Source organism: Streptomyces katrae (genome assembly GCF_000717655.1).
In the GTDB taxonomy this organism is placed as follows: Bacteria; Actinomycetota; Actinomycetes; order Streptomycetales; family Streptomycetaceae; genus Streptomyces; species Streptomyces katrae_B.
Map to the genome: position 1 here is coordinate 227,384 of NZ_JNZY01000010.1, position 57,671 is coordinate 285,054.

At 72.2% G+C, this 57,671-nt stretch carries 44 protein-coding genes and 3 pseudogenes (2 of these 47 running past the window's edge); 28 read left to right on the forward strand and 19 right to left on the reverse strand.

Features of this window, described 5'->3' with window-relative positions; genetic code table 11:
- The 5 genes and pseudogenes from IF09_RS48210 to IF09_RS0114760 all read left to right on the forward strand — a co-directional run.
- Positions 1 to 402: pseudogene (locus tag IF09_RS48210) on the forward strand (trypsin-like peptidase domain-containing protein); its annotated part reaches 465 nt to the left of the window's first position; the annotation flags it as partial.
- Positions 403 to 562: 160 nt separating this feature from the next.
- Positions 563 to 712 (forward strand): annotated as a pseudogene (locus IF09_RS46975) (WD40 repeat domain-containing protein); the annotation flags it as partial.
- Between the two features lie 102 nt (positions 713 to 814).
- A complete protein-coding gene (locus IF09_RS0114750; RefSeq protein ID WP_158709971.1) occupies positions 815 to 1,684 on the forward strand; it encodes a WD40 repeat domain-containing protein in 870 nt (289 codons plus the stop codon).
- 551 nt (positions 1,685 to 2,235) lie between these two features.
- Positions 2,236 to 4,023: a S8 family peptidase gene (locus tag IF09_RS0114755; RefSeq protein WP_030295737.1), complete on the forward strand. Its 1,788-nt coding sequence runs from the start codon at positions 2,236 to 2,238 to the stop codon at positions 4,021 to 4,023.
- A gap of 189 nt (positions 4,024 to 4,212) precedes the next feature.
- The gene (locus IF09_RS0114760; RefSeq protein WP_037634855.1) at positions 4,213 to 6,984 is read left to right on the forward strand and encodes a helix-turn-helix transcriptional regulator; all 2,772 of its coding nucleotides are present in this window, start codon (positions 4,213 to 4,215) and stop codon (positions 6,982 to 6,984) included.
- 28 nt (positions 6,985 to 7,012) lie between these two features.
- On the opposite strand, the gene IF09_RS0114765 is transcribed toward IF09_RS0114760, so the two are convergent.
- Positions 7,013 to 7,924 carry a glycoside hydrolase family 19 protein gene (locus IF09_RS0114765; RefSeq protein WP_030295741.1) on the reverse strand — a complete coding sequence of 304 codons (912 nt, stop codon included), beginning with the start codon at positions 7,922 to 7,924 and terminating at the stop codon, positions 7,013 to 7,015.
- Positions 7,925 to 8,150: 226 nt separating this feature from the next.
- Positions 8,151 to 8,342, reverse strand: coding sequence for a DUF5302 domain-containing protein (locus IF09_RS0114770; RefSeq protein WP_030295743.1), 192 nt, complete (start codon positions 8,340 to 8,342; stop codon positions 8,151 to 8,153).
- Positions 8,343 to 8,519: 177 nt separating this feature from the next.
- On the opposite strand from IF09_RS0114770, the gene IF09_RS0114775 reads away from it, so the two are divergent.
- Positions 8,520 to 9,446 carry a MerR family transcriptional regulator gene (locus IF09_RS0114775; RefSeq protein ID WP_030295744.1) on the forward strand — a complete coding sequence of 309 codons (927 nt, stop codon included), beginning with the start codon at positions 8,520 to 8,522 and terminating at the stop codon, positions 9,444 to 9,446.
- Between the two features lie 144 nt (positions 9,447 to 9,590).
- Here IF09_RS0114775 and IF09_RS0114780 read toward each other — a convergent pair whose 3' ends face one another.
- Genes IF09_RS0114780 through IF09_RS0114790 form a run of 3 tightly spaced genes read right to left on the reverse strand, consistent with a single transcriptional unit; the run spans position 9,591 to position 11,907 of the window.
- A complete protein-coding gene (locus IF09_RS0114780) occupies positions 9,591 to 10,526 on the reverse strand; it encodes a 2-dehydropantoate 2-reductase (RefSeq protein WP_030295747.1) in 936 nt (311 codons plus the stop codon).
- Positions 10,523 to 11,065 (reverse strand): winged helix-turn-helix transcriptional regulator, encoded by a 543-nt coding sequence (locus tag IF09_RS0114785; protein ID WP_030295748.1) that lies wholly within the window; start codon positions 11,063 to 11,065, stop codon positions 10,523 to 10,525. Before IF09_RS0114785 ends, IF09_RS0114780 begins: the two co-directional genes overlap by 4 nt.
- Before the next feature lie 41 nt (positions 11,066 to 11,106).
- On the reverse strand, positions 11,107 to 11,907 hold the full coding sequence (locus IF09_RS0114790; protein WP_030295750.1) for a caspase family protein: 801 nt from the start codon (positions 11,905 to 11,907) through the stop codon (positions 11,107 to 11,109).
- 267 nt (positions 11,908 to 12,174) lie between these two features.
- On the opposite strand from IF09_RS0114790, the gene IF09_RS0114795 reads away from it, so the two are divergent.
- Genes IF09_RS0114795 through IF09_RS0114805 form a run of 3 tightly spaced genes read left to right on the forward strand, consistent with a single transcriptional unit; the run spans position 12,175 to position 18,451 of the window.
- On the forward strand, positions 12,175 to 16,218 hold the full coding sequence (locus IF09_RS0114795) for an AAA family ATPase (protein ID WP_030295751.1): 4,044 nt from the start codon (positions 12,175 to 12,177) through the stop codon (positions 16,216 to 16,218).
- 6 nt (positions 16,219 to 16,224) lie between these two features.
- Complete coding sequence (locus tag IF09_RS0114800) at positions 16,225 to 17,379, forward strand: trypsin-like peptidase domain-containing protein (RefSeq protein WP_051832458.1); 1,155 nt, start codon at positions 16,225 to 16,227, stop codon at positions 17,377 to 17,379.
- Between the two features lies 1 nt (position 17,380).
- On the forward strand, positions 17,381 to 18,451 hold the full coding sequence (locus IF09_RS0114805; protein ID WP_030295753.1) for a trypsin-like serine peptidase: 1,071 nt from the start codon (positions 17,381 to 17,383) through the stop codon (positions 18,449 to 18,451).
- Positions 18,452 to 18,468: 17 nt separating this feature from the next.
- On the opposite strand, the gene IF09_RS0114810 is transcribed toward IF09_RS0114805, so the two are convergent.
- Positions 18,469 to 18,840 (reverse strand): hypothetical protein, encoded by a 372-nt coding sequence (locus IF09_RS0114810; RefSeq protein WP_030295755.1) that lies wholly within the window; start codon positions 18,838 to 18,840, stop codon positions 18,469 to 18,471.
- 314 nt (positions 18,841 to 19,154) lie between these two features.
- Positions 19,155 to 20,075 (reverse strand): MurR/RpiR family transcriptional regulator, encoded by a 921-nt coding sequence (locus IF09_RS0114815; RefSeq protein WP_030295756.1) that lies wholly within the window; start codon positions 20,073 to 20,075, stop codon positions 19,155 to 19,157.
- A gap of 231 nt (positions 20,076 to 20,306) precedes the next feature.
- On the opposite strand from IF09_RS0114815, the gene IF09_RS0114820 reads away from it, so the two are divergent.
- Positions 20,307 to 21,140 (forward strand): PP2C family protein-serine/threonine phosphatase, encoded by an 834-nt coding sequence (locus IF09_RS0114820; RefSeq protein ID WP_030295757.1) that lies wholly within the window; start codon positions 20,307 to 20,309, stop codon positions 21,138 to 21,140.
- Positions 21,141 to 21,185: 45 nt separating this feature from the next.
- Positions 21,186 to 22,139 (forward strand): MASE1 domain-containing protein, encoded by a 954-nt coding sequence (locus IF09_RS0114825; protein ID WP_030295758.1) that lies wholly within the window; start codon positions 21,186 to 21,188, stop codon positions 22,137 to 22,139.
- A 252-nt stretch (positions 22,140 to 22,391) separates the two neighbouring features.
- On the opposite strand, the pseudogene IF09_RS48485 reads toward IF09_RS0114825, so the two are convergent.
- Positions 22,392 to 22,985: pseudogene (locus IF09_RS48485) on the reverse strand (alpha-N-acetylglucosaminidase TIM-barrel domain-containing protein); the annotation flags it as partial.
- A gap of 495 nt (positions 22,986 to 23,480) precedes the next feature.
- Here IF09_RS48485 and IF09_RS0114835 point away from each other — a divergent pair.
- Positions 23,481 to 26,147, forward strand: coding sequence for a DUF6493 family protein (locus tag IF09_RS0114835; protein WP_030295760.1), 2,667 nt, complete (start codon positions 23,481 to 23,483; stop codon positions 26,145 to 26,147).
- Between the two features lie 115 nt (positions 26,148 to 26,262).
- On the opposite strand, the gene IF09_RS0114840 is transcribed toward IF09_RS0114835, so the two are convergent.
- On the reverse strand, positions 26,263 to 26,895 hold the full coding sequence (locus tag IF09_RS0114840) for an RDD family protein (protein WP_030295761.1): 633 nt from the start codon (positions 26,893 to 26,895) through the stop codon (positions 26,263 to 26,265).
- A gap of 329 nt (positions 26,896 to 27,224) precedes the next feature.
- On the opposite strand from IF09_RS0114840, the gene IF09_RS0114845 reads away from it, so the two are divergent.
- The gene (locus IF09_RS0114845; RefSeq protein WP_234320995.1) at positions 27,225 to 28,895 is read left to right on the forward strand and encodes a phospholipase D-like domain-containing protein; all 1,671 of its coding nucleotides are present in this window, start codon (positions 27,225 to 27,227) and stop codon (positions 28,893 to 28,895) included.
- Between the two features lie 196 nt (positions 28,896 to 29,091).
- Here IF09_RS0114845 and IF09_RS0114855 read toward each other — a convergent pair whose 3' ends face one another.
- From IF09_RS0114855 to IF09_RS45615, 3 genes are all read right to left on the reverse strand, one after another.
- Positions 29,092 to 29,877, reverse strand: a complete 786-nt coding sequence (locus IF09_RS0114855; protein ID WP_030295763.1) for an FG-GAP repeat domain-containing protein — start codon at positions 29,875 to 29,877, stop codon at positions 29,092 to 29,094.
- A 162-nt stretch (positions 29,878 to 30,039) separates the two neighbouring features.
- The gene (locus tag IF09_RS0114860) at positions 30,040 to 30,948 is read right to left on the reverse strand and encodes a hypothetical protein (RefSeq protein ID WP_030295764.1); all 909 of its coding nucleotides are present in this window, start codon (positions 30,946 to 30,948) and stop codon (positions 30,040 to 30,042) included.
- Between the two features lie 66 nt (positions 30,949 to 31,014).
- Entirely contained in the window at positions 31,015 to 31,155 is a 141-nt protein-coding gene (locus IF09_RS45615) for a hypothetical protein (protein ID WP_158709972.1), read from the reverse strand.
- 431 nt (positions 31,156 to 31,586) lie between these two features.
- Between IF09_RS45615 and IF09_RS0114870 the strand changes: the two genes are divergently transcribed.
- From IF09_RS0114870 to ddaH, 3 genes are all read left to right on the forward strand, one after another.
- Entirely contained in the window at positions 31,587 to 38,417 is a 6,831-nt protein-coding gene (locus tag IF09_RS0114870; protein WP_234320997.1) for a polymorphic toxin-type HINT domain-containing protein, read from the forward strand.
- The gene (locus tag IF09_RS0114875) at positions 38,417 to 38,965 is read left to right on the forward strand and encodes a hypothetical protein (protein ID WP_030295767.1); all 549 of its coding nucleotides are present in this window, start codon (positions 38,417 to 38,419) and stop codon (positions 38,963 to 38,965) included. The genes IF09_RS0114870 and IF09_RS0114875 overlap by 1 nt, the downstream gene beginning before the upstream one ends.
- Before the next feature lie 208 nt (positions 38,966 to 39,173).
- Entirely contained in the window at positions 39,174 to 40,013 is an 840-nt protein-coding gene (gene ddaH / locus IF09_RS0114880; RefSeq protein ID WP_051832460.1) for a dimethylargininase, read from the forward strand.
- Positions 40,014 to 40,068: 55 nt separating this feature from the next.
- Here the strand turns inward: ddaH and IF09_RS0114885 are convergent, their stop codons facing one another.
- A complete protein-coding gene (locus IF09_RS0114885; protein WP_030295769.1) occupies positions 40,069 to 40,569 on the reverse strand; it encodes a hypothetical protein in 501 nt (166 codons plus the stop codon).
- Positions 40,570 to 40,883: 314 nt separating this feature from the next.
- On the opposite strand from IF09_RS0114885, the gene IF09_RS0114890 reads away from it, so the two are divergent.
- The 4 genes from IF09_RS0114890 to IF09_RS0114910 all read left to right on the forward strand — a co-directional run bounded on the left by IF09_RS0114890 (position 40,884) and on the right by IF09_RS0114910 (position 44,463).
- Positions 40,884 to 41,993: an alpha/beta hydrolase gene (locus IF09_RS0114890; RefSeq protein WP_030295773.1), complete on the forward strand. Its 1,110-nt coding sequence runs from the start codon at positions 40,884 to 40,886 to the stop codon at positions 41,991 to 41,993.
- A gap of 109 nt (positions 41,994 to 42,102) precedes the next feature.
- A complete protein-coding gene (locus IF09_RS0114900) occupies positions 42,103 to 43,338 on the forward strand; it encodes a cytochrome P450 family protein (protein ID WP_030295774.1) in 1,236 nt (411 codons plus the stop codon).
- Positions 43,339 to 43,406: 68 nt separating this feature from the next.
- A complete protein-coding gene (locus tag IF09_RS0114905) occupies positions 43,407 to 43,655 on the forward strand; it encodes a hypothetical protein (protein ID WP_030295775.1) in 249 nt (82 codons plus the stop codon).
- Positions 43,656 to 43,770: 115 nt separating this feature from the next.
- Positions 43,771 to 44,463, forward strand: coding sequence for an RraA family protein (locus IF09_RS0114910; RefSeq protein ID WP_030295776.1), 693 nt, complete (start codon positions 43,771 to 43,773; stop codon positions 44,461 to 44,463).
- A 28-nt stretch (positions 44,464 to 44,491) separates the two neighbouring features.
- Here the strand turns inward: IF09_RS0114910 and IF09_RS0114915 are convergent, their stop codons facing one another.
- The gene (locus IF09_RS0114915; protein ID WP_051832461.1) at positions 44,492 to 46,042 is read right to left on the reverse strand and encodes an alpha/beta hydrolase; all 1,551 of its coding nucleotides are present in this window, start codon (positions 46,040 to 46,042) and stop codon (positions 44,492 to 44,494) included.
- Here IF09_RS0114915 and IF09_RS41730 point away from each other — a divergent pair.
- Together IF09_RS41730 and IF09_RS0114925 are read left to right on the forward strand one after the other, a co-directional pair.
- A complete protein-coding gene (locus IF09_RS41730) occupies positions 46,041 to 47,024 on the forward strand; it encodes a hypothetical protein (RefSeq protein ID WP_158709974.1) in 984 nt (327 codons plus the stop codon). The two genes, IF09_RS0114915 and IF09_RS41730, sit on opposite strands and share 2 nt — an antisense overlap.
- 75 nt (positions 47,025 to 47,099) lie before the next feature.
- Entirely contained in the window at positions 47,100 to 48,743 is a 1,644-nt protein-coding gene (locus tag IF09_RS0114925) for an AMP-binding protein (protein WP_030295781.1), read from the forward strand.
- 22 nt (positions 48,744 to 48,765) lie between these two features.
- On the opposite strand, the gene IF09_RS0114930 is transcribed toward IF09_RS0114925, so the two are convergent.
- Entirely contained in the window at positions 48,766 to 49,092 is a 327-nt protein-coding gene (locus IF09_RS0114930) for a putative quinol monooxygenase (protein WP_030295782.1), read from the reverse strand.
- A 248-nt stretch (positions 49,093 to 49,340) separates the two neighbouring features.
- Entirely contained in the window at positions 49,341 to 50,084 is a 744-nt protein-coding gene (locus IF09_RS0114935; RefSeq protein WP_030295783.1) for an IclR family transcriptional regulator, read from the reverse strand.
- A 115-nt stretch (positions 50,085 to 50,199) separates the two neighbouring features.
- Between IF09_RS0114935 and IF09_RS0114940 the strand changes: the two genes are divergently transcribed.
- Positions 50,200 to 50,898, forward strand: a complete 699-nt coding sequence (locus IF09_RS0114940) for a hemerythrin domain-containing protein (RefSeq protein ID WP_030295784.1) — start codon at positions 50,200 to 50,202, stop codon at positions 50,896 to 50,898.
- A 9-nt stretch (positions 50,899 to 50,907) separates the two neighbouring features.
- On the opposite strand, the gene cynR is transcribed toward IF09_RS0114940, so the two are convergent.
- Positions 50,908 to 51,795, reverse strand: coding sequence for a transcriptional regulator CynR (cynR, locus tag IF09_RS0114945; protein ID WP_030295786.1), 888 nt, complete (start codon positions 51,793 to 51,795; stop codon positions 50,908 to 50,910).
- Between the two features lie 124 nt (positions 51,796 to 51,919).
- On the opposite strand from cynR, the gene IF09_RS0114950 reads away from it, so the two are divergent.
- On the forward strand, positions 51,920 to 52,522 hold the full coding sequence (locus IF09_RS0114950; RefSeq protein WP_030295787.1) for a carbonic anhydrase: 603 nt from the start codon (positions 51,920 to 51,922) through the stop codon (positions 52,520 to 52,522).
- A gap of 43 nt (positions 52,523 to 52,565) precedes the next feature.
- A complete protein-coding gene (cynS, locus tag IF09_RS0114955; protein ID WP_030295789.1) occupies positions 52,566 to 53,036 on the forward strand; it encodes a cyanase in 471 nt (156 codons plus the stop codon).
- Here the strand turns inward: cynS and IF09_RS0114960 are convergent.
- Positions 53,033 to 53,983, reverse strand: a complete 951-nt coding sequence (locus tag IF09_RS0114960) for an ArsR/SmtB family transcription factor (RefSeq protein ID WP_199920445.1) — start codon at positions 53,981 to 53,983, stop codon at positions 53,033 to 53,035. The two genes, cynS and IF09_RS0114960, sit on opposite strands and share 4 nt — an antisense overlap.
- A 111-nt stretch (positions 53,984 to 54,094) precedes the next feature.
- Here IF09_RS0114960 and IF09_RS0114965 point away from each other — a divergent pair, with 111 nt between their 5' ends.
- The gene (locus tag IF09_RS0114965; RefSeq protein ID WP_030295792.1) at positions 54,095 to 55,000 is read left to right on the forward strand and encodes an aldo/keto reductase; all 906 of its coding nucleotides are present in this window, start codon (positions 54,095 to 54,097) and stop codon (positions 54,998 to 55,000) included.
- Between the two features lie 58 nt (positions 55,001 to 55,058).
- On the opposite strand, the gene IF09_RS41735 is transcribed toward IF09_RS0114965, so the two are convergent.
- Positions 55,059 to 55,706 (reverse strand): hypothetical protein, encoded by a 648-nt coding sequence (locus IF09_RS41735; RefSeq protein WP_030295793.1) that lies wholly within the window; start codon positions 55,704 to 55,706, stop codon positions 55,059 to 55,061.
- A gap of 133 nt (positions 55,707 to 55,839) precedes the next feature.
- Between IF09_RS41735 and IF09_RS0114975 the strand changes: the two genes are divergently transcribed.
- Together IF09_RS0114975 and IF09_RS0114980 are read left to right on the forward strand one after the other, a co-directional pair.
- Positions 55,840 to 56,517 (forward strand): response regulator transcription factor, encoded by a 678-nt coding sequence (locus IF09_RS0114975; RefSeq protein WP_030295795.1) that lies wholly within the window; start codon positions 55,840 to 55,842, stop codon positions 56,515 to 56,517.
- Positions 56,510 to 57,671 carry the 5' portion of a HAMP domain-containing sensor histidine kinase gene (locus IF09_RS0114980; RefSeq protein WP_324606847.1) on the forward strand. The gene runs 281 nt beyond the window's last position, so the window shows 1,162 of its 1,443 coding nt (coding positions 1–1,162); its start codon is at positions 56,510 to 56,512; its stop codon lies off the right edge, out of view. The genes IF09_RS0114975 and IF09_RS0114980 overlap by 8 nt, the downstream gene beginning before the upstream one ends.

A 57,671-nucleotide genomic window follows, 5' to 3' on the forward strand; every position in this document is an offset into this window, starting at 1 on the left:
GGCCTGGTCATCGGCATGCTCACCGAGATCACCGCCCCGGACGCGTACGGGAAGGGGCAGGGCATCGCCTACGTCACCCCCGTCCGGGTCCTGCGCGAGGTCTGGCCCGGTCTGGTGGAGCAGGACGTCTGCCCCTACCAGGGGCTGGAGCCGTTCACCGCAGAGCAGGCCCACTGGTTCGAGGGCCGCAAGGACGCCGTACGGCAGGTCATTGCGAGCCTCGCCCGGCAGCGGCGGGTGACCCTCCTGCTCGGTCCCACCGGTTCGGGCAAGTCCTCCTTGGTCGAAGCCGGCGTCCTGCCCGCGCTGGCGCAGGGTGGACTGCCCGGCAGCGACCGGTGGCTGCAAGTCATCGCCCGGCCGCGGCAGAACCTGCTGCTCGAGATCGAGCGCGCCGGGCTTCCGGGGGCCGCGACCGACGGGATCGCCGCAGCCGTCACCCGCAGGCTCGAGGCCGAACGCGGCCTGGCGGTGTGCGTGCCCCGACAGGACGGTGCGGTTGTGGAATGTGGACGCCGGCACGGCGCGGACGCTGTCCGACCGCCCCGCAGCGGTGGGGTCGGTGGCGTTCAGTCCGGATGGGCGCACTCTCGCCACGGGCAGCCTCGACGGCACGGTGCAGTTGTGGGATGTGGACACGGGCACGAGTCGCCCCCCGCTGTCCGGCCCCGGCGACGCGGTGTGGTCGGTGGCGTTCAGTCCGGACGGGCGCACTCTCGCCACGGGCAACTCCGACCGGACGGTGCGGTTGTGGGATGTGCACTCGGGCAGGAGCCGCCCCGCGCTGCTCGGCCACGGCGACGGGGTGTGGTCGGTGGCGTTCGGCCGGGACGGCACGCTCGCCCGCGGCGGTGACGACAAGACGGTGCGTTTGTGGGACACGGACACGGACATGGACCGTCCCCCGCTGTCCGGCCATACCGGAGCGATGCGGTCGGTCGCGTTCAGTCAGGACGGGAGCAGACTCGCCAGCGGCAGTGACGACAAGACGGTGCGGTTGTCGGACGGGAGGACCGGCAAGCTCCTCAGAACGGTGTCCGGCCCCGGCGGCAAGCCGGTGAGTGCGGTGGCGTTCCACCCCGGCGGGCGCACCCTGGTCACCGGCAGCACCGGCAGCACCGACGGCCAGCTGAGGCTGTGGGACGCGAAGACCGGCAAGCTCGTCAGAACGCTGTCCGGCGGCCACACCAAGGCGGTGGGCTCGGTGGCGTTCAGCCCCGATGGGCGCAACCTGGCCACGGGCAGCCTCGACGGCACCGTGAAGTTGTGGGACGGGGACACCGGCGGGTATCGCAGCACCCTGCCGCGCTCTACGTACCCGGTGCATGCGGTGGCGTTCAGCAGGGACGGGGAGACCCTCGCGACCGGCAGCGACGACCTGGACGTGTGGTTGTGGCACGTGGCCGCCCGCAAGGTCCGCAGCAAGCTGCCCGGCCACACCGACGTGGTGGGCTCGGCGGTGTTCGGTCCCGGTGTTCTCGCCAGTGGCAGCAAGGACGGAACGGTGCGGCTGTGGGTCGTCCGCGATCCTGATGCATCGGTCAAGGAGATCTGCCGGTCCGTCAACCGGGACCTCACCGAGGACGAACTCAAGTCGGTCGGCCGCGTGTGTCCGACCTGCTGGTGCCGCACTGCGGCGCGCAGGACCTCGAGCGAACTCAGCCCTGCACGGCCTGACCCGTAACCCCGGACAGGCCGTGCTGTGCTGCGTGGAGGGGGCTTGCCCGGGTTCGGGGCACACATCCCGCTTTGTCCGCGGCCCGCTCCGCAGTCGTTGCCGGAGGCTGCTTCGACGTGCGGTCGGCCCGCGCTGTACGGGCCACCCCTGCGGGAGGGCCGGTAGGGCCGGGAGGTAGGGTCCCGGGGAGGTGTAGGGGGGCGTCAGGGGGGTGGACAAGGGTTTTCCCGGTATCGGGTTCATCCTCGCGTTGCCTACTGTCTGCCCACCGGCGATCTTTCCCACCCCGAACGGACCCCGCGCCAACCCCACATGGTGTGAAGCCGTGCGGCCGGGAAGATCGCCCGCACCGCCGTTGCCCCTGCCCCGCCGAAGCGGCCGGGGCAACGCGGCGAGCAGCGGTGGCCGGGACGGGCGTGACCAACCCGTCCCCGGCCCCGTAGCCGCCGGTTCACCTCCCACACAGCTCCAACCGCCCGCTCCGGCTTGCCCGGAAACGGCCCGCGAAAGGGAACACCGTGCACGCAACGAGACGCAGGCTCATATCCGTGGTGGCGATGTCCGTCACCCTGCTCGCCGGCTCCGCCACCGCTTCCGTGGCTCTGACCGGCGCGGAGCCCGCGCCGGCCCCGGCCGCCGCCTCCACCCTCCCGGCCGCGGGTGCGCCCGCTTCCCCCGCCGCCGCGCCGGTGCAGAACCTGATCGTCGGCTACAAGTCCTCGGCCACCGAGGCCAGTTCCAACAAGGCCGCGGCCGACGACGCCACCGCCAAGGGCAAGAAGGCCGGCAACAAGAAGGCGAAGTTCGACCGCCGCCTCGGCACCGGTGCCGCCCTCGTCAACCTCGGCGGCGCCGTCGCCCCCGCCGAGGCGGCCGACGTGATGGCCCAGTTCCGTGCCGACCCGGACGTCGCGTACGTCGAGGCGGACTCCCGCGCCTACGCGATGGCCACCCCGAACGACACCGAGTACGCCAAGCAGTGGGACCTCTTCGAGCCCACCGCCGGCATGAACGTTCCGGCAGCCTGGGACAAGTCCACCGGCTCCGGCGTCACCGTCGCCGTGATCGACACCGGCTACGTGGCCCACTCCGACGTGGCCCCGAACATCGTCGCCGGCTACGACTTCATCAGCGACTCCACCGGCGCCCGCGACGGCAACGGCCGCGACAACAACCCGGCCGACCAGGGCGACTGGAGCGCGGCCAACGAGTGCGGCACCGGCTCCCCGGCCAGCGGCTCCTCCTGGCACGGCACCCACGTCGCGGGCACCATCGCCGCCGCCACCAACAACGCCAAGGGCGTCGCGGGCATCGCGTACAACGCGAAGATCCAGCCCGTCCGCGTGCTCGGCAAGTGCGGCGGCACCACCTCCGACATCGTCGACGCCATCACCTGGGCCTCCGGCGGCTCCGTCGCGGGCATCCCGGCGAACGCCACCCCCGCCAAGGTCATCAACATGAGCCTCGGCGGCTCCGGCGCCTGCACCGCCACCTACCAGAACGCGATCAACGCGGCCGTCGCCCGCGGCACCACCGTCGTGGTCGCCGCCGGCAACAGCAACGCGGACGTGTCCGGCTTCTCGCCCGCCAGCTGCAACAACGTGGTCTCCGTGGCCGCCACCAACCGCACCGGCGACCGCTCGTTCTACTCGAACTACGGCAGCAAGGTCGACGTCTCCGCGCCGGGCGGTGAGACCCGCCGCGCCACCGACACGCCCGGCACCGTCACCACCCCCGAGAACGGCATCCTCTCCACCCTGAACAACGGCGCCACCACCCCGGGCTCGGAGATCTACAAGCCCTACCAGGGCACCAGCATGGCCGCCCCGCACATCGCGGGCCTCGCCGCGCTCGTCGTCGCCGCCAAGCCCTCGCTGACCCCGGCGCAGGTCGAGTCGGCCATCAAGGCCAGCGCCCGCCCGCTCGCCGGCACCTGCACCGGCGGCTGCGGCGCCGGTCTCGCCGACGCCGCCGCCACCGTCAACGCCGTGACTTCGCCGACCACCCCGGCCTTCGAAAACGGCACGAACGTGAACATCCTTGACAACACGACCGTGGAGAGCCCGATCACCGTCAGCGGTGTCGCGGGCAACGCCCCGGCCACCCTCAAGGTCAACGTGAACATCGTGCACACCTACATCGGTGACCTGAAGGTCGACCTGGTGGCCCCGGACGGCAGCGTCTACACGCTGCACAACCGGACCGGCGCCGGCACCGACAACATCAACCAGCAGTACACCGTGAACGCCTCCTCGGAGGTCGCGAACGGCACCTGGAAGCTCCGCGTCAACGACAACGCGGGCGGCGACACCGGGTACATCGACACCTGGAGCCTCGGCTTCTGAGGGCCCGATAGTACGGACCATTGAGCCCCGCGGACCTGCTGATACATCTCGTATCGGCAGGTCCGCAGCCGTTTCCCGACAGCTGACTGAATTCTGCGTCACAATCCGTGTCCACCCGGCATCCGACCTCGTATTGTCGCGTCTCACAGGAGAGGCACAGAGTGGGGACCGAGAGGCTGGTGGCTGTGCGTGGTGGCGGCGACGGGGAACGCTGACACGACCGTCGGGCACGGTGAACTGATCAAGGCGGTCGAACGCGCGCTGAACGCGCACGGGCGGGCGCTGCTCACCGGACCCGCCGGCGCGGGCAAGACCGAGGTGGTCGGCGCGGTCGCGGCCGCGGCCGCGACCCGCCACGAGACCGTGCTCCGCCTCGCCCCCGAGGCCGCGGACCAGTGGATACCCGAGGCCTCCGCCGCCGCACTCCTCGCCTCCGTGCCCTGCGCCGCACTGGAACGCCTCTCCGGACCCCAGCGCACCGCCATCGCCCTCCTGCGCCGCGAGGCCGACGCGCCCCGGGCCGGCCGCGACCACGTCGCGCTGCGGCTCGCCGTGGTCGAGGTGCTCCGTACCCTCGCCGCCCGCACCCCCGTCCTGCTCGTCCTCGACAACGCCCAGTGGCTGGATGCGGAAAGCACCGATCTGCTCCGTTTCGCGCTGCGCCTGACCCCGCCCCGCGTACGGGTCCTCGTGGCCGAGTGCGTCCAGGGCGGCGCCCCCGTCGGCGGCCCCCTGTGCGGCCCCGGCACCCCAGGGATACGGGTCCCCCCGCTCGGCGCCGACGAGGTGGCCGAACTCCTCGCCCGCCACGGCCTCCCCGCCCGCCTCGCCGGCCGCATCCACCAGGCCAGCGGCGGAAACCCCCGCCTCGCCCTCGCCCTGGGCCACTCCCTCGCCGAAGCCGCCGAGGCCCGCGACGTCAGCGCCCACCACGCCGACCCCCTGCCCCTGTCCGGCCAGGCCCGCGAGGTCGCCCGCCGGCTCCTCGCCGAAGCCCCGGCCCGGGCCCGCCGCACCCTGCTGCTCGCCGCCCTCGCGGCCCGCCCGACGACCGCCCTGCTGCGCCGGGCCGGCCGCCCGGACGCCGAGGCCGAACTCGCCGAGGCGGAGCGGGCCGCACTGGTCACCGTCGGGGAGGACGGGGCCGTCGCGTTCACCGCCGGCGCCCTGCCCATGGCCCTGGCCGCCGACGCCGGCTGGCCGGAACGCGCCGCCGGACACGCCGCGCTCGCCGCCGCCGTCGACGACCCCGTCCAGGCCGTACGCCACCGCGCGCTGGCCGTGGACACCCCCGACGAGTGGCTCGCCGCCGAGATCACCGAGGCCGCCGCGGCCTGCAGAAGGCGCGGTCAGCGCGCCCTGGCCGCCGAGCTCGGCCTGCTCGCGGCCGAACGTACCCCGACCAACCGGCCCGGGGACGAACTGGCCCGCCTCGTCGCCGCCGCCGAGGACGCCGGCTGGGCCGGCCGTGCCGATCTCGCACGCCGCGCCACCCGCGCCGTACTGGCCCGCGACGCCTCGCCCGCCGACCGGGTACGGGCCCGGCTCGCCGTGATCGACGCCGCGGGACAGGCCCTCGCCGCCCTCGACGAGACGTTCGCGTACGCCATGGACGACGCCGCCGGAGACCCCGCCCTCCAGGCGGCCGTGCAGCTGCGGTTCGCCACGAAGTACAACCTCAGCGACGGCGACCCCGTCCGCTCCCGCGACGCCGCGGCCGAGGCCGGCCGGCTCGCCGCCCGGGGCGGCGACCAGGTCGCCGAGGCCATGGCGCTGACCGTACGGGCCCGGATGGGCCGCATCCTCGGGGACCTCGACGCCGAGGACATCCTGGCCGAGGCCCTGGCCCTGCCCGCCCCCGAGGTGCCGCTCGGCATGCGCAACGCGCCGCAGTACCTCGCCGTACGGCACGCCCTCTTCGACGACCGCCTCGACGACGCCCGGCGCCAGCTGCTCGTCCTGCTGCCCGCCGTCCGGCGCACCGGATCCGCGGAGGACGTCTTCGAGGTGCTGCGCAGTCTCACCGAGGTCGAACTGCGTCGCGGCCGGTGCGCGGTCGCCTCCGCGCACGCCCGCCGCGCCCTGGAACTGACCATCGAGGCGGGCCTCTCCCCGGGCCCCGCCTGGTACGCCTCCGCGATGGCCGAAGCCATGGGCGGCAGCTTCGCGCGCGCCGCCGGGTACGCCCGGCGCGGCATCCAGGCCTCCGAGGAAGAGCACGACCAGGTGTTCCTCTCGCGCAGCCTGTACGCACTCGGCCTGACCGAGCTGGCGACGGGGGAGGCCGCGAAAGCCGTGGCCACGCTGCGCCGGGTGGCCGAACTCGAGGAGGCCCAGCAGGTCGTCGACCCCTCGATCCTGCGCTGGCACGGAGAGCTGGCCGAGGCCCTGGTGGCCGCGGACGCGCCCGACGAGGCCGCGGAACTGCTCGGCGCCGTCCGTCCGGTCGCCCTCGGCCTGGGGCGCACCGCGGTGGTGGCCGCACTCGACCGGGCCCGCGGGCTGTGCCTGTCCGCGCACGGAGACGCCGAGGCCGCCGTACACCTGCTGCAGGCCACGGCGGACCGGTTCGTCGCGCTCCAGCTCCCGGTGGAGCGCGGCCGTACGCTGCTCGCCCTGGCCCGGGTGGAGCGGCGCCGCCGCCGGCGCGCACCGGCCCGTGCCGCGCTGCGTGCGGCGGCCGAGGTGTTCGCCGCGGCCGGCGCGAACCCCTGGGTGGAACTCGCCGCCGAGCACCGGGAAGCGGCGCCGGCCGAGGGGGGCACGGCAGTGGCCCTGGCCGCCCTGACGGAGGCGGAGGCCCGACTCGCCCTGCTCGTCGCCGAGGGCGCCAGCAACCAGGAGGCCGCCGCGAAGCTCTTCGTCAGCGTCAAGACGGTCGAGGCCCGGCTGACCCGGATCTACCAGAAGCTCGACGTGCGCTCCCGGGCCCAGCTGGCCACCACCCTGCGCACCCGCTGAGGGAGCGCGGAGCGGTGGCCGGACCGGGTCAGCATCCGAGGTTGTTGCCCGGTGTCACGCCCAGGATCTGCGTGAAGCTCTGGTACGCGTTGATCCGGCTCTGGACCTGAGCAGGGTTGCCGCCGTTGCATTCCAGGGAGCCGTTGATGGAACGGATCGTCTCGCCGAAGCCGGCTCCGTTGACCATGGCGGCGTGGGCGGTCATCGTGCCCGGGCCGTTCTGGGTGTTCCAGTACCACAGGGCCGTCTTCATGGCGATGGCCGGATCCTGCTCCACGAGGTACGGGTTGGCGAGCAGGTTGATGCCGAGCGCGTCGCCGGCCGCCTTGTAGTTGAAGTTCCAGCTGAGCTGGATCGGGCCGCGGCCGTAGTAGGCGGCCTGCCCGGCGGGACAGCCGTACGGCTGGCTCCGGTCGCAGTAGTGGGGGTAGTTGGCGGTGTTCTGCTCGACGATGTACACGAGCCCGCCCGTCTCGTGCGAGACGTTCGCCAGGAAGGCGGCCGCCTCGCGCCGCTTGACGGTGTCGTCACCGGTGTTGGCGAAGCCGGGGTACGCAGACAGGGCCGAGACCAGGCCGTTGTACGTGTAGAAGGAATTCCGGTTCGGGAACATCTGGTTGAACTGGGCCTCGGAGACGACGAATCCGGACGGGTTGCCGGGGTCCTGGCCCCCGCCCCCGCCGCAGGTGCCGAGGTCGGACCAGACGCCCCACTGCCCGGTGCTGCCGGGCGTCTCGCCCTGGGTCCACCACTTGGCCTGCCAGTTGTGCCCGCTGTACGAGGCACTCATGCCGTTGGTGTACACGGCGGACGAGGCCCACGGGGTGGCGCAGGCCGCGGCCGCGGAGGCGGGGGAGGCGGGGAGGGCGACCGCGAGGCCGAAGGTGGCGGCCGCGGCGGCGGCCAGCGCCAGGGCGCGGCGGCGAAGCGCACGTATCACGTAACTGCTCCTTCAGTGGGGGGAGTTGCCGTGGGGGCAAGTACCGCCACTGAAGCGAAGCTGGTCTGGACCTGTCAAGGTCTAGACCAGCTTTTGTCGCTTTCGGGCAAACGGGCAGAGCCGGTCGTGGCTCGGTGCGCAAAAGGGGGCCGCCTCCGGCTCCGTGAGCTGGAGGCGGCCCCCTTGTCCGGCATCTTCAGGGCATCGCCGTGGAGACCGAGGCCGGTCAGCCGGTCTTGCGGCGGGTCTTCTTGTTCTTGCCGCCCGCGCCACCGCTGGCGCCCTGGATCTTCGCCCGGCTCTGGTGGGCCTGCTGTGCATGGGCACTGCGGGCGTTGCGCTCGAGGGCCTCCCGGAACTTGCGCTTGGCCTCTTCGGCCGCCGATTCGCCCTGCGGGGTGTTCGACTCTTCTGCCATGTTGTCCTCCTGGGTTGACCTGAAGCCGTTTCAGTCTGTCACCCTCCGTCCCCCCTGACCAGCAGGTTCCGTCCGGCGGGCGCCACGCCCGCCGCCGTCCGGGAGACTGCCCCGAGGACCGGCCGGCTCCCGGGCGGGCTTGAGACTCCCGTAGGGGGAGACGTCAGGGTGAGGGACATGAACGGCGACACGCTCTTTTCGATCGGGGAAATCGCCCGGCGTACCGGGCTGACGGTGAAGACCGTCCGCTTCTACTCCGACTCGGGGATCGTGCCGCCCACGGACCGCAGCCCCGCCGGCTACCGGCTCTACGACACCGACGCAGTCGCCCGCCTCGACCTCGCCCGCACCCTGCGCGACCTCGGCCTCGACCTGGCCACGATCCGCAGGGTGCTGGACAGGGAGGCCTCCGTACCGGAGGTCGCGGCGGCCCACGCCGACGCCCTGGACGTGCAGATACGCACGCTGCGGCTGCGGCGGGCGGTACTGCGCGCGGTGGCCCGGCGCGGCGCCTCATCCCAGGAGACACGCCTCATGCACCGACTCGCCCAGCTCTCCGAAGCCGAACGGCACCGGCTGGTCCATGCCTTCATCGACGACACCTTCGGGGGCTTCGACGCCAATCCGGAGTTCGTGGCCATGATGCGCTCGGCCATGCCCGAGTTCCCCGACGACCCCACCACCGAGCAGCTCGAGGCCTGGGTGGAGCTCGCCGAACTCTGCCAGGACGCCGGCTTCCGCGCGTCCGTACGCCGAATGGCCGAGCACCAAGCGGCCGACCGGGCCGACGGCGACACCACCGGCCTCCACCACGAACTCACCGAGGCGGTCCGCGAACGCGTCGGCGAGGCCCTCGAAGCGGGCATCCTCCCGAGGTCCGTCGAAGCGCTGCCCGTCACGAACGCCCTGACCGCCCTCTACGGGCACGCCTTCGGGCGCGCGGACGACGGTGATCTGCGCCGTTGGCTGCTGGCCCGGCTGGAGGCGGCCGCCGATCCGCGTGCCGAGCGCTACTGGCAGCTCCTGGCCGTGATCAACGGGTGGCCGCCCTCGCCGAGCCTGGCGCCCGTGTTCACCTGGTTCACGGCCGCGCTGCGCGGCTGACAGCGGCGTACGGCCGGGCGGCGGGACGGGCCCGGGGGCCGGCAGGCCGGCGGCACACGAAGTCCCGGGCCTCGCGGGGAGACCCGGGACTTCGCTGGTGCACTTCGCTTGACCGACGTGTTCAACGACGGACCGCGCCGGAGGTCACCCGCCGATTCGGGCCTGCACCGCGCGCCGCTGGTGCACCCGTAGTTGCAGGGTGGCGAGGTCCAGCAGCGGGGTGGGCACGGCGAGCGCGCGGGCCCGGGCGACCAGGTCGCCGAAGACGTGCTCGACCTCCGTGGGACGACCGGCGACCAGGTCCCGGTACATGGACGGGGTGAGCGGGGAGCCGGGCGTGGTCACCGTCCGGGTGGTGAAGGCGAGTTCGGCATCCGGTACGGGATGGCCCGCGGCGGCCGAGACGGCCGCCGCCTCCGCGAGTACGGCCGGCCCGAGGCCGGATCCGCCGGGAACGGCGCCGACCTCGCCGACAGAGCCGCGCGCCAGGCAGGTGACGGCCGCCAGCGTGGTGATGAAGACCCACTTGTGCCACATCGCGGCGACGACGTCCGGGGTCTCGGGGCTGTCGATGCCCGCCCCGGTCAGCAGGGCGCGTACGGCGTCCACGCGCGCGGAGGCGCGGCCGTCGAGTTCACCGGTGAGCAGAGTGGACGGCGGGGCCATGCGCACGATGTCGCCGTGCTCGTTCAGGGTGGTGACCACCTTGGCCACGCCGCCGAGGACCGGCGCGCCGCCGAAGCGGCCTATGAGGTGGTCGAGGTGGGCCATGCCGTTGAGCAGCGGCACGATCGCGGTCCGCGGGCCGACCGCCGGGGCCAGGTCCTTCGCCGCGCGGTCGAGCGCCGTGGACTTCACCGAGAGCAGGACGAGGTCGTACGGGTGCGACAGCGCGTCGGCGGTGACCAACTGCGGGGTGAGCGTGAGGACTTCGCCGAGGCCCGTCACCCGCAGCCCGCGCTCGCGAAGGGCGGCGGCCCGCTCCGGGCGGACCAGGAAGGTGACGTCCTGTCCGGCGTGGGCGAGGCGGGCACCGAACCAGCCGCCTGCGGCTCCGGCGCCGACTGTCAGGATTCTCATGCGGGAGAGCCTTTCGTGAGGGGCAGCGGCTGCAGGAGCCGGTGCGGTCGGTGCAGGGCCGCGGTGACGGGATCGTCGTCGGCGGACGGCGCCGGCAGCCCGGGCCCGGGCGCCACCAGGAGATCTGCGACCTCGACGGGTACATGGCAGCCGGTGCAGCGCCCGTCGACGGCGACCGGGGCGTCGTCGACGGCGTGCAGGAAGACCCGGCGCGGCCCGCCGGGCGCGGGCCGGTGCTCCTCGCCCCAGAGGGACAGCGCGCGGACGGCCGGCCAGAGGCGGACGCCCTTGTCCGTGAGGGCGTACACCTCGCGCCGGCCGTCCCCGGGTGCGCGGGCCAGCACCCCGGCCGTGGTGAGACCGGCGAGCCGGTCGGTGAGGACCGCGCGCGGGATGCCGAGGTGGGCGGCGAAGTCCCCGAACCGCCGGACTCCGAAGAAGGCGTCCCGCACGATCAGGAGGGTCCAGCGCTCGCCGACGACCTCCATGGCGCGGGAGAGCGAGCAGGACTGGCCGCGGTAGTCGCGAGGGAGCGGCATGGCCCCACCGTAGCAAGTCGGTTCGGTGACCGAACCGATGCTCAGATCGTGAAGGGCTTCTGGCCGAGGAACCGGCTGTCGGGGCTGCCCGTCGTGAAGAAGTTCGGGATCTGGGTGGCGGGCATGCGCTTCTTGATGTCGCGGTGGAAGGTCTCGTAGTCGCCGCTGAACTCCCCGCCGTTCCAGACCCGGAGCAGGGTCTCGGTGAACTTGCCGTTGACCCGGCCGTCCAGGGCGACCTGGTCGTCCTGGCAGGCGGAGATGAGCACGACGCCCGGTTCCCCGCCGTTGCCGTTCGTGCTCCTCAGCTCGCGCTGGAGGTCCTGGAAGAACGCCTTGTCCCGCTCGAAGATCTGCTGCTGCTTCAGCACGGGCATGAGGCGGGCCGCTTCCCCCTGGGCGGGGTCGTCGATCAGTTCGGTGGCGGTGCCGCTGTGGCAGCAGTCCAGGAAGGTGATGATCCGGACGTCCTTGTGGAACCGCTGGAACTCCCGGTGCAGCTCGTCGTCGAGGAACTGGCGGTCGAAGAACACGAGGGTCTCGTCGAGCTCGTCCGGCTCGTCGCCCTCGCTGTCGGGCATCTGGCCGCCGTGGCCCGAGTAGGTGAGGAGCAGGATGTCCCCGCCCCCGAGCTTCCCGGCCGCCTTGCGCAGTGCGGCCGTGATGGTGTCGACGGTGGCGTCCTTCGTCAGGATCACGGTGTCGTCGAACCCGGCGCCGCGGGCCAGTTCGGCCATGTCCCGGGCGTCGTTCTCGCACGCCATGAGCTGTCCGTCCCAGCCGCCGTACTTGCTGGGGTCGACGTTGTTGAGTCCTACGTGGATGGACACGCCTGCGGGCATGAGGTCCTCCTCGGATGCGGTGGGCACGGTGGCACCGGATGGGGCGACACCTCGGGCATGGGTTCCGCGGCAGGGGGCCCGCCGAACCGCGCGGGGCGCAGCGCCGCCCGATCGGGCGCGGCGGCCGGAGCAACGGGCGCGATGCATACGCCCGGCCGGCAGTCACTCCGAGACCGGTCGCCTTGCCGCCGGACAGACCGGGTGAAACCATGGCAGGTAGCAATCACTCCGTCTGTCGCCCGTCAAGGGCGGCCGGGTAGGTGCGGTATGCCGCTCACCGAAACGGAATGGGGCCTCGTCACCACCTGGGTGGGTGAATATCTCCTCGACACCCCGGACCCGCATGACAGGCTCGCCCAGCACGGGTTCCTCCCGGAATTCATCGGCAGCCTCGCGCTGACCAACAAGAGCGGGGAGAACGCCGTCACACTGGTCCGCGCCTCGCGCAGGGATATCAAGGCGCAGCTGCGCCTGCTCGAGGTGCTCGTCACCCTCGCGGAGCTCAGCTCCCGGCCCGCAGGAAAGGACGCCGAGAGGTTCCGGGACAGGCTCCTCGAAGACGCGGAGGTGAACGTCTCCGCTCCGGATCACTTCCTCGCCGGCGTCCTCAAGAACGGCACGGAAGTGTTCATCGACCGGGCCGAGCTGCGGGTGCGCCTGCAGGAATTCCTCACCGACCCCGAGAAGACCGTGCTGCTGGTCGACGGCGAGGCCGACAGCGGGCGCTCGTACACGTACAACCTGATCCGGCACCTCGGCCAGCACTGCGGGTTCCGCCCGGTGCGGGTGACGCTTTCGCGTACCTCGACCGCCGCCCAGCTGATCCGGCGGCTGGCCGAGTTCGTCGGCGACCGGGACCCTGGTATCTCACCGTTGAACACGACACAGTTGAACGATCCACTGCCGTCGCTCGACGAGGCCGTCCACCGGATCGTCAGCCGCGCCACGGCCGCGGAGGAACGGTTCTGGCTCGTCCTCGACGAATGCGACAAGCTCGACGCCAACTCCGACGTGTGGGACTGCATCGGCCAGCTGGCCCTCGCCATCTACGAGTACACGCCCGTGCAGGAGGAGACCGTGCCGCGGCTCGTACTGCTGGGCTACGCGCCGTGGATGCGCCAGCTGCCGTACGACATCCGCAAGAACGAGTGCCGGGACACCGCGCGGATCGCCGGTCCCGACGATCTGTACAGCTTCTTCCGGACCTTCTTCGCGCAGACGCCCGAATCGTCGGACACGGCCGCGACCGAGGCGCTGACCGACGTGGCCGTCGCGACGATCCTCGACGCGGCGCAGCGGCCGGGGGACGACAGCTACATGCGGAAGATCTGCACGGCGGCCGAGCGGACCGTGCGCCTCTACCTCTCACTGCGATCCGGTGAGGACTTCGCCGCCCGGCTGCGCGGGGAACTGCTCACCGCGGCGGGCGAGTCCGCGCCGGCCGTCCCGGACGGCCGCAGGGCGTACCGGGAGGCCGCCTGCCTGCTCAGCGGGTTCGATCCCACGCAGCTGCGGCTGCCCGGCGAGGGGGAGAGCAGCGGCCGGGCTGCGCTGGCACTCGTCGACGACTGCACGACCCTCGGCGCGCAGCCCCGGCCCCGCTGGGTCCTCAAGCAGGAGGTCCGCGACGTGACTCTGTGCGGCCTGGCCGGCCCGGAAGCCGCGCGCCTCGGCCTGGAGGCCAACCTCGGCCAGGTCCCCGAGGGCCCCGGACCGGAACGGTTCGCGCTCGCCTACCTCTCCGGCACGCCGCCGGCCCTGGGTGAGCAGGATGTCGACGGGCTCGCGGGCATCCTCCAGGCGGTGCTGTGGCTCGCGCAGATCCCGCACGCGACCGGGATACCGGACCCCGAGCACGTCCAGCAGCTGCTGGAGCGCGCCAGACTGCGCCAGCCGCTCGAACGGCTGGTCAGGGGGAGGTTCTGCGGGCGCGCCGCCGAGCTGGAACAGCTGCGGACGTACGTCGGGCTGCCCCAGGCCGCCGAGGGGCCCCTCGGCGGCGGGTCCGTCAAGGAACCCCCCTTGCTCATCCACGGGCTGGGCGGCACGGGCAAGAGCACCCTGCTCGCCAGGTTCCTGCTCGACCTCCCCGCCGGCTTTCCCTTCGCCTACGTCGACTTCGAGCGGCCCACGCTCTCCGTCCACGAGCCGATCACCCTCGTCGCCGACATCGCCCGGCAGCTCGGCATCCAGTACCCCGGGCACCGCGCCGCGTTCGACGCGCTGGCCGGCGCCTGCGAGGAGACCGCCCGCATCCAGCGGGAGGAGCAGAACAGCGTCGACGAGATGTACCGGCTCTCCACCACCCGATCGGGAGCCGGGCGAAGGGCCGCCGAACAGTTCCACAGCCGGGCGCGCGCCCGCGAGACGGACCTGGTGCGCCGGGTCGGTGAACGCCTCGTCCAGGCGGTGGCGGGCGCGGGCGGCGGCACGGACGTCGGCCCGCCGCTGGTGATCGTGATCGACTCGTTCGAGGAGGCCCAGTACCGCGCGAACCCCGTACTCGGCCGCATGTGGGCCATCTGGTCGGTCCTCCACGAGGGCTACCCGCGGCTGCGGTTCATCGTCGCCGGACGGGCCGGCGTCCACCACCCGGCGCAGGCCGCGGAACCGAAGACGATCGCGCTCGGCGACCTCGAACCGGACGCCGCCGTGGACCTCCTCGTGGCCAGCGGGATCGAGGACGAGGGCGTGGCCCGGGCCCTGGCCGAGCGGGTCGGCGGTCACCCGCTCAGCCTGAAGCTGGCCGCGCAGGCAGCCCTGCTCGCCTGCCAGGAGGCCGGCTCGCTCGGTGAGCTGGTCGAGAGCCTGCCCGCCCGGCGCCGGTACTTCTACCGCAAGGTCGACCAGATGCTCGTCCAGGGGATCCTGTACGACCGCATCCTCAAGCACATCGCCGATGCGGAGGCCCGCGCCCTCGCCCAGGCGGGCCTGGCGCTGCGCACCATCACCCCCGAGCTGATCGCGGAGGTCCTCGCCCCGGCGTGCGGACTGCACGTGGACTCGCCGGAGCAGGCGCGCCGCCTCTTCGGACGGCTGGCCCGGCTCGACCTGATGGAACCGGCCGGCCCGGGCGCCCTGCGGCACCGCTCCGACCTGCGGGCCATCATGCTGCGCCTGTCGGACACCGCAAGTACCGACCTGATGCGTACGGTCGGGCGGCGCGCGGTGGAGTACTACGCGGACCGCGAGGGGCTCGAGGCCCGCGCCGAGGAGATCTACCACCGGCTGCGCCTGAACGAGGACCCCCGGTCCGTGGAGAAGCGCTGGGAGCCCGGCGTCGAGCGCCACCTCGACCGCGCGGACCAGGACATGGCGTCCCGGTCTGCCGCGTTCCTGAGCGGCCGCCTCGGCGGGCACGTCCCCGACGAGGTACTGCACGACGCCGACCAGGAGGACTGGGAGCGGAACGCTGCAGGGGAGATCGAGGACCTGCTGGCGCAGGGCTTCACGGACCAGGCCGCGGCCCGGCTCGCCGAGCGCCACCCCTGGACACCCGGCAGCCCCCTCGACCCGCTGCTCGTCGAGACCCTGGCCCGCAGCGGCCGGCGTACGGAGGCCAGGAACACGGCGCAGGAGGCCGTCGACCGTGCGGAGGAGGCGGGCAACGTCGATGCGCAGCTGGAGCTGCTGCGGCTCTCCGCGCGGCTCGCGGAGGAGGACGGAGACGTACAGGACGCCGAACGCGACCTCGCCGAGGCGGAGGACCTCGCGACCGGCCTCGGCCGCGACTTCGACGCCCTGGCGGTCACGCTGGCCCGGGCCCGGCTGGCCGCCTCACGTGAAGGCGCCGCCGACGTCGACCGTCGCCTCGCCCGCCGGCTGCGGCAGCTGCCCGATGAGGCGCTGGCCGAGCAGCCGGTCCTGGTCCGGGCCGTCGCGGCCGAGGTCTCCCGGCACGATCCGGCCGCGCTCGGCCACACCCTGGACGTCGTGGGACTGCCGGACACCGACGACGAGGCCTTGGACGCGCTCGCGGACACGATCGTCCTCGTGCTGGCGGAGCAGCCCGAGCTGCGGCTCGCCGTGGCGAAGATCCTCGAGAACGCCGCCGGACCCGTAGCGCCGGCCCGGCCCCCGCAGCAGCTGCCCCCGCCGCCCTCCACGGCCGACATGCTCCGCGGGGCCCGCGACCGGGGCACCCTCGACGCGCTCGCCCGGCGGCTCCTGGTGCTGCACGACCACAGCGGCGCGCTCGTCTCCGGCGTGGCGGCCGCGATGGGTGCGGGCATCCCAGGCCCGGCGGCGGCGTCGGCCCGCACAGGCGAACCAACCGAACCAGCCGAAAGGAACGGCCCGCGAGCGGCCTGAACCCGTATGAGCGACGCGTATCTCCCCTCCGAGGAAATCGTCCGGCTGGTCGACGCCTCGCTGGAGGCCGGGCTCGCCGATCCGTCGGTACGGCGGCTGCTCCTCGACGGCATCATGCCCAAGTACCGGGGCACGCTGCCCCTGATCGCCGCCCCCGGCATGCAGGTGCACTCGGACCTGAACGAGATGAACCGCGTGGAGCGGCTGGTCGACGGCTCGGTGCCGCTGGAGATCTGGCTGCGCAACGCCGTCGCCCAGACCGTGGAGGCCGGCCCGCTCGCCGTGTTCCAGAGGGCCCTGGACGAAGTGGCGCGCGACGCCGCCGGTGAGCCCGACGTACCGGCCGCGCTGCCCGCGGGCGAGACCAAGGAAGAGATCATCCACCGGGACGACACGGTGCCCTTCGAGTTCCTGCGCGGCGGCGAGGAGGCGGGCCGCGCGGTCGCCCGGATCAAGGTCCTGCCGTACCACGCCGGGGCCCTCCTCCAGCCGAACGGCTTCCCGCACTCGGGGACGGGCTGGCTCATCGCCCCGGACCTGCTCGTCACCAACCACCACGTGGTGAACGCGCGGACCCGCAGTGCCACGGACCGCGGCATCGTGGATCCCGCGGACCTCCGGCTGCAGGCGCTGAACTCCCGCTCGCGCTTCGACTACGGCGCGGACGACACGGAGACCGAGGAGGTGACCGCCAGCGGCCTGGTCGCCTGGGACGAGGCCCTCGACTACGCGATCCTGCGGCTGACCGGCCAGCCGCCGCGGGCCGCTCTGCGGGTGGCCACCGAGCCCTTGACGGTCGCCGGGGAGCCGGTGGCGGTCAACATCATCCAGCACCCGGGCGGCCAGCCGAAGCGGGTCGCCCTGCGCAACAACCTCGTGTACGAGGCGAACGAGAATGACGTGCGCTACTTCACCGACACCCGGGGCGGGTCCTCCGGATCGCCCGTCTTCACCGACGACTGGCAGGTGGTCGCGCTCCACCGCGGGACGCGGCGCGTCGAGGACGTCAACTTCCAGGGCAAGACCACCGCGTTCGTCAACGTCGGCACCCAGATGAGCAGCGTGATGCGGCACCTGCGGGAGCACAGCCCCGAGGTCCACGCCGAGATCACGGCGGCGCAGTCGGCGCCGGCGCAGCAGGACCTGCCTGAGGAGGCATGAGATGGGCGGCAGCGGCAGCTCACCGGTGGCGACCCGCCCCGAGCAGGTCTTCGGGGACCTGCGCGAGGTCGCCGAACGGGTACGCAGAGGACTGGAAGCGGACGCGGAGATCCCCGAGTCCGCGGAGAGCCTTCCGGCGGACCGGGCCCCGGCCGGACAGATCGGCGAGTACGCCCGCCAGGAGCGGGCGAGGGTGCTGACCGCAGGCGCCAGAGGACTGGAGAAACTCGCCGCCGGGCGGGCCGACGAGGTCGACGACGACGAGTACTTCGGCATCGAGGCGATCGTCCTCCTCGAAGGCCGGCCGGCCCTGCTGATCCAGGGGCAGGACTTCCCTTCGCAGCAGGGCGACTGGTCGGTGCTCGACGGGCACCGCGCCGCCATCCGGGAGTCCATCGCCCGCGTGGGCCGGGTGGAGGTCACGGGCCACGCCAGTCTGGAGTGGCTGGGCACCGCGTTCCTCGTCGGTCCCGACGTCGTGATGACGAACCGTCATGTGGCCGTTGAGTTCGCCACCGGCGACGGAGCAGGCTGGACGTTCCGGCCGGGCATGAGCGCACGGCTGGACCTGGCCGAGGAGCTGGCCGCCGTTCCGGGCGACGACTCGCTGGAGTTCGCGGTCACCGAAGTGGTGGGGATCCACCCCGACGTCGACATGGCCCTGCTGCGGATCGACACCGCCCGGAGCGGCCGGACGCAGGCGACCCCGGTGGCCGTGGCGGCCGATCCGCCGGCCGACGTGCCCGGCCGGGCGGTGTACGTGATCGGCTACCCGGCGGAGGACGGCCGCCGCAACGAACCCGAGGCCATGCGCCGCATCTTCATGGACGTCTACAACGTCAAGCGCCTCCAGCCCGGTACGACGACGGGGCTGGTTCCCGGCGAGCTCACGGTGAAGCACGACTGCTCCACGCTGGGCGGCAACAGCGGCTCCCCGGTCTTCGACCTGGTCGACCACCGCGTCCTCGGCCTGCACTACGGCGGCCGCTACGGCTTCGGGAACTACGCGGTCCCGCTGTGGGAGCTGGTGGACGACCCCCTGCTGAGCCGTGCGCAGGTCAACTGGGTGTGACGCATCAAGCGGGTACGTCAACTCGGTGTGACGCGCAGCGCGTCACCGACGAGGCGCACCGCGCGGGAGAGCCGGCCCAGCTGCTGGAGCTCGACGGCGTACATCCGGATCGAGTTCTCGATGACGGACTCGGCCACGCCCATCGAGGGCAGTTCGGCGCGGCTCGTCTCCAGTGCGACCCGGACCGCGCGCATCTCGTGCTGGAGCTGGAGCTGGGCGTGCCGGGTGAGGAGGACGGGGCTGCGGGTCAGCGTCGAGTAGCTGCCGTAGCGGGCCGGGAGCAGATCCCGCAGCCAGCGCATGGCCGTGCGTTCCCAGTCGTGGGTACCGGGGGCCTTGACCTGACAAGGCCAGTCCGGGCTGAGCGTGGTGGAGGCCGTCTGGCGCATTCTCGTCGCTTCCGAATGGTGTCGAACTCTGATCGAGACGTTGGCGGGCGGCCTCGGCCCAGGGGTTGACCGAGGCCGCCACAAGCGCTCTGGTGGATCCCAGTGCCGGGAACCGGCACCGGGGCGGAACGTGAGGAGGAGCGTTCCGCGCGGTGCCCGTTCTGGGAGGGCGTGGGGTCGCTCTCCTTGGCGTCTGGTGGATCCGGCGCGCTGCTTAGTAAACATATATACCGTCGAGTAAACAAGAGAATGAAAAATTACATACGCGCGGACGGCATGAAAGTGGACGGCCTCGTACCGGTTGAAAATCGGCCTTACAGGAAGAATCCGTGCTGGTCGGCGACCTGCTCGTACCCCTCGAGGCGGGCCTGGGTCCGCTCCGGCTCCGCATCGGCCATCGCCTGCAGCAGGGCCGCGGACAGCATCCCCGGCGCCGCGTACGAGTCGAAAACCAGCCGCGCCCCGGTCCCTGCGGTCAGTGCCACGTCCGCCTCGTCCACCAGCGGACCCAGGGTGGTGTCGGTGATCAGCGCGATCTTCAGCCCGGTGCTGCGGGCGGCCCGGAGTGCCGCCAGGGTCTCCTTGGCGTGCCGCGGCATGGCGAAGGCCAGCGCCCACGTCCCGCCCGCCTCCCGGGACTGGAGCAGCGCGTCGTAGGCGACGCTGCCTCCACGTGTCACCAGCCGGACATCGGGGTGGATGCGCCGTGCCGCGTAGGCGAAGTACTCCGCGAGCGAGACCGAGATCCGCAGGCCCAGGACCGTCAGCGGCACCGAGCGGGCCAGCTCGCGGCCGATGTCGAGCACCTGGTCGGTGTCGGCGAGCAGTCGCCGTACGTTCTCCAGGTTCAGGATCTCGGCGTCCACGGCCGCCTGCAGCTCGTTGCGGCGGAACTGCTCGCGGGTCTCCGGGGAGCCCGCGACCGCGCTCAGCGCCATCGGCTGCAGGGCGTCGCGCAGGGCCGGGTAGCCGCTGAACCCGAGGGCGGTGGCGAAACGTGTCACCGACGGCTGGCTGACACCCACTCGCTCCGCGAGCTCGGTGATCGACAGGAACGCGGCTTCGGTGAGGTGGTCGATCAGGTACTGGGCGATCCGCCGCTGACCGGGGGACAGCCGATGGCCGTCGAAAAGGGCCCGTACCCGGTCGCCGGGGGCGCGCTCATGGACCGGCGGCGTCTGCCCACTCGGCGTGATCGCAGCCGCCTGTGCGCGTGCCTGCTGCCCCGATGACACCGATGGGCCTCCCTCTCATGTCACTCGTCTTCAAACATAGCTCACGCCCTGTGGTCGGCCGACCTGCAGCTGCCGGGCCCGTAGCCGGGGGGCGCGGCCGCATCTGTCGCGACCCCCGGAGGCCGGAAATATGATGTGCTCGGGTCTTTGGCGCAGCGTGCGCACCGCGCGCGGCGAAAGCCGAGAGCCGAGAGCAGGGACGGCACGTATGGATGCACCCGGGAGCGGTCCATGACCCCGCGCCGTGCCCCGAAGTCGGTGAGCGCCGACGACCTGCTGACCACGCTGGGCCGGCTCACCGCGAGAGCGCGCGCCGGGGCGGAGATGCAGCAGGCCAGGGTGGAGCTCGCCGAGGCCCTGCAGCGGGAGATGCTGCCGGCCTCGCTTCCCGCCCTGCCCGGGCTGCGCAGCGCGGCCCGCTACGTACCCGCCCGGCACGGCCTGGACATCGGCGGCGACTGGTACGACGGCTTCCCGCTGCCCGAAGGCGCCCTCGCCTTCTCCATCGGCGACGTACAGGGCCACGACGTCGAGGCCGCCGCCTTCATGGGGCAGGTCCGCGTCGGCCTGCGCGCGGTGTCCGCCGTCGTCGAGGATCCGGGGGAGGTGCTGAGCCGGGCCAACGACGTGCTGCTGTCGCTGGACTGCGAACTCTTCGCGACCTGCACCCTGCTCCGCTTCGACCCCGAGACCTGGGAGCTCGAGACCGCCCGGGCCGGCCACGTGCCCTCCGTCTGGGCCACGGTCGACGGCCGGTACGGCATCACCGACGACGAGGGCGGCCTGCCGCTGGGGGTGGAGCCCGGGGCGGGATACGCGGTGACCCGGCGCCGGCTGGACCAGGCGGGCTCCATCGTCCTGCTCACCGACGGCGTCGTCGAAGGGCCGTCGTTCCCGATCGACGTCGGACTCGCCCGCGTGGTCCGCGTGGTCCGGGAGGCGGCCGGAGGCGATCCCGACGAGCTCGCCGCCGAGATCATGAAAGTGGCCGACTCCACCGGCCATGCCGACGACGCGGCGGTGCTCGTCCTCAGCCACGACGCGGCAGGCCCCCGGCACTGGTAGGGCGTGTCACGCTCCGTCCGGGGGCGGCGGCTGTTGTCTGATGCTGTGGTGCGCACCGAGGAATGGCGACGTCCCGCAGGAACCCTTCTCCGGATCCTCGGCGTCGCCGCCGCCTACTACGCCGCGGGACGGATCGGCCTCCTGCTGCGCGTGGTCGTCGAGGGCGCGCAGGTCACGCCCCTGTGGCTGCCCACGGGCATCGCGGTCGCCGCCCTGCTGTGGTTCGGGCTGCGGATCTGGCCGGGGATCGCCCTCGGCACGTTCCTCGCCATCGAACACCTCAGCAGTTTCCAGACCGCGGACGTCGGGATCGTCGTGGGGAACACCCTCGCGCCGGTGTGCGCGTACCTGCTGCTGCGCCGCTTGGGCTTCCGCACCGAGATGGACCGGCTGCGGGACGGCCTGGCCCTGGTCTTCGTGGGCGGGCTCGTGCCGATGCTGATCAGCGCGTCCCTCGGCACCGGGATGCTGGTGGCCACCGGCGACCTGGCGCTGAGCGGGTTCTGGCCGGTGTGGTCGGCGTGGTGGGTCGGTGATGCGATGGGGGTGCTCGTGGTGACCCCGGTGCTGCTCGTCCTGCCCACGGTCCGGATGCCGGACGATGCCTACCGCGTCGCCGAGGCGGTGGCGCTTGCCGTCGCCGTCGGGCTCGGCGTGTTCATGGCTTCCCGGAGCGCGTTGTCGCTGCTGTTCCTCGTCTTCCCGCTGCTGATCTGGTCGGCCGTGCGGTTCCAGCTGGCCGGCAGCGCGCCCTGCGTCCTGATCATGTCCGTCGTGGTGATCTCGGCGGCGACCGATCGCGCCGGACCGTTCGCCGGCCACACCCTCTTCGAGATCATGGTCAACCTCCAGGCGCTCAACGGCTCGGCGGCTCTTACCGCGCTGCTGCTGTCCGCGATGGTCACCGAACAGAACAACATCCGGCTGAAGATCGAGCAGGTGTGCGAGGACCTGGCCGAGGTCGTCGACCGCCTCGCCCCCCGCAGACCGGGGGACTGACCGGCCGGAGGACTCAGTTGCGTGCCTCCGCGGGCGGCAGCGCGTCCGCGACGGCGCGCGCGCGTACGGATCCCCGCTCGGTCCCGTCGGACGGGAGCTCGTACGGCGCGCGCGGGCTTCCTCGACGGCGTACCAGTCGATGCCGGGACGGCGCAGCCGGGGCGTGACCTTCAGCGGGGCGTCCAGCGCGCTGTGCACCGACGCCGCCGGGTAGTGCATCCCCCCACCGGCACGGATTCCGGCAGCCCCCGGACGGGCCGTGTCGAGGGCCTTCTGTACGGCGCCCGCGGCCGCCTTCACGTCGACCGACGCTGTCGTCCCGCCCTCGTGCAGCGGGCTCATCCGGTACATCGCGCTGTCGCCGAACCGGGCACGCTGCGCCGCGGAGCAGTCGGCCGCGAGCGCGGCGAACCGGGCCCGGCGGGATCCAGCCAGTCGGGCCGGGTGAACCCGTCCCAGGTGCCCCGGGGTCGTACCCGGGGGCCGGGGTTGCGGGTCCGCGAAGCCGGGCGGCCCCGTGCCGAAGAAGCCGGTCAGGACCGGGTCCGGCCGAGGGCGCGCAGTTCGTCGGCGGCCCGCCCGCCGAGCGCCGCCCGTTCCTCGATCGGCTGCTCGCCGACCGGACCGCCGAAACCGCTCGGGTGCTGCAGCGGCCACCAGCTCCGGTGCGCGGGGGGCGGGGATCCATGTTGCGCAGTCCCGCCGCCGTGCACCCGTACCGCTGGGGGGTCGCGCAGTACGGGCGCCGGCCGATGTCCCCGTGGGCGACGTGCCGCGGGTCCGGCCGACGCCGGTCAGCGCGGTCGCCGGCGGGCTGCCCCGGACGACGACGGCCCGGCCGGACACCGCGAAGCCGTGCAGGAGGTGAACTGGCCGGCGTGCCGGGGCAGCAGCCGTCGCAGCGCGGCCCGGGCGGCGGGCACGCCCGTGCGTACCGGGCAGATGACGAGGAAGGCACCGGCGCCGGGCGCGTTCCCCGCGACTGCCCTACGATTTCCCGGCGCGCCGACCGCCACCACCCCGGCTGCTCGGCGCATGCCCCGCCCGACCCCGGGGGACGTGGCCGCCCCGGGCCCGGACGCCACCGAGACCGTCGACCCCGGGCGAACACCGCGGGCAGGACCGGGAATCGGCCAGCCGCGCCCCCGAGCCGACACCTGCCGCGCGCGGGCCGGATTACCGTGACCGCCGGGTCCCGCGAACGCACACCCACGCACCCCCACGAGGACCCACACGAGCACGCCCACCCGCACGGCCGTCCGCACGGCGCAGCGCAGCGCGCCGTGCAGCGCGAGGCCGTCACCACCCCGGACCCGTCACCGGAGGAGCCCGATGAACCCGATGAACCCGATACTCGAGGCGGTCCGCGAAGGCCGCACCGACCTGATCCCCGGCCTGCTCAAGCCGCTCACGCCGCCCGAGCGCCGGGAGCTGCTCGCCCGACTCGCCGATCTGCGCCGCGAGATCCGCGGCTGGGACTGGAACCACTGGCAGGAGCGCGACCGCATCCGCTCCGGCCTGCTCGTCGCGGGCGTCGGCTGTCACACGGGCGCGGCCGCCGCGGCCTCCTGGATCGGTGCTTCCGATCTCCGCGACGGGGAGCAGTTACCCACCGGACTGCTGCTCGGCCTGCTCGCCGACCGCGACCCCGGCTGGCTCGGAGATCTCGCCCACCGCCTCGCCGACCGCCCCGCGACCGCCGAGGCGGACTATCCGCTGATCCGGGAGCTGGTCCGGCTCGCCGGCTGCCCCGTCCCCACCACCGACGCGTTCGTGCACGGCTGGGTCCGGTCCATCTTCACGATGGACCGTGCCCGCTCCACGCACAGCCCGCTGTCGATCGTCCTGCGCCAGGACCCGTACGCACGCGAGCTGGTGCCCCAGCTCTTCGTGACGGCCGAGTCTCCCGAGGCGCTCCACTGGTGCAGCGATCCGACGGCCCCGAACCACTGGCCGTCCGAGCTGGCCGCGCTCGCACAGGAGGGGATCGTCGAGCGCCGAGTCCTGGTCGACGGCTGCGTCGCCCGCCTGCTGCGGGGCGGCCGGCAGAACCAGCTGAAGTTCTTCCTCGCCATGCTGGAACGCCTCGAACTCACCCCTGCCGAGGAACGGGAGCGCACGGCCGACTGGATCGCGATGGCCGCCGACGGGCCGTCGCCGCTCGCCGGACACGCCCAGCAGGTGCTCGCCCGGCTGTCCGAGGCGGGCGAACTGCCGGCGGAGCAACTCGCGCAGATGGCGCGCGCCGTGCTCCGCCGAGCCGAGAAGAAGCTCGTACGCGCCCAACTGGTGCTCCTGGGCCAGGCCTTACGACGCGACCCGGCCGCCCGGCACGTACTGCTGCCCACTGCCGCCCTTGCCTTCGGGCACGAGGACACCGCCCTGCAGGAGCGCGCCCTCGGGCTGCTCGTGCGGCACCTGCCCCCCGGCGACCGGGAGCTGCGCCGCGAACTCGCCCTCCACGCCGATGCCTTGAGCCCCGTACACCGGCGCGCCGCCGCGGAGCTGCTCGGGTCTGCGGGCGGCAGCTGCGCGGAGCCGGCGTACGAGGAGGTCCTGCCCCCGGCGCCGGTACGCCGCCGCCTCGCCGCCGAACCCCCGACGCTCGCCCGGACCGTCGGCCTGGTGGCGGCTTCCGTCACGTGCGCGGAGCAGACCGCCGCCGCGTTCGAGTCCGCCCTCGACGGGCTCGTCCGGCACGCCCACCACGACCGCGCGGCCCTGGCCGAGGCCCTGCGCCCAGTCCTCGGTGGCCGCTGGTGGCATCCCGAGGGCGGCCGGCCGGTGGATCCGGAACGGCTGTCCGGGCTGGAGCCGATGGCGGCGGCGGTCCTCGGCCGGGTCCGCGCGTACGACCTGCGGCCGGACCGGGCCTTGCGCGGCGACGGCTGCCGGCCCGATTGCGTCCACGCCGCACTGAGCGCCGTGACGGCCTCCCGGGTGGCGGAGGCCGCATACCGCGTCCTCACCGACCCGCTGCCGTTCCTGCTCGCGACCCCCACCTGGGAGACGGGCTCCCTGGAGCCCGAGGAGCTCGTCGTACGGCTCGCCGCCTACCGGCGGCTCGGTGCGGAGCCCGCCCCGGCCGACTTCGCCCAGGCGCTGCTGCGCGTACGGCGCGACCCCGCCGCGGTGCCCGCGGCAGCCGAGCTCGGCACGCCCGAGGGCGAGCGGCTGGCGGCCTGGCTCACGGGTGCGGGCGAACCGCCCGCGGTGCTGCGCCGGGTGACGGTACCGGCGGCGGCTCCGGACCCGCAGGCCGGCCGCCTCTGGTGGGACCGGCCCCCGGCGGCGGCCCGGCAGATCGTGCTCGAGACCCGGGAACGGTGCGTCGTCCGGCAGGAGTTCCCGGCGGCCTTCCGCAGGCTGGACCGGGCGCTCGCCGAGCCGGCCCGCAGCTGCTCCCGGGTGTGCGAGGGCGGCCTCGTCCAGCAGGCCGTCCTGCCCGAGGACCGCGAGACGCAGGCGGCCTGGCTGCTGCCCGAGGTGACAGCGGGCGCAACGGCGCGGGAGCGCGGCGCGGGAGCGCCGCTGCCCCGGCTGGCGGAGCTGGGCGGACCGGCGGGCCCGGCCCTGCACCTGGCGGTGGCCACCGGTCTCGGTGCGGGCCATGCCGAGGACCGCCGCGCGGCCGTGGACGCGCTGCTGCTCCTCGCGGCCCGCGGCGAGCTGGACGCCCCGGGGCTCGGGCGGGATCTGGCCGAACTGCTCGGTCTGGGCACGGTGAAGCCCAGCCGGCTGGCCGAGGCGGCGCGCGCGGCCGCCGCCACCGGTGCGTACGCCACGACCTGGGCGGTGCTCGCGGAGGCGCTGCCGCCGCTGCTGGCTGGGGGCGCCGCCGCGCGGGGCACGGGCGAGCTGCTGGCGGTGGCCGCGGACTGCGTGGAGCGCTGCGGTGCGCACGGTCCCGCCCCGGCGGGGCTGGCCGAAGCCGCGGCGCGGACGGGATCCTCACAACTCGTCACGCAGGCCCGGCGGTTGCGGGCAGCCCTGGCGGCGGCTTCGTAGCGGGTCGGCGGAGGGGCCGGGGACACGCCGCGCAGCCGGCTTTCCGGCCGTGAACGCGCCCACCCGGCAGCGGAGGAGATCCGCTGCCGGGTGGGAGGAGGGGAGAGGGGCGGCCTCAGCCCTTGGGGACCGTGATGACGACGGTGCTGCACACCTTGTCGGCGAAGGTCTGCTTCTTCTCGTCCCACAGCGGCCACAGCCAGCCGACGTAGCAGGCGAGGCTGTCGAGGGCGTGGGCCAGCTTGCGGACGAACGCCATGCCGAAGCCGAGGGTGCTGCCGTCGGCTTCGCGGCGCACGCTGATGCCGAGGACCTTCTTGCCGATCGTCTGACCGGTGGCGCCCTCCTTGTACAGCTGGAAGACCGCCATGCCGATCGCGTACAGCACGCCGATCGTGAAGAAGATGCCGGGCTCGGCCGTGGCCGGGTTGTCCGCGCTGGCGAGGTCGATGAACCCCAGCGCGTACATCGGACCCGCGATGATCAGGAGGTCCAGCAGGTACGCGCCGAAGCGCTGGCCCCAGTGGGCGAGCGGCGGCATACCGGAGCCGGGCATGCCGGGCGGCGGGTACGCGCCGTACGGGGGCGGGGTCTGCTGCGGGTAGCCGTACTGCGGGGGGACGCCCTGCGGAGGCTGCTGCGGGTAACCGTACTGCGGCGGCACGCCCTGGGGGGCCTGCTGCGGGTAGCCGGGCTGACCCTGCGGGGGCTGCTGGCCGTACGGGTTGTTCGGGTCGCCGAAGCTCATGGCGAAAACTCTCCGGTGTCGGAAACGGGGACGTAGCGCAACGACCGGAGGAACATCACCATGTGGGCGGTTTTGCCCCCCTGAGCGGCCGCGATCTAGCGCGCATCATCGTGGTCGTTCCATCGACCGGTTGTCCAATCCGGCCAGTTCGGCCCGGCTTCGAGGCGGCCGCACACCTGTCGCGCGCCCCCAACCGCCCCGCCGCGCCGAGGTGGCCGAATCCCATGAGCGGGAATTCCGGGCACTTCCGACCCGGTGGTAACTTCCGCGAGTTGATCTGGCCGGTCGCCCCACGCGGCGACGGCGATCCCTCCTGCAAGGAAGTCACATTGCACCGCCATTCCCTTCCCCGTCCGTCCGCTCCCGTCAGCCGCGGGGTGGTCTCGGCCGTCCTGTTGGCCCTGTTCACCGCCGTCCCGGCCTCGGCCGCCGCGGCGGCCGGCTCCGGGCCCGCCGCCACCCCGGCGCCCCACCTCGATGCGGTGGAGCGGACGCTCCGCCAGGTTTCCCCCGGCCTCGAAGGCCAGGTATGGGAGCGCACCGGCGGCAACGTGCTCGACGCCTCGACTCCCGGCGGTGCCGACTGGCTGCTGCAGACCCCCGGCTGCTGGGGTGACGACACCTGCACCGCACGGCCGGGAACGGAGCGGCTCCTGTCGAAGATGACGGAGAACATCTCCCAGGCGACGCAGACCGTCGACATATCGACTCTTGCACCGTTACCCGACGGAGCGTTCCAGGACGCGATCGTCGCAGGCCTCAAGTCCTCGGCCGCGCGCGGGAACAAGCTCAAGGTGCGCGTCCTGGTCGGCGCGGCGCCGCTCTACCACCTGAACGTGATGCCCTCGAAGTACCGTGACGAGCTCGTCGCCAGGCTCGGCCCGGACGCCCGCGGCATCGACCTGAACGTCGCCTCGATGACGACCTCGAAGACGGCGTTCTCGTGGAACCACTCCAAGCTCCTCGTGGTCGACGGCCGGTCCGTGATCACCGGCGGCATCAACAGCTGGAAGGGCGACTACCTGGAGACCGCGCATCCGGTCGCCGACGTCGACCTCGCCCTGCGCGGGCCGGCCGCCGCATCCGCCGGCCGCTACCTGGACGAGCTGTGGTCCTGGACCTGCCGCAACAAGAGCAACCTCGCCAGCGTCTGGTTCGCCTCGTCCAACGGCGCCGGGTGCATGCCCAAGCTGGCCGAGGACACCGCTGCGGCCACTCCTCCGGCCACCGCTGCGGCCACGCCTCCGGCGAGCCCGGGCAACGTACCGGCCATCGCCGTCGGCGGGCTCGGCGTCGGAATCAAGCGCAACGATCCGTCCTCGGCCTTCCGGCCCACCCTGCCGAGCGCCCCCGACACCAAGTGCACCGTCGGCCTGCACGACAACACCAACGCCGACCGCGACTACGACACGGTCAACCCGGAGGAGAGCGCCCTGCGGACGCTGATCTCCAGCGCGAACCGGCACGTCGAGATCTCCCAACAGGACGTCAACGCGACCTGTCCGCCGCTGCCCCGCTATGACATCCGCGTCTACGACGCCCTCGCCGCGCGGATGGCCGCCGGGGTGAAGGTCCGCATCGTCGTCAGCGACCCCGCCAACCGCGGAGCCGTCGGCAGCGGAGGCTACTCGCAGATCAAGTCCCTCTCGGAGATCAGCGACACCCTCCGCGACCGCCTCGCCCTGCTGACCGGCGACCAGGGCACGGCCAGGGCCGCGATGTGCGCGAACCTCCAACTGGCCACGTTCCGCGGCGCGCAGAGCCCGACGTGGGCGGACGGCCACCCGTACGCGCAGCACCACAAGGTGGTCTCCGTGGACGGCTCGGCCTTCTACATCGGCTCCAAGAACCTCTACCCGTCGTGGCTCCAGGACTTCGGCTACGTGGTCGAGAGCCCCACGGCGGCGGGGCAGCTGAACGCCCAGCTCCTGGCGCCGCAGTGGCAGTACTCCCGCGCGACCGCCACGGTCGACCACGAACGCTCCCTCTGCCAGGCCTGAGCACCCTCCCGCCGCGCACACGACACCGCCCCCGGCATCGAATGCCGGGGGCGGTTCCCGCACTGCTCGTCGGCGTCAGCCGTCGTGGGGCGCTACGGGAGCGGTACGGGCAGCGGGGCGGTGCTCAGCGCGCGGATGGTCCAACGCTGGGGGTTGGTGGCGTTGCAGTCCCAGAGGTAGAGCTGCGTGCCGGTGTTCATGTTGTTTGCTGGTGTCCAGACAGCGACCCGACGGTCATGCCGGCGGGCTGCTGGAGGGAGACGAGGTCGTTGTACCCGTCACCGTCCCGGTCGCCGAAGGTGTCGATCTGGGCGCCGCCGAAGGACACGCCGCCGTCGGCCGCCGGTGAGAACTTGCCGTTGCCCTGGCCGGCGTACATGAGCAGCGTGACCCGGGAGTCGACCGTCCAGATGTCGCGGTTCCCGTCGCCGTTGAGGTCCCGGGGGCCGTCCACGGTCTGCGAACGCGTCGCGCAGTACAGGTAGGACGTGGTGGCCGAGCGGTTACCGGCCTTGTCCACGCCGTAGGCGTAGATGTACTGGGGGCCGGATCCCGACGGAGCGATGGTCACGCTGCCGCCGGCGGGCACGGGCCGGTTCCACGGCCCGAAGTCCGTGGAGTAGATGATCTCCTTCACGGCGGTGACGCCGTTGGCGTCGAAGGTGAACGTGCCGGGGGTGCGGGCCTTGCCCGTGGTGGCGGGCCAGCCGTTCCTGCCGTCGGGGAACTGGGTGGAGCCGATGACCGGGGGCTTGCTGGGCCGGTTGCGGTCCACGGAGAACTTGCAGCTCTGCGACCACCCGGAGGTGGCGTTGTCCTGGCCCTTGGCCCGGACCTGCCAGGTGTAGTCGCCACTGGGCAGACTCGTGTCGGGGACGCTCCACGTGGTGACCTTGCCGTTGTTGGCGGGGAGCGCCTGGGTGGCTATCGGGGTGCTCTGGCCGGTCTTGAAGATCTGGTACTCGGCATTGAGGTTGCCCACGTCACGGTCGGAGAAGGTGGCGTAGAGCCCGATGCGCGTGTTGCCTAAGGCGCCTCCGTTGGTGCAGGAGGTCGACGGGGAGGTGCCGACGGAGGAGGGGGTGTCCGGCGGGCTGTTGTACTCGGTCTCCAGCGTGATCGTCTTCGGGTCGAAGCGCTTCCACTACAGCTCGACCGGAGTCGCCGTGCAGGACCAGGACCACGTCTTCTTGGCGCGGAACGTCGACTTGGTGACCTGGGCGCCCTTGAGGTTGGTGGTGTCGAGCTGGAAGGAGCGCGAGAGGCCGTTCGTCTCGCTCTCGTAGCCGACGCGGACGTCCTGCTTGGTGTTCCAGTACGAGTTGTTCGGCCAGCTGCGGTAGGCCCAGGCCCAGTTCTGGCGCTCGCCCCAGGCGAGGGAGGGGTCGATGTAGACCGGGTACTTGGTGGATGCGCCGGTCAGAAGGGCCTGGTCGGGCTTGATCTCCAGATTGCCGCCGGTCACGGTGGTGGGCATCTGGGCGTCCTTGGCACCTGAGGGTGCGACGAACGTGTCCGACGGCGCCGGAGTTTCGCCGCCGGTGGTGGCGGCGAGCACGCGTGGTGCTGCGGTCTTGGACATCAGGAGTGGGCTAGTGGTGCCGCCGCCGGTGGTGGTGGAGTCCCACATCATGGGGGTGGAGGCGGTGAAGGCGCTCTGTCCGGCGAGGTCGACGGCGTTGATCAGGCCGGTCGTCGCGTCGGTGGAGACATTCAGGCCGACGGTGTCGAGCTTGAACTTCAGTGAGGCGAGGTCGGGGTGCTGGGCCGCCGCGGGGGTCTTGACGACCAAGAGCTGCGCGAAGCCCTCGACTTCGGCCTTCAGCGGCAGGTCCACGCCGGGCAGGACGTTCGCATAGGTGGCGACGTTCCCGGCGAGGGTGGGCTTGGGCAGTGCCTTGGGCCAGGTCAGGGACAGGGTCCGGCCGTCGCGCACGCCGGTCAGGAGTGCGCCGGTTCCGCCGCCGGAGAAGGTGACCGAGACCGCGGAGGCCTTGGGGGTGACCCGCCCGTCGGGGGCGAACTGCAAGGCCGCGTCGGTGGGCAGCCACACGCTGGTACGCAGGATCCGGACGGTGGTTCCGTGCCGGTTGACCGACCACTTGCCCGTCGGTAGGGCTCACGTGTCGGACGACTCGGTGCGCGCGGACGTCAGCTCGTAGGGCTGGCCGGTCTCCTTGGCCTTGGCGAGAGCGAAGTCCTTCGCACTCATCGAGCCCTCGGCCACCGGATCCGACACCGCCGCGGAAGCCGTCGCCACGGGATGCAGGACACCCAAACCGGAGGCAATAATTCCGCCCGCTAGGGCCGCGGATATGAGCCGCGAAATGCTGCGCCGGTGGGTCTTTTGGTGAGGGCTGGTTTTCATCGCCACGCAAGCTCCAGTTGTCGGATATTCGAGGCGACCCTCCTTGAATGCGCGGAGGCGCTCCGCTCTGACCTGCACTTTTTAGGTCACGCTTACCCTAACTGCCCGATTCGTCAACAAGATCCACTTTGCTGTGATTGGAGATTCGAGGGGCGATCCTCTGTGAGATGTCCGGAGTACCGGTTGATGTAATTCAGCCTGTTATTCTGCGCCGGAAAATTGCACAGGAACACGAGGTAAGTGTGAGAACATTTCGCATGCGAGGACTCTCTGTGGCATTGGCCGCAGCGGTCCTCTCAGGCATGCTGCCCGGCGCCGCCGCCATGGCAGACAGCAAAGACAGGCCGCCGTTGCCGAGCCTCAAACAGCCGAAGGCCGTACCGGTCGATCGGGTCCGCGCGGGCGGCGAGAAGAAGAAGGACGACGCCGACACCGGTCCCTGGAAGGCGCCGAAGGTCGTCTGGCCCGCGGCGGGAACGGCCGAGGTCGACCTCGCCTCCGGCCCCGTGTCGAAGTCGTTCCTGTCCGGCTCGGCCCGGACTCCCGCCATCGGCTCCGGCCCGCAGAAGGCCGGCAAGCTCCCGGTCGCGTTGGACGTCCTCCCCGGCAAGGCCTCCGAGGCTCCGGCCAAGGTGAACGTCACCGTCACCTCGCACGACGCCGCACGCAAGGCCGGCGTCGACGGCGTCCTGCTGTCGGTGGGCCGCTCGGACAACGCCACCCGGGCGGCTTCCGCGAAGGTCGAGGTGGACTACAACTCCTTCCGCGGCGCCTACGGTGGCGACTACGCCGCGCGCCTGCGACTGGTGGAGCTCCCGGCCTGCGCCCTGACCACTCCCGACCGCGCGGAGTGCCGTACGCAGAAGCCGCTGGCCACCGAGAACGACACCCGCGGCGGCACGCTGACGGCCCAGGTCACCACGCCGGGCGTCACCGGGCAGCCGGAGAAGTCCGGCCAGACGCCGAAGTCCGCCCCGGCGGCCGCGCCTGCGGCCGGGGCTCCCGCCATGGTCCTCGCCGCCACGGCGGGCGCGTCCGGGCCGACCGGCGACTACAAGGCGACCTCGCTGCAGCCGTCCGGGTCCTGGAACGCGGGCGGTTCGACCGGCGGGTTCTCCTGGTCCTACGACATCGGCACGCCCTCCGTGCCCGGCGGTTTCGCGCCGAAGATCTCCCTCGGCTACAGCTCCCAGGCGGTCGACGGCCGCATGGCCGCATCGAACAACCAGGCGTCCTGGATCGGTGACGGCTGGTCGTGGGAGCCCGGCTTCATCGAGCGCCGGTACAAGTCCTGCGAGGACGACAAGACCGGTGGGACGAACACCACCAAGGTCGGCGACCAGTGCTGGTTCAACGACAACGCCACGCTGTCCCTGAACGGCAAGTCCACCGAGCTCGTCTTCGAGCAGGGCAAGGGCTGGCACCCGGCGGCCGACACCGGCGAGAAGGTGGAGAAGCTCACCGGCGCCGTCAACGGCGACAAGGGCACCGCGGGTGTCGACGGGGTGGGTGAGCACTGGAAGATCACCGCCACCGACGGTACGCAGTACTTCTTCGGTCTGAACCGCCTGCCGGGCTGGAAGGACAACGGCACCGCGGCCGACGATCCGACCACCAACTCCACCTGGACCGTCCCGGTGTACGGCAACCAGACGGGCGAGCCCTGCTACAACGCCTCGTTCGCGAGCGGCTGGTGCCAGCAGGCCTGGCGCTGGCAGCTCGACTACGTGGTCGCCCCGACCGGCAACGCGATGGCGTACTACTGGAAGACCGAGACCAACAACTACGCCCGCAACGTGTCGTCGACGACGGGCAAGGGCACGGTCACCCCGTACATCCGGGGCGGCTGGCTCGACCACATCGACTACGGCCTGCGCTCCGACAGCGTCTACACGGCCAAGGCGATGGGCCAGGTCATCTTCGACGTCTCCGAGCGCTGCCTGAGCACCTGCGGCACCTTCGACGAGACCAACGCCAAGAACTGGCCCGACGCCCCGTACGACCTGTTCTGCAAGGACGGCTCGACGGAGTGCAAGGACCAGTTCTCGCCGACCTTCTGGTCGCGCAAGCGCCTGACCGGGATCAACACCAAGGTCCTGACCGGCGGGGTGTACAAGGACGCCGACTCCTGGACCCTCGACCACAGCTTCCCGCCGGCCGGTGACGGCATCTCCACTCCGCTGTGGCTGAAGTCGATCACCCGCACCGCCAAGGCGGGCGATGCGGCCGACGTACCCATGCTTCCGGTGACGTTCGCGGGCGAGCAGCGCCCCAACCGCGTCGACGCCCTCGGCGACGGCCTCGCCCCCTTCGTCCGCCTGCGCATGTACCAGGTGACCACGGAGACCGGCGGCACCATCGGCGTCACGTACTCGCAGCCCGACTGCACCGCCACGACGCTGCCCAAGCCGGATGCGACGAACACCACCCGCTGCTATCCGGTCAAGTGGGCCTGGGAGGGTGAGACCTCCAAGGTCGACTGGTTCAACTCGTACGTGGTCACCCAGATCGTCGAGGGCGACAACCTGGCCTCGACGCCCGACAAGGTGACGTCGTACAGCTACCTGGGAGGAGCGGCCTGGGAGAAGAGCACGGACGAGCTCACCAAGGCCGACGACCGCGTGCACTCCCTCGCCCGCGGCTACGGGCTGGTCCAGACCCGCACCGGCGCCGCGTCCGACCCGAAGACGCTGAGCGAAACCCGCTACTTCCGCGGCATCGACGGCAAGGACGTGAACGACTCCGCGGGGGTCGCGGTCACCGACCGCCCGGAGTTCGCCGGCATGCCCAGGGAAACGGCCACCTACGACGGCGACGACACCGGCAAGCTGATCTCCGCCACCTCCAGCACCCCCTGGCGCTCGGGGGTCGTGGCCAAGCGGACCCGCAGCGGCCTGCCCGACCTGGTCTCGTACAAGACCGGTACGGAGAGGCAGTCCACGCGCACCACCGTCACGGGCGGTACCCGCACGACCGAGACCGTCCGCCACTACGACGACTACGGCATGGTCGACTGGGAATCCCAGCTCGGCGACACGGCCAAGACCGGTGACGAGCAGTGCACCACCACCAGCTACGCGCGCAACACCGCGAGCTGGATCCTGGGCAAGGTGAGCCGCGTCGAGACCGTGGCCGTGCCCTGTGGCACGGCAGCGAGCCGTCCGGCCGACGTCATCGCCGATTCCCGTACCTACTACGACAACGGTGCGATCGACACCGTTCCCGGCCCCGGTCTCGTCACCAAGGCCGAGAAGATCAACGCGAAGGGCGACGGATACGACCCCGAATCCTCCGTCCCCAGCACCTGCGGTCCGGCGAACAACCAGCTCTGCTACGACATCTACGGACGGCAGCTGGTCGCGGCCGACCCGTACGGCAAGGTCACCACGACCGCGTACACCCCGGCCGTCGGCGAGGTCCCGACCGCCACGCTCGTGACCAACCCGAAGGGGCACACCGCCTCCTCCGAGCTCGACCCGGTGCGTTCGCAGCCGACGAAGACCACCGACGCCAACGGCAAGGTGACGACGACGGCGTACGACGCCCTCGGCCGGGTCACGAAGGTGTGGCTGCCGAACCGGCCGGCCGCGACGTTCCCCGACGCGCCGAGCCGGGTCTTCGACTACACGATCCGCAACGACGGACCGAGCGTCATCACCAGCAAGTCGCTGACCCACGACTACAAGTACTCCGTCAGCTACTCCATCCAGGACGGCCTGCTGCGCGAGCGGCAGACCCAGACCCAGTCGCCCGACCTGTCCGGACGACTGATCTCCGAGACGTTCTACGACACGAGGGGTCTGGCCTGGCGGAGCTCGGGCACGTACTACGCCGACGGGGCCCCCGAGCCGCAGCTCGTGACCGGACAGGAGACCAACTACCCGGCCTCCACGGACACGGTCTACGACGGCGCCGGCCGGACCACGGCCGTCATCTCGAAGAAGTACGGGCAGGAGACCAAGCGGGCCACCACCCTCTACACCGGCGACACCACCACCGTCATCCCGCCGCAGGGCGGCACCGCGACGGCCACGGTGGTGGACGGCATCGGCCGCACCGTCGAAACCAAGCAGTACACGGACGCGGCCCGTACGGCGTCCCAGTCCACCCTGTACACCTACAACAAGCTGGGGCAGCTGGCCCAGGTCACCGACCCGGCCAACGCGAAGTGGACGTACACGTACGACGTCCGCGGCCAGCAGGTCGAGTCGAACGACCCCGACAAGGGGATCACGAAGACCGCTTATGACGCCGGCGGCAGGATCACCGACGTCACCGACGCGCGGGGCGTCACCCTGCACAGCGAATACGACGAGCTGGGCCGCCCCGCCGCCCTGAAGCAGGGCGCGACCACCCTCAGCGCCAACGTCTACGACACGGTCGCCAAGGGCCAGCTGACGAAGTCGGTCCGCTACGTGGACGGCAATGCCTTCGAGTCGGAGGTCACCGCCTACAACGACCTCTACCAGCCGCTCACGTCGAAGACGACGATCCCGGCCACCCCCGACACGGGCGCCCTGGCCGGCACCTACAACTGGACGAACACCTACAACATCGCCGGCCAGGTCCTGACGACCAAGCAGCCGGCCATGGGCGACCTGCCGGCCGAGACGGTCGGCAGCACGTACAAGAGCGTCTCCGGCCTGCTCAACAGCATGGGCGCGGGCAGCAGCCGTCTCGTCTCGGCCATGACCTACGACCACTACGGCCGCACCTCCCGTCAGGAACTGGGCGCGATCGGTCAGCGGATCTACCGGTCGACCGAGTACGACGAACACACCGGGGCCACCACCCGCTCCTATACGGACCGGGACGTGGCACCCCAGCGGATCGAGGACACCCGCTACACGACCGACCCCGCGGGCAACCTCACGTCCATCGCCACGGCGTACGGCCAGGACACGGCCCGTACCACCGACACCCAGTGCGTCAACCTGGACGCGCTGCGCCGCATCACCGAAGCCTGGACCAACAAGGGCGAGACCTGCGCCGCCACACCGTCGACGACGGTCATCGGCGGTGAGGACCCGTACTGGACGACGTACACCTACGACGCGGTCGGCAACCGCAAGACCGAGACCAAGCACAAGACGGCCTCCGGTCCGACGGCCGACACCGTCCGCACCTACGCGGCGCCCACGGCGGGCAAGCACGACCTTCCCAAGGTCACCCAGACGGGCACCGGTGCGCACGACGAGGTCTTCACCTACGACGCGTCGGGCAACACCAAGACCCGCAAGAGCGGTACCGACGAGACGCAGTACCTGGCCTGGGACGCCGAGGGTCACCTCAAGTCCCTGGACCAGGGCCCGGCCAGCAGTTCGTTCACGTATGACGTCTCGGGCCAGCGCCTGATGAGGAAGGACTCGACCGGCACCACCCTCTATCTGCCGAACGGCAACGAACTGCGCCTGGACAAGGCCGGGGCCCTCAAGGGAACCCGCTACTACGGTGACATCGCCATGCGGACCGGCGGCAAGCTCGTCTTCACCCTCGCCGATCACCACGGCACCGGCACGACACAGGTCAGCGCCGATGCGGCGCAGACCGTGACGCGGCGCAAGACGGGACTCTTCGGCGAGGCGCGAGGGGCCAAGCCCACGGGCTGGTCGGGTGAGCGGGGCTTCGTCGGCGGTACCAAGGACGCGGACAGCGGACTCACGCACATCGGCGCCCGCGAGTACGACCCCCTGATCGGTCGCTTCATCTCCGTCGACCCGATCATGGACCTGAAGGACTCGCAGCAGCTCCACGGCTACACCTACGCCAACCAGAATCCCGTCACGTTCTGGGACCCCACCGGCAAGCAGCTCGAAGAGTGCGCCAGTGGCATGTACAAGTGCCACAACGGCAATGACCCGTACGCCTACGGCAACCGCTACGAGACCATCGTGGAATCCGTCGGCGGAACCGTGTCGGACGACTATGTCCGCTACAAGCACTATGGGTGCGCGGACTTCACCTGCAAGAAGGGCAGTTCCTGGGGTACCGGAAGTTCCGGGGGTTCCCACACCAGCAAGCCCACTTCTCCGAAGCCTCCGAAGAAGCCCGACTTCAGCTGGTCCAACCCGGTCAGCGAAGCCTTCTACGGAATCTTTGCGAACGCCGCCCACGCCTCGTCCATGTTCGGCTGGATAGCCGACGGCGACTGCTGGAACGGCGGTGCGGGCGCTCCCGGCTGTGACTACGGGGGCGACTACGAGGAGTGGCTGCAGGAGCAGGGAATCGACACCTCCAGCGACTGGTATCAGGTTCCCGGATTCCTGGGGTCGATGTTCTCCCACCGTGAACCGGGTGCAGGCCTCGGCGGCCGGGGCAGAGCGACCGGCCAGTGCTTCCTCGCCGGCACGCTCGTCCGCATGGCCGACGGTTCCGAGAAGAAGATCGAGGACATCCAGGTAGGCGACGAGGTCTTGGCCACAGACCCCCGGAGCGGCGAAACGGGAGCCCAGAAGGTAACCGATCTGATCCGTACGGAGGGCTTGAAGGAGCTCAATTCCCTGTCGGTCGCATCGTCGTCGGGAGTCGACGAGTTGGTCGCGACGCGCGAGCACCCGTTCTGGTCCCCGTCCGAGAAGGCGTGGGTCATCGCGGGAGACCTGAAGCCCGGCGCGACGCTTCTGACCGACGCGGGTGAACTGGTCCACGTCGTGGGCAACAGGGCTTACACCCAGTACGTCAAGACCTACAACTTCACCGTCGCGAACCTTCACACCTATCACGTCAAGGTCGGCTCCGCCTGGATCCTGGTGCACAACACCTGTACCCCCAGCGGTGGCGGGGACATCTTCTCCCACTTCACCGACGCTCGCGGAGCCCGGGGCATCGCAGGCGTGGACGCAGAGGGAATGGCCGTCGGCCAGACGATAGCCGTCCGGAGCGTCCAGTTCGGCCAGGGTGCGAACGAATTCATGGCCACCGGTGCCGGCGACATGTTCGTCACCACCCTCGGGCGAGATGCGTCGCAAGGGCAGCTGGGTAGAGTGGGCGTTTTCGGGGACCGGCAGAACTATGTGGTCCAGTTCAGTCAGGAGGCCGCATTTGTTCACGATGTCAGGCCTGTCATGAACCCGGGCAACAGTTCGATCTTCACGATGCCCGGCGGTTCCCAATTCAGCGGGGACTTCACCTACACGGTCACGAGGGTGCGGTGATGGAACTTTCCGAGAACGTCGAGGGTGCGCTGGCCGGCCTGGCTTCGCCGGACCTGGCAACCCGGGTCGGTGCGGTCGAGGCGCTGGCGGTCTGCTCATCGGCGATCGCCGCACAGGTGGCAGCCTTGTTCGAGACGGATGAGGAGGCGCGCTCCCTGGTCTTCGAGCGGCTCGGCAGATTCGGCTCACTGATGGTCGAACCAATGGAGGACGTGTACCGCAAGGCCGAGGACCAGGGCCTGCGGCGGATGTCGGCTTCGGCTCTGACCTACCTGGGGAGTGATGTCGGGGTTCCGTCGCTCATGGCGGCGCTCGCGGCGGGCGATCCGGACCTGTGCATGGCCGCGATCACCCTCTCCTCGGCAGGGGTGTCGCAGGCGGCAGGGCCGATCGAAGAGGCGCTGCTCGCGTGCGACCTCTCGGACGCGCGGACTCTGGAATGTCTCGTCTCGTCCCTCCGGCGCCTGAACCATCCGATGGCGGAAAACGTGCGTCTGCGTTTGTCCGGCGTCGAACCGGGTTGGCTGCGTGATTCCCTCCTCGGCTGAGGGGCTGCCTGACACCCCGTTTTCGTGACAGCCGTCGCACAGAGGTCCCACCGGTTTTCCGGTGGGGCCTCTGCCGCTACCGGGCTCTTTCAGGAGGCCCCCCGGCGGACGCGTCGGCTTCATGCCGCGTTGGTCCGGGGCGCGCAGGCTGCTGCGCGGAATGACCCCTCACAGCGGCCACCACCGTGGCCCCCGCCCGGGAGCGACCATGACCTCCTCTGCCCCGACGCCGTCCGTCCGGCCGCGCGAACAGCGCCTGCGCCGGTACCTGATGTGCCGCCCCTCCCACTTCGAGGTGGTGTACGCGATCAACCCCTGGATGGACCCGCAGAAGCCGGTCGACGCCGGCCTCGCCGTCCTCCAGTGGGAGCGGCTGCGCGAGACGTACCGCGAGCTCGGCCACACCGTCGAGCTGATCGACCCGGTGCCGGGCCTGCCCGACATGGTGTACGCCGCCAACGGGGCCACCGTCGTCGACGGCCGCGTCCTCGGCGCCCGCTTCCGCAACGCCGAGCGCATCCCCGAGGGGCCGGCGTACCTGGACTGGTTCCGCGAGAACGGCTTCACCGAGCTGCACGACCCCGAGTACGTCAACGAGGGGGAGGGAGACTTCCTGGTCACCGGCAGCTCCGTCCTGGCCGGCCACGGCTTCCGGAGCGACGAGCGCAGCCACCGGGAGGCGGAGGCGTTCTTCGGCCGGCCCGTCATCAGCCTGGAGCTGGTCGACCCGCGCTACTACCACCTCGACACGGCGCTCGCCGTCCTCGACGGCGACGAGATCATGTACCACCCGGAGGCCTTCGCCCCCGCCAGCCGCGCCCTGCTGGAGACGCTGTTCCCCGACGCACTGCCCGTATCCGCCGAGGATGCCGCCGTGTTCGGGCTGAACGCCGTCAGCGACGGCCTGAACGTGGTGCTCCCCGAGGCGGCCGAAGGGCTGGCCGGGATGCTGCGCGAGCGCGGCTTCCACCCCATCGGCATGGACCTGTCCGAACTCCTCAAGGGCGGCGGCAGCGTCAAGTGCTGCACCCTCGAGATCCGGCCCTGACCCGACCTCGAAACCGGTGTGCCGCAGCCCCGGGCGGGGCTGCGGCGGATGCGGCTCAGTGGAAGAGCATCGAGGCGTCCCCGGCCGCCGTCGTGACCGAGCCGGGGCAGAGGAAGCTGCCCGAGGTCTTGGTCGCGGTGAAGGCCTGGTTGACGTACTTGCGGGTGGTTCCGTCGCGGTTCCACGTGATGTTCGTGGCCTTGTAACGGCACGATATGAAGCTCTGCTTGCCCGTGATGTCGATGGCGTCGGCCTTGGCGGTGCCGGCGGTGTCGTCGAAGGTGAACGCCGGATTGTTGTTGAGGCTCGCCGTGATGCTGCCGCTGCAACCGAGGTTGCCGCCCGGCGTGTTGATGGTGGTGCGGTCGACGCTCAGTGCGCTCGGGGGGTCGGCGCTGGTGTGCGCGTTGGTCCACGTACAGGTGTTGCCGGCGACGACGATGACGCCGTCGACCCGCTGATCGGCCGTGGGGCCGAGAGCCGTCGCCGACGTCGCTCCGCCGACGATCACCGCTGCCGCCAGTACGGCAGCGCCCGGCCATGTCGAGATCTTCATCCTGTCGCTCCTCTTCGCCACGTCCTCGTGGGGTGTGAAGCGGGGCCCTGGGGGGCCTCGCCGACGTGCACCCGGCCGTCGGGGGCGGTTTCCGTCATGGCCGGGGGAGAGAGCTTTCGAGACACGCCGGGGAAGGTCCCACAGGGACCTTGAAATGTCAGGCCCATGTCAACAGATTGGCTGGATGGCTCCGGTCCGGAAAACGGTGTGGAACGGATCGGCTCCCGTTGCTCTCTACTCCTGTGCGCACGCACCGGCGGCGCCGCCGGACCGGCCGGTCCGTGGCGACACCACGCAGAGAGTTCCCCTGTTTCGTGAGTCTGACAAGCGCCACGCTCCTCATCGTCGTCCTGCTCGCCACGGCGCTGGCCTTCGCAGCCGCCGTGTGGCTGTGGCCGCGCCTCGGCCGCCGGGGCCGACGGCCGGTGTGGGGCCGGGTCGGTGTGGTGCTGACGCTGCAGGTGCTGCTGCTCGCCTCGATCGGCCTCACGGCCAACCGGACCTTCCTGCTCTACGGTTCCTGGGCGGATCTGGCCGGCATGGAACGGGCGATGCCCTCCATGGGCGACGCGCCCGCGGGCTCGGGGGTGCGGGTCCTCGGCCGGCAGCCGACGGACGTGCCGGGCGGCGGAACACCGCACGTCGGCGGCGAGATCGAGAAGGTCACGGTGCACGGCGAGCGGTCCAAGGCCGCCGTCCAGGCGTACGTGTACCTGCCGCCGGAGTACTTCCAGAAGGGGAACGAGAACAGGAAGTTCCCGGCCACCGTCGTGCTCACCGGATTCCCGGGGATGGCGGAGAACCTGCTCAAGGGGTTGGACTACCCGAAGACGGCGTGGAAGCTCGCCAAGCAGAAGAAGATGCCGCCGATGATCATGGTCATGATGCAGCCCTCGGTCGTACCGACCCGCAACACGCAGTGCATCGACGTGCCGGGCGGCCCGCTCAGCGAGACCTTCTTCGGCACGGACCTGCCCAAGGCGATCTCCGGCGCCTATCGCGTCGGCACCTCGCCCTCGAACTGGGCCATCATGGGGGATTCCACCGGGGGTTACTGTGCACTGAAGGTCGCCTTGGAGCACCCGGAGCACTATGCGGCCGGGGTGGGTCTGTCGGCGGACTACAAGCCGGAGATAGACGAGGACTCCGGCGATCTCTTCCATGGGAACACTGCCGAGGAGAAACGATCCGACCTGCTGTGGAGCCTGGACAACCTGCCGCAGGGCAAGTCTTCCTTCCTGGTGGCGACCTCTCAGCAGGGCGAGGGGAACTACAAGCCGACGCAGAAGTTCATCGAGAAGGTGAAGGCGCCGGCGCGCGTCTCGTCGATCACCCTCGACCACGGTGGGCACGGCTTCAACACGTGGAGGCGGGAGATCCCGCCCGCGATGGAGTGGCTCGGCGGCCGCATCGGCGCGGAGTGACCTCCGGCGCGCACCACACCGGCACCGACACAGACCGGCCGCCGACACAGGCCGCCGACACCGGGCTCCGGCACCACCCACCGGCAGCAGACGAGAACGAGGACGAGGCATGACCCCGCACGTGACCCCGAACGCAGCAACCACCACCACGCCACCCCTCCCGTGCCCGTTCGACGCGTCGTTCGCCCGCGACCCCCACGCCGTCTACGCGCGCCTGCGTGCCGCCGGGCCGGTGCACCGCGTCGCGCTGCCCGACGGCTCCCCGGTCTGGCTGGTCACCCACGCGTCGGACGTACGGGCCGGGCTCGCCGACCCGCGCCTCTCCGTCAACAAGCGCCATTCGACTACGGGATTCAGCGGCTTCTCCCTCCCGCAGGCCCTCGACAGCAACCTCCTCAACATCGACCCGGAGGACCACCTGCGGCTGCGCCGCCTCGTGTCGAAGGGCTTCACCGCCCGGCACGTCGAGCTGCTCCGGGCCGGCATCCAGGACTCCGTCGACGAGCTGACCGCCCGGCTCGCCGACCGGATCGCCCGCTGCGGCGCGGCGGACCTGGTCGCCGAGTTCGCCAAGCCGCTGCCGCTGCGGACCATTGGCGCGCTGCTGCACGTACCCGCCCCCGACCAGGACCGGTTCTCCGACTGGATCGCCACCATGCTCGCCCCGCGCTCGAAGGAGGAGCTGGTGGCGGCCATCGGCCACGTCCACCGGTTCCTCGTCGACCTGGTGGCGCAGCGACGCGCCCGTCCCGGCGACGACATGCTGTCGAGCCTGATCGCGGCGCGCGACGAGGAGGACCGGCTCACCGAGGACGAGCTGGTCTCGCTCGCCTTCCTGATCCTGATGGCCGGCAGCGAGACCGTCCAGCACGTCATCTCCGGCGGGGTCCTCACCCTGCTCACCCACCCGGACCAGCTCGCCGCCCTGCGCGCCGAACCCGCCCGGCTCCCCGAAGCCGTCGAAGAGCTCCTGCGGTACGCAGGCCCCAGCCAGACGGCGGTCCGCCGCTTCCCGACCGAGCCGGTGGAGATCGGCGGCGTCCGCATCCCGGCCGGTGACACGGTCCTGTTCTGTCTGGCCTCGGCACACCGCGACCCGGCCCGCTACCCGGACCCCGACCGCTTCGACATCGGCCGGGAGGACAAGGCCCACCTCGCGCTCGGCCACGGGCTGCACTACTGCCTCGGCGCGCCGCTGGCCCGCCTGCAGATCAGCCTCGCGCTGGGCGCGCTCCTCGACCGGCTGCCCGGTCTCCGTCCGGCCCGTCCCGTGGCGGAGCTCCCCTGGGCGAGCACGTTCCGCTTCCACGCCCTGCGCGCCCTGCCGGTCACCGCGGACTTCTAGTGCCGGGACGGCGGACGGGGCCGCGTCGTCCGGATGCGGCCCCGCCCGTCCCGGCGGAGGCTTGGCCCATGCACCACGCGCCGATCCTCGTCCACCCGATCGCCCCGGCCGGCGGCCGCCGGGTCTCCCTGCGCGCCGACGGGCAGGACACGGTCCTCGGCACGGCCTTCAACGACGCCGACGTGATCGAGCTCCTGCGCGGGGCCGGCGTACCCGATCCCGACGACGTGGTCCTCGGCGGCTCGGCCCTCGTGGATTGGCAGGGCGACGAGCCGCACACCTACGAGGCGGAGCCCTCGGACACCGACATCCCCTGACGCCGGCATCCCGTGACGCCGCTCCCGGGCGGCCGGGAAGGCACCATGGGGGTGGTGGCTGACCCGAGCCGTCCGTTCGGAGGATCCGGGAATCCGGGAGAGAAGGGGAGACGGCATGCTGAAGGCCTTCACCGACCTGTCCACGCCGCTCGTGGCCGATGCCTGCGTCCGTACGGGCGTGCCGCTGCGCGTGGCACCGCCCGGCATCCGCGCGGTGCTGCCGGAGCACCGGGTCGCGGGACGCGCGCTGCCCGTACGCCACTACGGCAGTGTCGACGTGTTCCTGGAAGCGTACGGTTCCGCCGAGCCGGGCGACGTCCTGGTCATCGACAACGGCGGACGCTCGGACGAGGCCTGCGTGGGTGATCTCGCCGTGCTCGAGGCCGAGACGGCGGGCGTGGCGGGCCTCGTGGTGTGGGGGCTGCACCGTGACACGCCCGAGCTGGCCGAGATCGGCCTGCCCGTGTTCAGCTACGGCAGCTACCCGGCCGGGCCCGTACGGCTGGACGAACGCGAGCCCGAGGCGCTGGTCACCGCCCGGTTCGGGCCGCATCTGGTGGGCGGCTGGGACTTCGTCTTCGGCGACGCCGACGGCGTGCTGTTCGTCGCCGCGGACCGGGTGGAGGAGGTGCTGGACACCGCGCTCCGGATCCGGGAGACCGAGCGCGAGCAGGCCCGCCGGATCCGCTCGGGCGACACCCTGCGCAGCCAGACGGCGTTCGCGGACTACCTGGTCCTGCGCGAGGCCGACCCCTCGTACACCTTCCGCCGGCACCTGCGCCGGACCGGCGGCGCCATCGAGGAGTGACGGCGCCGCCGTACCCGGCTGCTCGGGATCATCCCCGCGCCGCCGGGCACGTGGTGCCGTCGGACGGCAGGGTGCCGTCCAGCAGGTAGCCCTCGACGTGGGCGTCGACGCACGCGTTGCGGTTCTGGAACTGCCCGTGGTCGCCGCCCTCGACGGTGACCAGGCGCGATCCCGCCAGCCCCCGGTGGGCGCGTACGGCGGCCTCGTAGTACGTCGCCGGGTCGTTCTTCGAGTTGAGCATCAGCACCGGCGGCAGCCCCTCGCCGGTGACCTTGATGCGCGGAGCCTTGGAGCGCGGCCAGTTCGCGCAGACCGCCGCGTACGTCAACTCCCGTGCACCGGCCAGGGGGTGGGCACGCGTGGCCTCGGCGCTCTCCCGCACCCAGTACCGGCTGTCGCGGTTCCACGGGGTGTCGCCGCAGGTGACTGCGAAGTAGTCGGCGACGAAGTCGGCGCCCATGAGGTGCTTCAGCCGCCCGGCGACGGCCCCCCTCGTCTCCGCCGGCGCCTGCTCCGGATGCTCCAGGAAGCCGAGGAGCGAGGCGAGGTCCGCGAACTGGTCGGCGTTGTACAGGGACTTCGTGGCCGCCGCGTCGAGGTGGTTGGGCGTGATGACGGTCCCCTCGACGTCGAGCGGCCGGTCGTGCAGCGCGGCCCGCAGCCGCTCGTACGAGGCCTGCGCCTCCTCGGGGGTCCGCCCCTGGTGGTAGGTGGCGTCGTTCTTCGCGAGCCACGGCAGGAAGTCCTGCTCGAACCGGCGCTGGAAACTCATCGGCTGCCCCGTCAGGAAGGACTGCCAGTCCCCGGTGAAGTCGGTGTTGCTGTCGAGGACGGCCCGTTCCACGCGGCGGGGGAACTCGGTCGCGTAGTACGCCCCGAGGAAGGTGGCGTACGAGGGCCCGTAGTACGAGATCTTCTCCTCCCCGAGCAGCGCCCGGTACAGGTCCATGTCGTGCACGGCCTGATCGGTGGTGATGTACGGCAGCAGTCCGCCCGAGTTGCGCTCGCAGTCCCGTACGAAGTCCCGGGCGCGGTCGAAGGTCCGCCGGACGGCGGCCGCCGACCGGTCGCGCAGATCGGCGACGCCGCCGAACATGGCGTCGACCGCGTCCTGGTCCGCGCAGACCACCTTCGTACTCGCGCCCACACCGCGCTGGTCGAAGCCGACGATGTCGTACGCGTCCGCCAGCTTCGGGCTGTACGAGGCGAGCCGGGCCGGCCGGGGGAGCCCCGAGGCCCCGGGTCCGCCGGCCGCCATCATGAGCACGCCCCGGCGCCTCGCCGGATCGGCCGCGCGGTGCCGGGAGACTGCGATCGTCAGGCTCGGCCCGGAATCCGGGTGGTACCAGTCCCGCGGCACCGACATCGAGGCGCACTCCAGCGAACCGCCCGTACAGGGCTGCCAGTCGAGCTGCTGGTGCAGGTACCGCCCGGGTATCCGCGGGCTCCCGCCGCCCGGAGCCCCGCCGCCCGCCCCGGCGGGCGCGGCGCTCGCGTGGCCGACGGGCAGGACGGCGGCGGCGAGCAGGCCGCAGGCGGCGGCCGCGAGCCATCGGGCAGGCTTCTTGAACACGTGCATGTCTGAACTCCCCCTGGGGTCCGGCAGGTCCCCCCGATCGTCCCGCGCAGGCCCCCGTGTCCTCGATATCCCTGCCATCCGCATCCGAGGTGGCAGTAGTGCCACCCCCGGCGACGGCTGGCTGTACGCGCCGACCCACGCGCCGACGGCGGCCGGTGAGACCACGGGCGCCAAGGTGAAGGCCTGGCACGTCACCGGCCGGAACCAGCAGAAGGCCGGTGCCGTCTACCAGAACTCGGTCTGGACCGAGCACAGCGACCGCGAGACGCTCACCGGCAACGGCTACTTCGACACGCACCGCCGCGGCCCGGACGACCAGGAGCTGCACGTCTCGCCGGTGCCGGACAGCCAGGAGCTGGTGGCCGGCGCAGTCTGCGCGAAGATCGACGCCAAGCCCACCGAGCCGGCCAAGGCCCCCGCGCCACCCGCCGTCACCCGGCCCGAACTTCCGCACGCACTCGACCCGCTGCCGGGCGCGACGGGTGACACGGGCTCCGCATCGCCCTCGGACTCCACCCCGGTCACCGGCGCCCCGCCCACGACGAGCCCGGCCGCCCCGCCCGGTACGTCTCCCACGCCCGGCAGCCCCAACAGCCCGGGAACCCCGACGACGGGCCGTCCCAGCCGGCCGGCCACCCCGTCGCAGAGCAGTTCGCCGACCCGGCAGCAGCCGCAGGCCCCGGCGGTGAGCATCCAGCAGCCCGGTGCCGGAGGCCAACTGCGGCGCGGTTGCGAGGAGTCGTTCGCCGGGACGGCCCGGACCCGCCCGGGCAACGAAACCGTCACCGACCCGCAGTACACGAGCTGGCGGATCAACGGGCCGAACGGGCCGATGACCCTGGGCGCGGGCGCGTCGGGCCGCTTCCTCGTGCCCCTGCTGCCGGACGGATCGTACAAGCTCGTGTTCAGCGCCACCGATCCGGCGGCCGGACTCACCGGCAGCGCGGAGATCTCCGTCAGGATCGTGGGCTGCCTGCGCTGAAGGCCGAACGGAGAGGATCATGAGGAGGCGCCGGCCCGCCGGGCCCCGCCCCGCCACCGAGTTCAGGAGGTACGTGTGTCTGCCGCGTCGAGCACCGCGTCGTCGAGTTACGCATCAGGGGTCTTCGAAGTGCCGCTGCTGGGCGACACGATCGGCGAGAACCTGGACCGCACCGTCCGCCGGTTCCCCGACCGCGACGCCCTCGTCGACCTCGCCGCCGGGCGTAGGTGGACGTACGCGGAGCTCGCCGCCGACGTCGACGCCCTCGCACTGGGCCTGCTGGACCTGGGCATCGCGAAGGGGGACCGGGTCGGCATCTGGGCGCCGAACCGCGCCGAGTGGACGCTCGTGCAGTACGCCACCGCGAAGATCGGCGCCATCCTCGTCACCGTCAACCCGGCTTACCGCTCGCACGAGCTGGAGTACGTCCTGAGGCAGTCCGGTATCCGGCTGCTCGTCGCGGCGGAGCGCTTCAAGACATCCGACTACGCCGGGATGATCGAGGAGGTGGGCCCGCACTGCCCGGAGCTGGAGTTCACGGTCCTCCTGGACGGGCCGCGGTGGACGGCCCTGCTCGACCGGGGCCGCCGGGGCGATCCGGCCGATCTCGTCCGCGCCGGAGCCGAGTTGAGCCCGGATGATCCGGTCAACATCCAGTACACCTCGGGGACCACCGGCTTCCCCAAGGGTGCGACCCTGTCGCACCACAACATCCTCAACAACGGCTTCTTCGTGGGCGAGCTGTGCCACTACACCGAGCAGGACCGGGTCTGCATTCCGGTGCCGTTCTACCACTGCTTCGGCATGGTCATGGGAAACCTCGCCTGCACCAGCCACGGCGCGGCGATGGTGATCCCGGCGCCGTCGTTCGACCCGGAGGCGACCCTCGCCGCGGTCGAAGCGGAGTCCTGCACCTCCCTGTACGGGGTCCCCACGATGTTCATCGCCGAGCTGGCCGCACCCGGCTTCGACGCGTACGACCTGTCCAGCCTGCGCACGGGGATCATGGCGGGCTCGCCCTGCCCGGTCGAGGTCATGAAGGAGGTCATCGACCGGATGGGCATGCGCGAGGTGTCCATCTGCTACGGGATGACGGAGACCTCGCCGGTGTCGACGCAGACCCGTGCCGACGACTCCGTCGAGCGCCGGGTGTCCACCGTCGGCCGCGTCGGGCCCCACCTGGAGGTCAAGGTGGTCGATCCGCAGTCGGGGCGGACCGTGCCCCGCGGCGAGCCGGGGGAGCTCTGCGCCCGTGGCTACTCGGTGATGCTCGGCTACTGGGGCGAGCCGGAGCGCACCGCCGAGGCCGTCGACGCGGCGCGCTGGATGCACACCGGCGACCTGGCGGTGATGGACGAGGACGGCTATCTGAGCATCACCGGCCGTATCAAGGACATGGTGATCCGCGGCGGGGAGAACGTGTACCCGCGGGAGATCGAGGAGTTCCTCCACGCCCATCCGGACGTCCTGGACGTCCAGGTCATCGGTGTCCCCGACCCCAAGTACGGGGAGGAGCTGATGGCGTGGGTGCGGATGCGCGCAGCCGCGCAGCCGCTGACCGCGGCCGCCGTCCGCGCCTTCTGCGAGGGACGGCTGGCCCATTTCAAGATCCCGCGGTACGTGCACGTCGTGGACGAGTTCCCGATGACCGTGACCGGGAAGATCCGCAAGGTCGAGATGCGCGAGGCAGCCGCCCGGCTGCTGGGGCTCTCCTCCTAGCAGCCGGGCCGGCCGGCGCGGTTCAGTCGCGGGGAGACAGCTCGGCCATGGCGCTCCAGCCCTGGCCGGGCACCTCGACGTGGATGATCTCCGGCGTGCCGGCGATGGCGCCCGCGAGGGTCTCCATACCGGCCTTGAAGTGGTCGGACGCTACGTGGGCGGCGCCCGCCTCGGCGTCGGTGAAGGCTTCCAGGAGCGTGTACCTGTTGGGGTCCTCGACGCTGCGCGACCAGTCGTAGAAGAGGTTGCCCGGTTCGTTGCGGGTGGCCCGGGTGAAGTCGTCGACGAGGGTGAGCCAGTTGTCGCTGTGCTCCGGACGGACGTCGAACCTGACGGCGATGAAGATCATGCCGACCAGCCTGGCAGGCCGCCGCGGGCCGCGCATCCCCAGCGCGCCGCATTTCCGGCAGGGTCGGAAAACCCGCGCGCCGGGCGGCTAAGGGCTGTCCCGCAATCCCCGGCGGGCGCACGACGACAGCTACGGCGCCTCGCCGCGTTGTCGGAACGTCCGCATACGCCTATGCGGACGCCCCTCCGCCTTGCGATGCACCGCATCTGACGCCGTGCGCTGATCCGCCGGGGATTACGGGACAGCCCTTAGGCGCAGTCCGCGGCAGCCTGCGCGAGCGCGGTGCGGACCTGCTGCGGGCGCCGCCGGAACTCCTCGGTCGGCAGCGACACCGACAGGGCGTGCACCGCCTCGCCTTCGTCCGCGCGCCCGCGGGGCAGGGCGACGGCCAGGCAGGTGTAGAAGGGATCGGCCTCCCCGACGGACAGCGCGAAGCCCTGCCCCCGGACCCGGGACAGCTCCGCCTCCAGCAGTTCGGCACTGGTGATGGTGGCCCCGGTCAGGCGGGCCATTCCGTGCGCGGCCAGGTACCGCCGCCGCAGCGGCCGGGGCAGCTCGGCGAGCAGTGCCTTGCCGTGCGCGGTGGCGTGCGCCCGGGTCTCCCGCCCGGGGGTGAACGGGTTCGCCGCGTCCGTGACGGGGGCTGTGGTGTCGACGATGGTGATCAGGCCGCCCCGGTAGGCGGTGTGGTACGCCTCGGCGCCGGTGGCGCGGCGCAGCCGGGTCAGCAGATCGGCCATGCGCGGCGCGGGCTCCAGCTGCCGCAGGAGGCTCCGCTGCAGCCCGGGAATGTGCGGTCCCAGCACGTACCCCTGCGCGGTGCGGACGAGGTACCCGCGTTCGGTCAGCGGCGCCAGCAGGTGGTAGGCGGTGGACAGGGAACACTCCGTCCGGCGTGCCAGCGCCTTGGCGCTGACGGGCCCGGCCGCGTCGGCGACGGCGTCGAGGATCGCCAGCGCGCGGTCGACGGACTGCGGACCGGTGGGCGGCATGGTGGGTGCTCCCGAGGTGGTGCGTGCACGGATCCCCGAGCTTATGGCGCAGCGGACGGGCGGCGTTCATCGAACGTTGACCGGACGCAGAGGGGGAGCGCGCACAGTCGTGCGCATGGACAGCGAACACGACGCCCGCGCGAGGCGGCACGACCCTGCGGCGGCTGCGGATCTCACCGGTATCCGGCTCGCCCACCGCGCCATCCTGGCCGACATCGAGCGCCTCGCCCGGCTGCTCGCCGCTCTTGCCGCGGCCGCGGAACCGGCCGGATCCGCGCGGGCGGAGGCCGTCGCCCGGTACGTGCACCGCTACCACTCCGTCGTACGCGGTCACCACCGCGGCGAGGACGAGATCCTGTGGCCGGTGGTCCTGGACGCCGTACCCGACGCGGCCGACGCGGTGGCCGGCATCGTCCGCTTCCTCCACGACCACGAGGCCCTCGATGCGCTCCAGGCCGCCTGCGACGCGGCCGCGGACCGCTTCGCCGCGGAACCCGGCCGGCACGCCCGGCGGTTGGCCGGGCTCCTCGCCGACCAGCGGGACCTGCTGGCCGAGCACATCGAAGCCGAGGAGCGGCACGTCTTCCCGGTCATCGCCGCCCGGGTGCCCGGCGCCGCCTACGCCGCCGCGGAGGCGCGCATCCGCAGCGCCGACCGGTCCGCCGACCCGGTGTGGGCCCGCGCCTGGCTGCTCAGCCACGCCACCGAGGACGAGGCCCGCCGCCTGCTGCCCGGCGCCGCCGCGGACCCGGCCGCCCGGGAACCCCTGCTGCAGGCGTACGCCGCCGAAGTGGCGCTGGTGTTCGCGGCCTGACCGCGGGTTTCAGCCGTCGGCCCACTGCCGGGCGAGCGAGGCGAAGGCGCGGGCGGCGGCGCTCTCGTACGCGCTCTCCCGGCGCAGGAGGACCACGGTCCGCGCCGGGAGGGCGGGGGCGAGGGGGACGGGGTGCAGCGGGGTGTGGTCGCGGGTGACGGCGTCGGGGAGCACCGTGGCGAGCCCGGTGCGCCGGACGATCTCGGTGAGGGCGCTGATGGAGTTGGCCTCCACCGCGATCGGCGGTTCGATGCGGTGCCGGTGGAAGTACGCGTCGATGTGGGCCCGCGTCGCGAAGTCGCCGCTGAGCAACGCCAGTGGGCACGCGGCGAGTTCGGACGGCGGAAGGGGCTCGGTACGGCCGGCGTGCGGGTGGGCGGCGCCGACCACCAGGCAGAGCGACTCGGTGAACAGATCGGTGGCGCCGACGCCGGGCAGGTGCGGGCCCTGGAAGGCGATCCCCAGGTCGACGGCATCGGCCAGCAGAGCGGACTCCAGCCGACTCTGCGTCATCTCCTTGACGTTCAGGGTGATGCCCGGGTGCCGGGCGTGCAGTTCCGCGGCCAGCGGGCCCAGCAGGTACGCGGTGAAGGTCGGCGTCATGGCGAGGCGCAGACTGCCGCGGGAGAGGTCCGCCACGTCCAGGACGGCCCGCTCGGCTGCGGCCAGGTCCTGGAGTGCGCGGCGCGCGTACGGGAGGAAGGCCGCGCCCGCGTCGGTCAGGCGTACGGCGCGCCCCGTACGGTCCAGGAGCTGGACCCCCACGGTCCGCTCCAGCTGCCTGATCTGCTGCGAGAGCGTGGGCTGCGAGACGTGCAGCTCCTCGGCGGCGCGGGTGAAGCTGCCGTGCTCGGCCACGGCCAGCAGATAGCGGAGATGGCGCAGTTCCGGAGGCATGAGCGCAAGTATAGATGGAACCAATAACGATCATGAATTGTGCGTCTTGGACACTATAGGTACAGGTCATGCAGGGTGGAACTCGTCAGCCCGACCAGGGCGGACACCACCGAAGGGAGTGACCGTGCAAGACCTCGCCGAGGGCGTCGCGCACTTTCAGCAGGACGTTTTCCCGGCCAAGGCGGAGCTCTTCGCCCGCCTGGCGACCACCCACCGGCCGCACACGCTCTTCATCAGCTGCTCCGACGCCCGTGTCGTCCCGGAGCTGATCACCCAGCGGGAGCCGGGCGAGCTGTTCGTCATCCGGACCGCCGGCAACCTCGTACCGGCCCACGCGGACGGCGGCCGGACTGACGGCGCCGACGGCGTGGCGGCCGGCATCGAGTACGCGCTCGCCGTCCTGGGCGTCCGCGACATCGTGATCTGCGGACACTCCGCCTGCGGCGCGATGACCGCACTCGCCGCGGGCCAGGACCTCACGGAGCTGCCCGCCGTCGCCCGGTGGCTGCGTCACGCGGCGCCCACCGGGGCCCCCCGGGGCGAGGTCGGCGTGCTGGTCCGGAACAACGTCGCCCTCCAGCTCGCACATCTCGCCACGCACCCCGCCGTCGCCCGCGCTCTGGCCGCGGACGCCGTCACCCTGCACGGCTGGGTCTACGACATCCCCACCGGCACGGTCGAGCGGATCGACCCCGCCACCGGCCGGTCCGCCGCCCCCGCGGCCTGATCCGCCCCTCCCCGCCCACTCCACCCCTGAAAGGGAACTTCCCGTGATCCACGCCCAGTTCGACCCCTCCGCCCGTCAGGCCCTGGCCGACGCCGCCGTCGAGGCCAAGATCCGCAAGGACCTCACCTGGCAGCAGATCGCCGACGCGGCCGGCCTGTCGGTCGCCTTCGTCACCGCCGCGGTGCTGGGCCAGCACCCGCTGCCGGCCGCCTCCGCGGGGGCCGTCGCCGAGATGCTCGGCCTCGACGCCGAGGCCGCGCTGCTCCTGCAGACGATCCCCACCCGGGGCTCGATCCCGGGCGGCATCCCCACCGACCCGACCATCTACCGCTTCCACGAGATGCTCCAGGTGTACGGCACCACCCTCAAGGCCCTGGTCCACGAGCAGTTCGGCGACGGCATCATCAGCGCGATCAACTTCAAGCTGGACGTCAGGAAGGTCGCGGACCCGGAAGGCGGCGAGCGCGCCGTCATCACCCTCGACGGCAAGTACCTCCCCACCAAGCCGTTCTAGGCGGAGGCGTCGAGGAGGGTCTCGGCGACCGCGGTGCGCGCGTACAGCACCGAGCGGCCCGCCCTGTGCGCGCTGACCAGGCCCGCGTCGCGCAACGCAGTCAGGTTCCGGGACACCCCGGCCGCCGAGAGCCCCGTACGCCGGGCCAGCTCGGTGGTGGAAGCGGGCGCCTCGAGCTCCGTCAGCAGCAGGGTCCGCGAACGGCCGAGCACGGCGGCGAGGGCCTCGGCCTTCCCGGCCGGCGGCCGCGACGTCCACAGCGCACCCACCCCGCGCGCCGGATACGCGAGCTGCGGCGGATCCGGCGGCGTCATCCGGGTCAGCAGGCCCGGCCCGAGGAAGGCCGAGGGAACCAGCAGCAGTCCCCGGCCCGCCGTCTCCCGGGACAGGGGCCGGGTCCTGCGCACCAGGCGCAGGGCGTTGTCGTCCCACTGCACCGCACTGTGCAGCTCGTTGATGACCTGGCCCGCGCCCTGCTCGGCGGCCTGCCGGGCCCGGTGGAAGACATCGGCATCGAGCACCGAGCGGATCCGTGCCCAGTACGGGGCGAGCGCCAGCTTCCAGTACGCCTCGATCTCCTCCGCCAGCCGGGGCAGCCGGGCCTGCGGGTCCGCGTGCAGGGCCCGTGCCCGGCGGCCCAGCGCGCCCTGGTGGTAGCGCAGGTGGTCGAGGTTGCGGCGGACCGGTTCGGCCGGAGCGGCCAGGACCCCGGCCAGCTCCGCCGCCAGCGCGGGGGCCGGTCCGGCGGGCGCAGGGTTGAGGAAGTGGGGCACGTACCCCTTGGGCGGGATCAGCTCCGCGAGCCAGCCGCGGTCCAGCCCCGCGACCGTCAGCCGGGGCCTCACCTGCTCCGCCCACGGCCGGTACACGGGCGAGACGGCGCCGTCGTTCAGCAGCCGCCGGAAGCTGGTCACCACCTCCCACAACGGCGAGACGGAGAACCGCATCTGGGCCAGATCGCCCGCCGAGAACGCCAACTCCGCCAGCGGGACCACCCCTTGGATTCACACATACTCGAATCAATGGCCCCGAGCCTACTGCGCGGAGATCATTCCGGCATGACCTCTCGGACGATCACCGCGGCCGCCTCGGGCACCTGGAAACTCGGCGACCTTGAAGTGAACCGCATCGGCTTCGGCGCGATGCGACTGACCCAGAACGGCCCGGCTTTCGCCCCCGGCGCCGCCCCCAGCGACCGCGGCCGCGCGATCGGCGTGCTGCGCCGCGCCGTCGAGCTCGGCGTCAACCACATCGACACCGCCGCCTTCTACTTCTCCCCGCTGCGCTCCGCCAACGAACTGATCAACCAGGCCCTTGCGCCGTACCCGGACGATCTCGTCATCACCACGAAGGTCGGCCCCGGCCGGGCCCTGTCGGGGGAGTTCCTGCCGCACGCCACCCCCGGGCAGCTGCGCGGCCAGGTCGAGGAGAACCTGCGCCAGCTCGGCCGCGACCACCTCGACGTGGTCAACCTGCGCATCGTCGGGACCGATTCGATCGCCGAGCGCTTCGGCGCACTGGCCGAGCTGCGCGAGGCGGGACTCATCCGCCACCTCGGCCTGTCCAACGTGCAGCCCGGACACCTCGCCGAAGCCCAGGCCATCGCGCCGGTGGTCTGCGTGCAGAACCTGTACGGGATCGGCGCCCGGCCCGAGCAGGAGGCGTTCCTGCGCACCTGCGGCGAGCAGGGCGTGGCGTTCGTGCCGTTCTACTCGATCGCCGGTACGGGACGCGAAGCGGGCGCGAGCGGCGCCGAACACGAGGCGGTGGTCGCCGTGGCCCGTGCCCACGGGGTGGGCCCCGCCGAGATCCGGCTGGCCTGGACCCTGCACCGCGGACCGCACGTCCTGGCCATCCCGGGAACCGGCAACCCGGACCACCTCACCGCCAACGTGGCCGCCGGCGCCCTGCGCCTCTCCGCCGAGGACCTCGCCGTGCTGGACTCCGCCGGTCCGTCCGTCTGACGGACCGGCGTACGGCCGTCCGCCCCGCCGCGGCGGAACGGGCGGCCGGGGTGCCCGGTCAGCGCAGACCGAGCGGTCCCTTCCCGACGACGGTGTTGCCGGTGACCGTGCCGTCGGCGCCGGCCAGGGTCACGGCATGCCGGACCCCGTCGGGACCGAGGACCACGGCCAGCCAGGCGCTGCCGCCGCCCTGCTGCGCGACGGCGCGCAGCGCTTCGAGCTTGCCGCCTTCCACGGCGGCCGTCGCCTTCTCGACGGCCTGGGCCGCCGGCAGCGCGGGCAGCGGCACCGGGGCGCCCTTGGCGGCCCCGTCCGCCCGGCCTCCCGGACCACGGCCGCCCGGCGGACGGCCCGGCAGACCGCGGTCGCCGTCGACGACCTCGGGCTCGCCGCCCTTGCGCAGCTTCGGGCCCATCGGTCCCGCCGGGCCGTCCGCCGGCTTCCCCGCACGGCCGTGCTCACGGACCTTGGCGGCGAAGCCGCCCCGCACGTGCTCCCGGTGGCCGTGCTCGGCAGCCGCCACCGCCACCGCCCCGCCGCCGATCAGGACGACCAGCCCGAGGGCGACCCATCGCGTACGCCCCTCACGGGCCAGCCGGACCAGCCGGCCACGGCGACCCGCCGCCGTACCGGCCGCGGTCGCGTCGGCCTTGGCCTCGCCCGGGCCCGCGGGCGGCTCGGGGGGCTGGGGACTGGACTGAGTCATCGACATGCTCCTCGCGTTCTCCGGGCACTCTGCCCGGCTCGGCAGAGTCTGCGCGGCGGATGCTGAAGCCCCGCTGAAGCAGGCTGAAGACCTCTTCAGCAAGCCGCCGACGCGACCTGAGAACCTTGTCCCCATGCGCGTACTGGTGGTCGAGGACGAACGGCGGCTCGCCGCTGCCCTGCAGCGGGGTCTGCAGGCCGAGGGCTTCTCCGTGGACGTCGCCCACGACGGCCCGCAGGGCCTGTGGCTGGCCGCCGAGCACGACTACGACGCCATCGTGCTCGACATCATGCTGCCCGGGCTCAACGGCTACCGGGTCTGCGCCCGGCTGCGCGCGAGCGGCTGCGAGTCGGGGATCCTGATGCTCACCGCCAAGGACGGCGAGTACGACGAGGCGGAGGCCCTCGACACCGGCGCGGACGATTTCCTCTCCAAGCCCTTCTCGTACGTGGTCCTGGTCGCCCGGCTGCGCGCCCTCATCCGGCGCACCGGCCGCCGCAGTCCGCAGGTCATGGAGTTCGGCGACCTGGTGATCGACCCGGCCGGGCAGCGGTGCACGCGCGCCGGTACCGAAGCCAGGCTGACCTCGCGCGAGTTCGCGGTCCTCGTGCACCTGGCCCGGCGGGCCGGGGAGGTCGTACCCAAGCGGGAGATACTGGAGCACGTCTGGGACGCCGCCTACGAGGGCGATCTGAACGTCGTCGAGGTCCACGTCAGCGCCCTGCGCCGGAAGATCGACGCACCCTTCGGCCGGGCCGCCGTGGAGACCGTCCGCGGCGCCGGCTACCGGCTGGCGGCCGACGGTGGCTGAACCGAAGACCGTTGCCACCGCCCGGTCCTCGGGCGGTGGCCGCCCGCGCGTCCTGCGCCGGATGCGCGACGCCGCGCGGCGCCTGCGCCCCCGGTCCGTCCGCGCCCGGGCCACGCTCGGCGCCTCCACCGTGGTGGCCCTCGCCCTAGGCGCCGCCTCCTTCGCCCTGCTCGGGATGCTGGACGGCAACCTGATGCGGGGCGCCCAGGCCGACGCCGAACGACAGGCCCTGTCCACCGCCGGGCTGGCGGCCGCGGGCCGGCTCGACACCGTACTGGCACCCGGGCGCGACACCGACTTCCTGCAGGTCGTCGACGCCGGGGGCCGCGTCCTGGCGGCGAGCCCCAACCTCGCCGGCCGTCCCGCCCTCTCCCCGGCCCGCCCGGGCAAACCCGGTACGGTCCGCCGCACTTGGAAGGAGGGCCCGGCCCGCGGCGACCGCCGCCACCGCGTCGTCCAGGTCACCACCGTCACCGGGGAAGGACTGGTCACCGTCTACGCGGGGACCTCGCTGCGGCAGGCCGACGCCGCCGACGACGTCATCACCGGCGCGCTGGCCGTCGGGGTACCGCTGCTCGTGTTCACCGTCGCGCTGGTCACCTGGCGGGTGACCGGCTGGGCGCTGCGCCCCGTCGAGGCGATCCGCGCCGAGGTCGCCGAGATCAGCGACCGCGACCTGCACCGCCGGGTGCCGGTACCGCGCAGCCAGGACGAGATCGCCCGGCTCGCCGTCACCATGAACACCACCCTGGACCGGCTGGAAGCCGCCGGGATCCGCCAGCGCCGGTTCATCGCCGACGCCTCGCACGAACTGCGCAGCCCGATCACGGTGCTCCGCACCCAGCTGGAGGTCGCCCAGGCCCACCCCGATCCGGCGCTGTGGGGCGAACTGGTCAGCGGTGCCCTGGAGGACACCATACGACTCCAGGACCTCGCCGCCGACCTGCTCCTGCTGGCCCGCCTGGACACCGGGGAACCGCCGCCGGACGCAGCCGTCGACCTCGCGGACGTCGCCCGCGAGGCGGCCGGCTCGCGCAGGCGGGACCGGATCCCCGTCGACATGGAGATCGCTCCCGAGGCCGTCGTGCGCGGCAGCACGCTCTGGCTCTCCCGGCTCGTCACCAACCTGCTGGACAACGCCCAGCGCCACGCCG

Excerpts from the sequence above, each read along its gene's own strand:
- IF09_RS0114930 (WP_030295782.1), bottom strand. The coding sequence starts at position 49,092 with ATGATCTTCATCGCCGTCAGGTTCGACGTCCGTCCGGAGCACAGCGAC.
- IF09_RS0114780 (WP_030295747.1), bottom strand. The coding sequence starts at position 10,526 with ATGAGAATCCTGACAGTCGGCGCCGGAGCCGCAGGCGGCTGGTTCGGT.
- cynR (WP_030295786.1), bottom strand. The coding sequence starts at position 51,795 with ATGCCTCCGGAACTGCGCCATCTCCGCTATCTGCTGGCCGTGGCCGAG.
- IF09_RS0114785 (WP_030295748.1), bottom strand. The coding sequence starts at position 11,065 with ATGCCGCTCCCTCGCGACTACCGCGGCCAGTCCTGCTCGCTCTCCCGC.
- IF09_RS0114975 (WP_030295795.1), top strand. The coding sequence starts at position 55,840 with ATGCGCGTACTGGTGGTCGAGGACGAACGGCGGCTCGCCGCTGCCCTG.
- IF09_RS0114805 (WP_030295753.1), top strand. The coding sequence starts at position 17,381 with ATGGGCGGCAGCGGCAGCTCACCGGTGGCGACCCGCCCCGAGCAGGTC.
- IF09_RS0114935 (WP_030295783.1), bottom strand. The coding sequence starts at position 50,084 with ATGCCGCCCACCGGTCCGCAGTCCGTCGACCGCGCGCTGGCGATCCTC.
- IF09_RS0114910 (WP_030295776.1), top strand. The coding sequence starts at position 43,771 with ATGCTGAAGGCCTTCACCGACCTGTCCACGCCGCTCGTGGCCGATGCC.
- IF09_RS0114810 (WP_030295755.1), bottom strand. The coding sequence starts at position 18,840 with ATGCGCCAGACGGCCTCCACCACGCTCAGCCCGGACTGGCCTTGTCAG.
- IF09_RS0114870 (WP_234320997.1), top strand. The coding sequence starts at position 31,587 with ATGGCAGACAGCAAAGACAGGCCGCCGTTGCCGAGCCTCAAACAGCCG.
- IF09_RS0114965 (WP_030295792.1), top strand. The coding sequence starts at position 54,095 with ATGACCTCTCGGACGATCACCGCGGCCGCCTCGGGCACCTGGAAACTC.
- IF09_RS0114755 (WP_030295737.1), top strand. The coding sequence starts at position 2,236 with ATGTCCGTCACCCTGCTCGCCGGCTCCGCCACCGCTTCCGTGGCTCTG.
- ddaH (WP_051832460.1), top strand. The coding sequence starts at position 39,174 with ATGACCTCCTCTGCCCCGACGCCGTCCGTCCGGCCGCGCGAACAGCGC.
- IF09_RS0114915 (WP_051832461.1), bottom strand. The coding sequence starts at position 46,042 with ATGCACGTGTTCAAGAAGCCTGCCCGATGGCTCGCGGCCGCCGCCTGC.
- IF09_RS0114800 (WP_051832458.1), top strand. The coding sequence starts at position 16,225 with ATGAGCGACGCGTATCTCCCCTCCGAGGAAATCGTCCGGCTGGTCGAC.
- IF09_RS41735 (WP_030295793.1), bottom strand. The coding sequence starts at position 55,706 with ATGACTCAGTCCAGTCCCCAGCCCCCCGAGCCGCCCGCGGGCCCGGGC.
- IF09_RS0114900 (WP_030295774.1), top strand. The coding sequence starts at position 42,103 with ATGACCCCGCACGTGACCCCGAACGCAGCAACCACCACCACGCCACCC.
- IF09_RS0114790 (WP_030295750.1), bottom strand. The coding sequence starts at position 11,907 with ATGCCCGCAGGCGTGTCCATCCACGTAGGACTCAACAACGTCGACCCC.
- IF09_RS0114795 (WP_030295751.1), top strand. The coding sequence starts at position 12,175 with ATGCCGCTCACCGAAACGGAATGGGGCCTCGTCACCACCTGGGTGGGT.
- IF09_RS0114905 (WP_030295775.1), top strand. The coding sequence starts at position 43,407 with ATGCACCACGCGCCGATCCTCGTCCACCCGATCGCCCCGGCCGGCGGC.
- IF09_RS0114960 (WP_199920445.1), bottom strand. The coding sequence starts at position 53,983 with ATGCGGTTCTCCGTCTCGCCGTTGTGGGAGGTGGTGACCAGCTTCCGG.
- IF09_RS0114940 (WP_030295784.1), top strand. The coding sequence starts at position 50,200 with ATGGACAGCGAACACGACGCCCGCGCGAGGCGGCACGACCCTGCGGCG.
- IF09_RS0114875 (WP_030295767.1), top strand. The coding sequence starts at position 38,417 with ATGGAACTTTCCGAGAACGTCGAGGGTGCGCTGGCCGGCCTGGCTTCG.
- IF09_RS0114835 (WP_030295760.1), top strand. The coding sequence starts at position 23,481 with ATGAACCCGATACTCGAGGCGGTCCGCGAAGGCCGCACCGACCTGATC.
- IF09_RS0114840 (WP_030295761.1), bottom strand. The coding sequence starts at position 26,895 with ATGAGCTTCGGCGACCCGAACAACCCGTACGGCCAGCAGCCCCCGCAG.
- IF09_RS0114770 (WP_030295743.1), bottom strand. The coding sequence starts at position 8,342 with ATGGCAGAAGAGTCGAACACCCCGCAGGGCGAATCGGCGGCCGAAGAG.
- IF09_RS0114820 (WP_030295757.1), top strand. The coding sequence starts at position 20,307 with ATGACCCCGCGCCGTGCCCCGAAGTCGGTGAGCGCCGACGACCTGCTG.
- IF09_RS0114885 (WP_030295769.1), bottom strand. The coding sequence starts at position 40,569 with ATGAAGATCTCGACATGGCCGGGCGCTGCCGTACTGGCGGCAGCGGTG.
- IF09_RS0114775 (WP_030295744.1), top strand. The coding sequence starts at position 8,520 with ATGAACGGCGACACGCTCTTTTCGATCGGGGAAATCGCCCGGCGTACC.
- IF09_RS41730 (WP_158709974.1), top strand. The coding sequence starts at position 46,041 with ATGTCTGAACTCCCCCTGGGGTCCGGCAGGTCCCCCCGATCGTCCCGC.